This window comes from Nannocystis sp., from assembly GCF_016714285.1.
Classification (GTDB): domain Bacteria; phylum Myxococcota_A; class Polyangia; order Nannocystales; family Nannocystaceae; genus Nannocystis.
Genome location: NZ_JADJNN010000031.1, coordinates 1 through 57,671, shown reverse-complemented (window position 1 = coordinate 57,671; position 57,671 = coordinate 1). Strand labels below are relative to the sequence as shown.

The window sequence follows — 57,671 nt, the reverse complement described above, 5'->3', positions numbered from 1 at the left end:
AGAAGCGCTCCGCATGATCTTCAGTACCGAGGCAGTTTACGACACTCTCTCGCTGGTCTCCCATTTGACTGAGCCGCTCGAGGGCGTCAGGCAACCGGAGGTGCATCTGTTTGCCTACCTTGCATGCGTGTTGTCACTTTACGATGGAAAACCGGTCGCCGACTGGGGATACCTCTTCGCCGGAACAGCAAATGGATCCCCGCTTAGCCCGGCCCTTGATGCTTCAATCGAGCAGTTGGAAGCCTCGGGGATGCTCTCTGTGACGGACGACCTGCTCACGCTTAGCGAGATCGGAAAGCAGGAATACGGGATTCAGCAAGGGTTATCACAGAATGCCTGGAGAGAGGCATACCTTACTGGCGCCTGTGACAGCGTCCTCGCACTGCCCGTCGGCGTCTTACGCGACGCACTCTCGCGCGAGTCCGCACTTGATCGCGCTGCGCAATTGGCGACGACGCGTGCACTCCTTGAGGATTCAGATCTGCAAACTCTCTACGACCAGTTTGGTGCGCTGAGTGAGGCGATCGGAGTTCAGGTCAAAGAACTCATGATACCGGCGGTAACATGGCTGTCATACCTCAGCCGACTGCCGCGTCGTGAAGTCGTCCCTTCGGAGGTTGGTTGATGCACGACCGCGAAGCAATGCAAAATATCGTGGCTCAACTCTACGCCACGATGATCCTTCAACAACATGGATCTCAAGGAGTCCAGGTTTTGAAACAACTGTTGAAGAGCCTACACCGTATTTACGATCAGGTGCCACCCGAGACTCAGAGTGAGCGGTTCTTGGTCTTCAAGACGCTTGATGACACATCACGTCCACTTCCTGTTGCCGGTGCCATGCGCGTCAGACGCATGGAGAATTTGGCGCAAGATCTTGTCGGACCTGCCATTCTGCAACTTCTCGACAATGGAGAGATGTTGCTCTGGAAACAACATCTAATGACACCCATTGCCGAACTTGCTGCGACCGCAATCGTCTACGAGTACGACAACGCAATGGAGCGCTTCTACGCAAAGAACGAAGTCCGCGTCGTAGAAAAGTGGTACGAGGGGTGCCTAAGCGTCTTCGCAATTCCCACCTTTAGCAAGCTTAGGGAAGCGCTGGAACATTACCGCGCGGTTTTGGCCCGCCATTCGGTTTGTGAGATTCTCGCGCGTGCGTGGCATGATTCGAAGCGGCTTTTCTTCCGAGAGAAGCCTGAGATCTACATGCGCAAGTCCTTGACTCAGTTTCTGGTCTCCTCACTTCGAGGTACAGAGCCTCGTCCGGAACAGATCGTGGATGAAACGCACCCGGTCGACATCAAGGTCACGTTCATGCACACGAATCGGCTCGCGCTTATCGAGATCAAGTGGCTTGGAAAATCCGTTCACTCCGACGGAGCTGTTTCGACCGAGTACTCAGCGGTCCGCGCGCGCGACGGGGCGAAGCAACTGGCGGAGTACCTCGACGCCAACAAGGCTAGGGCACCCAAGCACCGCACCCGTGGCTATCTCGTCGTCTACGATGGTCGCCGCCGTGGTACAAAGCCCAACGACAAGTCGATTAAGCGCACCCAAGGTTTTCACTACCTCAACGAAGAAATCAGTTACGATCCGGCCTACCACCAGCTTCGTGACGATTTTGAAGAGCCGGTACGTCTTTTCCTAGAGCCGGTTTGCGATGTTTGAATTCATCAACGAGACGTTCGACCTTAAGATAGCGGCTGTTCTAACGGAACGCATTCCACCACTGCTGCACGCCATCGATGGTACGTCATCAAGGAGGGTTCTCGCCGAAGCTGGTCGAGCGTGCCATTAGCGAGCATCCGACCCCGAGAAAATGGTCGTCGTTGATCCGTTCTGTGGAAGCGGGACGGTACCATTGGCTGCTGCATCTCTCGGGCATCGGGGTGTTGGGCTAGAGGTCAACCCATTTCTGGCGTTTGTCTCGCGGACCAAGCTGGTGCAAACCAAGCCATATCTTTTCGCGCGTGGCACTGATCGTGTGATTCGGAAGATGTCCGCGGGCGTTCCAAGCCCATTAGAGAGCTACTCAACCTTCTCAAGCGGGGGGGGGGCAGACAAGTGGCTATTTAATCGCAGTGTGTTACGCTCGTTTGAGGCGGGATGGCATGCGAGTGAGGACGAGCCGCCAAATGTTCGTTCTCTTCTCCGTTTGAGTCTCTTGGGCGCTGCGATGGATGCATGCAATGCTGTCCGAGATGGCAAGTGCCTTCGTTATCGCAAAGATTGGGAAGGCTTGAAGTTTGGTGGCAAAGACGTGGTCGAGGCTCTCCGCAATCGCGTTGCTGTCATCGCTGAGGATCTGAAAAACACGGCGTCGGCTGACGGGAGCAGGATCGTACGCGGAGACTGTCGTCAACGACTGTCGCAGGATTTTGAGCCGTTCGACGTCTGCGTAACCTCACCTCCCTACCTCAACTCGTTTGACTACTCTGATGTCTATCGGCCTGAGCTCTTTCTAGGCAAGTTTGTGGACTCGAACGAGGCGCTACGAGTCGTTCGTCTCCGGACGCTTCGCTCACATGTTCAAGTCGAGTGGCCGAAACCCACGCTGGACGATTTCGGCACCCTGTATAGATCCCGGATCGAGAAGTTAAGATCCGTCAGCAAGGAACTCTGGTCACAGCGAATTCCGTTGATGGTCCAGGCTTATTTTGAGGACATGACCCAAGTTCTATTGTCGCTTCGGCGTCTTGCGAAGCCCGATGCAAGCCTGTGGTTGGTCGTGTCGACGTCAGCTTATGCCGGCGTTGAGATCCCGGTGGATCTCATCCTGGCTGAGATTGGAATGCGATCAGGCTGGTTTCTGCGCGAGGTGGGCGTGCTTCGCTATTTGAGAACATCCGGCCAACACTGGAACCGTTGGGAGGCGCTCGCAGGAGAGAAGCCTCAACTCCGAGAGAGTGTTGTCATCCTTGATGCGAAACCCCGAGGAAGAGGCAAGCGAGCAAGCGGGAAATGAAGAACGGGCCAGGCTTCAGGCGGGCCTGGTCTGCCGCGCTCAGCGACGCCTGACCGAGGATCTGACGCCGCTCGGGCTCGGCGGGCATGTACTATCAATCGCCGCGCAGGGCTTGCAGGCGGGCGTGGAGGCGATCGAGGCCGAGGTTGCCGGCGCCGCCGAGGCTGACGCGGGCGTGCAGGCTGTGCTCGGGGCTGCGGCCTGTGAGGCTGCTGTGCAGTTCGGCGGCGACTTGCTGGTAGGCGTCGCGGAAGGGGATGCCGGCGGTGGCGAGCTCGATGGCGCGGTCGGTGGCGTGGAGGGCGGGGTCGATGGCGGCGCGCATGCGGGCCGGGTCGAGCTCGAGGCTGGCGACGAGGGCGGGGGCGAGGGCGAGGCCGGCGAGGCCGCGCTCGAAGGCCCGCAGGGTCGGGGCCTTGCTGGCCTGGAGGTCGCGGTGGTAGCCGCTGGGGAGCGAGAGCAGGGCGGAGAGCTCGACCATGGCGCCCTCGGCGAGGGCCGGCAATGCGCGCAGCAGCTCGACGACGTCGGGGTTGCGCTTGTTGGGCATGATCGACGAGCCGGTGGTGTAGGCGTCGGGCAGGCGCACGAAGCCGAACTCGGCGGTGGCGAACAGCGAGAGGTCCCAGGCGAGGCGGCGCAGGTCGAGCAGCGCTTGATGCAGGGCCTGGACGGCGAGCAGCTCGTGCTTGCCGCGGCTGTTCTGGGCGTTGACTGGCGAGACCTGGACGCGCGAGAAGCCGAGCTCGCGGGCGACGCCGTCGCGGTCGAGCGGGAGGTTGACGCCGTGGCCGGCGGCGGTGCCGAGCGGGCAGGCGTCGAGGCTGCGGGCGGCGGCGCGGGCGACCTCGACGTCGTCGAGCTGGGCCTCGGCGTGGCCGGCGAGCAGGGCGGCGAAGGAGGTCGGGACGGCGCGCTGCAGGTGGGTGTAGCCCGGCATGGCCAGTTCGGTGGTGGCGTCGGCGCGGGCGAGGCAGGCGGCGGCGAGGTCGAGGCAGCGGTCGGCGAGGGCGGCGAGCTGATCGCGGAGGTAGAGGCGCATCGCGACCAGGACCTGGTCGTTGCGGCTGCGGCCGGTGTGGACCTTGCGGCCGATGTCGCCGAGGCGCTCGCCGAGGAAGTGCTCGATCGCGGAGTGGCCGTCCTCGAAGCGGTCGTCGAGGATGAACGCGCCGCGGGCGACGAGGTCCGCGAGCTCGTCGAGGCCGGCGATCAGCTGGGCGGACTCGTGGTCGCTGAGGACGCCGATGCGGGCGAGGCCGGCGACGTGGGCCCGCGAGGCGCGGAGGTCGTGCGGGAGCAGGGCGCGGTCGAGGAGCACGTCGTCGCCGGCGCAGAAGCGCTGGGCGGCGACGTCGAGGGCGGCCTGGCCCTTATCCCACAGCGGACGAGAGGGGCGGGTCATGCGGGACTCCGAGGCGCTCGGGCAGGCCGAGGGCGAGGTTGATGTTCTGCAGCGCCTGGCTGGCGGCGCCCTTGAGGAGGTTGTCGAGGGTGACGACGAGGACGGCGTGGCGGTCGTCGACGGCGAAGCCGCCGATCGCGAGGTCGTGGCGGCCGGCGGCGGCCTGGACCTCGGGGATGGCCGCGCCGACGTGGACCAGCGGCTCGTCGGCGTAGGCGTCGCGGTAGCGGGCGAACAGATCGGCGGCGCTGATCGGGCGGATGAGCGGGACGGTGATGGTCAGGCTGATGCCGCGAAACCACGCGGCGACGTGGGGGACAAAGTGCAGCGGGCGGCGGAGCTGATGGCTGGCCTCGCGCTCGTGGAGGTGGCCGGTGAGGGCGTAGGGGAGGAGGTTGTCGCGGAGGCGGGCGGGGTCGTTGCGCGGCGAGGGGGTGGTGCCGGCGCCGCTGTAGCCGGACACGCCGAAGACCATCGGTGGTCCGGCGAGCAGCGGGAGCGCGGGGCCGAGGCCGAGCTGGATGCCGGTGGCGTAGCAGCCAGGGTTGGCGATCCGCCGCGCGCCGGCGATGCGGGCCCGGTTGCGCTCGGGCAGGCCGTAGACCCACGCGGGGTCGAAGCGGTGGTCGGCGGAGAGGTCGATGACGATCGGGCGCGGGAGGGTCGCGGCGTAGGCGGGGGCGTGGCCGTTCGGGAGGGCGAGGATGACGACGTCGACGGGCCAGCTAGCGACTGTCTCCGGGGACATGTCCTCGAGGACAATGTCGGATCCAGGCAGCGGGCGGCCGAGATCCTGGCGCGAGGCGGCGTGGGCCAGGCGCAGCTGCGGGTGGCCGGCGAGCAGGCGGACGAGCTCGGCGCCGACGTGGCCGCGGGCGCCGACGAGGCCGACACTGGCGGTCATGGGCGCCCCGCTGGTCGCAGCTCGGTTGCTGTCGCGTGGCCGGAGGCCTGCGGTGTCGTGATCGTGATCGTTGCGACGCGCGGCAGCCCGATGCATCGCCCCGCGGGTCGCAGCGTGCTCCTTGTCGCGTGGCCGGAGACCTGCGGTGTCGTGATCGTGATCGTTGGGACGCGCGGCAGCCTGCTGCATCGCCATGAGCGGGGCGCCGACGATGTTCGTCCGGGGAGCAGGGGCCGGTGGACACGGGAAGCAGCGGGAGGACCCGGGGCTCGCGCGCAGGCGCCCCCTCGTCCGTCCGATGAGGAGTGACAGGGTCGGTGAAATGAGTCTGTCTTTCGGGACAGATGGGGCGGCGAGCACGTGCTCCGGGAGGACCCGCGTCGCAGGGACCCGCTGTCCGCTGGCCCCCGCTCCCCGGCCCGGGCAGCCTCGCCCCGCGGTCGTCGGACGAGCCCAGCAAGCGGTCGGACGAGCCCAGTGAAGTGCAAGCGCAGGGCGATCATTCAGCGCCTCCGAGCGAGTGCGCCGGCCCCAGCGTGGGCGCCTCGGCGAGGGCGCGCTCGATGCAGTCCTGGATCGCCGGGAAGTCGGTGAGGCCGCTCCAGAAGACGGTCCAGGGCCCGCGGCTGTAGCTGCCGTCGGCGCGCTGGAAGTACCAGGGGTTGATCGGGTTGTCGATGCGGGCGCGCCAGTAGAGGCGCGGGACGTCGCGGGCGAGGCGCTGCCACAGCGAGCCGCCGATGCCCTCGCCCTGGGCCTCGCTGGTGACGGCGAACTTGTCGAGGTAGGGGACCGGGCCGTCGTGGGTGAGCACCGCGCCGGCGCGGTAGGAGTCGGCGAGGTAGATCCGCCAGAACTGCTTGCGCTCGAAGTAGTCGGCGACGGGTGGGCGACCGAAGGCGGCGGTGAGCAGCTCGGCGAGGCGCGGGCGATCGACGGTGCTGAGGTCCGGGTGGAGGACGATGCGTTCGCCGCGGCGGACCAGGGTGCCGGAGCCCTTGTGGGTGAACAGCTCGCGGGCCAAGAGATCGGGCGAGGTGATCGAGACCGAGGAGCTGCGCGGGAGATCCTCGAGCAGGGCGTGGCTGAGCTCCAGCTTGTGGCGGGTGGCGGGGGCGAGGCCGGGCTCGGCGAGCATGGGCTCGTAGTCCTCGGCGAGGTTGATGGCGCTGATGAGGTCGCCGAACTCGTCGCAGAGGCCGCCCGCGGCGCGCAGGAGGACGATCTTGTAGGGCTGCAGGAGGCGGGCGAGGGCCGAGACGGCGAGGTCGGGGCCGAGGTCGACGATCTGTCCGCCGGCGGTCTCGCCGAGGCTGGCGAGCACCGGCATGTAGCCGGCGCGGATGCTCGACTCGATCGCGTCGGTGTGGACGCGCGTGAGGTGGGCGCTGCTGCCGTCGAGCTCGGCCTCGAAGACGCCGCCGACGATCGGTCGACCGCGGGCGCCCATCTCCTCGAGCGTGTCGACCAGGCGCAGGTTCTCGCGGCGAAACACGCGGCGCACGACCTCGAGCGCGCGGGGGGAGCTGCGCTGGGCCCAGTCTGCGGGGTCGAGCTCGGCCTCGGCGAGGCCGGCGGCGATCTGCGGGCCGGCGCCGTGGACGACGACCGGGGTGAGGCCGACTTGATGCAGGAAGTTGAGCGAGGTGGCGAGGGCCTCGAGCTCGTCGGCGAGGAGGCGGCCGCCGACCTTGATGACGGCGAAGCGCTTCTGCTCGACCTTCGCGAACTGCTTGAGGTACTGGTCGACCTCCTTGCGGCCGCCGAAGTTACTGAGCAGCTTGACGATGAGCTCGCGGGTCGAGAGCACGGCGGGGTCCTTCTACCTACGGCACTACTGCGCGAGGATCCGCCGGTAGTCGGCGGTGGCGTGGATGAGGTCGGCGAGGGCGACCCACTCGCCGGCGCTGTGGGCCTGGGCGATGTCGCCGGGGCCGTAGACGAGGGCGGTGGCGCCGGCGGCGGAGAACAGGGCGGCCTCGGTCCAGAAGTCGACGGCGGGGCCGATCGCGAGGCCGAGGCGATCGGCGAGGGCGCGGGACTTTGTGCGCGACTCGCTGAGCTTGGTGGGGCCGCTGGCGGGCAGGGGCGGGGCGAGGAAGCCGGGGGTGAAGCGGCTGCGGGCGGGGTCGGCGAGGGCGGCGAGCTCGGCGAGGGCGGCCTTCGGCGGGAGCTCGGGCGGCGGGCGCAGGCCGAAGCGCACGCGGGCGGTGGCGGCGATCATGTTAGCCTTCTGGCCGCCCTCGATGCTGCCGAGGTTGAGACGCAGGCCGCGGAGCGGTCCGTCGCCGCGATCGACGTGGGCGCTCGCGGATCGAGGGCGCGGCTGGACCAGCGCACCGCCTCGTGCACGGCGCTGTCGTGGAGGGCGCGCGCGGCCGAGGCGTGGCCGCCGGTGCCGGTGAAGTCGATCGTGGCCGTGCCGATGCCGCGGTGCTCGAGCACGGCGGCGCAGCGGGTGGGCTCGGCGACGACGACCTCGGCGAAGCGGTGGTGGGCGAGGAAGGTGCGGACGCAGCGGCTGCTGCCGGCCTCCTCGTCGGACGAGAACAGCAGGGCCGCGGGGCCGCGGGTGTCGGCGAGGGCGGTGAGCAGGCAGGCGGCGGCGCCCTTGATGTCGCAGGCGCCGAGGCCGACGGCGCGGTCGTCGTTGACGGCGAGGCGCAGGGGGTCGCCGGTCCACGCGGGGTCGGCGGGGACGGTGTCGACGTGGACGTTGAGCAGCAGCTGCGGCTCGCCGCGGGTGGCGAGCAGGTAGAGGCAGCCGTCGCCGAGGTCGTGCAGCTCGCAGTGCAGGCCGCAGGCCGCGAGCATGGCGCGGAGGTAGGCGAAGATGCCGGCGTCGTCGATGGCGCGCGGGGGGTTGCGGGTGTCGAAGCCGACCAGACGATCGAGGTGGGCGAGGGTGCGGGCGAGCTCGGTCATGGGGCTCGTCGTCAGCTGTCCTTCGGGACAGGTCGCACCGGGTTGACGCGGGCCGAGAGGGTGGAGCTCATGCCGTGGAGGCGGATGAAGCCCTCGGCTTCGGTGGCGCTCCAGTCGGCGGACTGGGCGTAGACGGCGTGCTTGTTGCGCAGGATGTGGGGCGAGCGGACGGCGACGGGGAGGACGGCGCCGCCGTGGGTCTCGAGGGTGACGCTGCCGTGGACGACGCGCTGGCTGGCGCGCAGGAAGGCCTCGAGGTCGCGCTTGAGCGGCTCGAAGAAGAAGCCGCGGTAGACGAGGTCGACCCACTTGCGGGCGACCTGGGGCTTGAAGCTGTTCTGGTGGCTGGTGAGGATCGCCTCCTCGAGCGCGCGGTGGGCGGTCATGAGGCCGATGATGCCGGGGGCCTCGAAGACGATGCGGCCCTTGAGGCCGATCGTGGTGTCGCCGGTGTAGATGCCGCGGCCGACGCCGTGGGCGCCGAGCATGGTGTTGAGGCGGCGGAGGATCTCTGGGCCGGGGAGGGCCTCACCGTCGAGGCGGACGGCCTCGCCGTGCTCGAAGTCGAGGGTGAGGCGCAGCGGCTCGCGCGGCCAGGTGGAGGGGTGGGCGCACAGCTGCCAGGTCTCGTCGCCGGGGGCCTCGAACTCGTCGATCTCCGAGCCGGAGGCGGTGACGCCGAGGAGGTTGACGTTGATGCTGTAGCGGGCCGTCTTGGCGCGCACCGGGAAGCCGCGGGCCTGCAGGAACGCGGCCTCGTACGCGCGCACGGGGGCGTGCTCGGCCTGGATGTCGCGGATCGGGGCGAGGATGTCGTAGTCGCCGAGCGAGCGGACGGTCTGGTCGAAGCGGACCTGGTCGTTGCCCATGCCGGTGCAGCCGTGGGCGAACAGGCGGGTGCCGCGGGCGTCGGCGAGGGCGAGCGACTGCTCGACGATGATGTAGCGATCCGAGACGAGCAGCGGGTAGACGTCCTGGTAGAGCTGGCCGCCGATCACCAGCGGGACGACGACGCTGTCCCAGATCGCCTGGGCGCCGTCGTGGGTGACGTGCTCGACGGCCCCGAGCTCGCGGGCGCGGGCCTCGATGTAGGCGCGCTCGGCCGGGTCGACGCCGCCGGTGTCGACGAAGAGCGTGATGACGTCGTGGCCGCGCTCGCGCAGGTAGGGGACGCAGAACGAGGTGTCGAGGCCGCCGGAGAAGGCGAGGACGACGGGGGGCTTGCGGGTGCTCATCGGGTGCTCCGATCTACAGGGCGCCAGTCGGGAGGCCAGTCGGGAGGCCGCTCAGGAGGGCGTGGAGGAGGGCCTTCTGGACGTGCAGGCGGTTCTCGGCCTCGTCGATGTGGATCGCCCGCGGGGAGTCGAGGACCCAGTCGCTGACCTTGACGTTGCGGCGGACCGGGAGGCAGTGGCTAAACAGGGCGTCCGGGGTGAGCTCCAGCTTCTCGCGGTCGACCATGAAGTGACGGTGCTGCTCGCGGATCGGCTGCTCCTGGTCCCAGCGGCCGAAGTAGGGCAGGGCGCCCCAGCTCTTGGCGTAGACCATGTCGGCGCCGCGGTAGGCGCTGGCGATGTCGTGGCTGACGGTGAGGGTGCGGCCCTGGTCGGCGCTGAGCTTGGCGGCGGCGTCCATGTAGCGGTCGTCGAGGCGGTACTCGGGGGTCGGGCACAGGAGCGTGACGTCCATGCCCATCTTGGCGGCGAGGATCAGGGCCGAGTTGGCGACGGCGGTGTTGAGCGGGCGCGGGTGGTAGGTCCAGGTGAGGAGGAACTTCTTGCCATCGAGGCGGCCGAGCTTCTCCTGCATGGTCAGGGCGAGCGCGAGCTCCTGACAGGGGTGGGTGATCGTCTCCATGTTGATGACGGGGACGGTGGCGTGGCGGGCGAAGGCGGTGATGACCCGATCTTCGCGGTCGATGTCCCAGCGCTGAAACTTGGGGAAGGCGCGCACGGCGATCGCGTCGACGTAGCGCGAGAGGACCCGCGCGACCTCCCGCACGTGCTCCTCGGGCTCGCCGTCCATGACGACGTTGTCGTCGAACTCGATCGGCCAGGCGCCCTTGCCGGGCTCGAGCACGATCGCCTTGCCGCCGAGCTGATGCATGCCGAGCTCGAAGCTGGTGCGGGTGCGCAGCGAGGGGTTGAAGAACAGCAGGGCGATCGACTTGCCGGCGAGGCTCTGGGCGTGCGGCCCGGCCTTGAGGGCCCTCGCGGCGGCGAGCAGGGCCTCGAGCTCGGCGCGCGAGTAGTCGAGGGTGGAGAGGAAGTGACGCACGCGTCCCCCTTACTACAGGCGGGGCGGCGGCTCGCCGCGAAAGCGCAGGCGGTGGCGCGGGCGCGGAGCGATCGAGCTCACGCGGGGCCGCGAGGCGGGGGCCGGACAGGCGACCACGTGGCGGCGACGCGGCGGGTGCCGCTATCTTTCGGCGGCGAGACGCGCTACGAGGCGGCCGCGTGCGCCACCTCCACGGCACTCCGGGTCTGCTGGCTCTGGCCGACGGGTCGATCTTTCGCGGGGTCGCGGTCGGGGCGACCGGGCGGGCCTGCGGCGAGGTCGTGTTCAACACGGCGATGACGGGCTACCAGGAGATCGTCAGCGACCCGAGCTACCACCGCCAGATCGTGACGCTGACGGCGGCCCACGTCGGGGTCGTCGGGACCAACGCGGAGGACGAGCAGGCGAGCGGGCCGCAGCTGGCCGGGCTGGTGCTGCGCGGCCTGTCGCGGGTGGCGTCGTCGTGGCGCTCGCGCGAGCCGCTCGGGGCGTACCTCGAGCGGGCCGGGGTGGTGGCGATCGCGGAGGTCGACACCCGCCGCCTGACCCACCTGCTGCGCGAGCGCGGGGCTCAGGCCGGCTGCGTGGCGGGCGGGAGCGCGGCGCTGGACGAGGCGGCGTGCGTGGCGGCGGCGCGGGCCTTCCCGGGGCTCGGCGGGGCGGACCTGGCCCGCGAGGTCAGTCGGGACAATGTGTGCACCTGGTCGCTGGGACAGGTCGATGGGTTCGCAGACGCGGCGCCGCACGCCGGGGCGCCGCACGTGGTGGCGTACGACTTCGGGGTCAAGCGCGACATCCTGCGCCTGCTGGTGGCGCACGGCTGCCGGGTGACGCTGGTGCCGGCGACGACGACGGCGGCGCAGGTGCTGGCGCTGGGTCCGGACGGGGTGTTCCTGGCCAATGGGCCAGGTGACCCGGCGCCGGTGCTGTACGCGCAGGCGGCGATCGCGGCGCTGGTGGCGGCGGGGCTGCCGGTGTTCGGGATCTGCCTCGGGCATCAACTCTTGTGCCTGGCGCTGGGGGCGCGGACGGTGAAGCTGAAATTCGGGCACCACGGGGCCAACCACCCGGTGCGCGAGCTGGCGAGCGGGCGGGTGCTGATCACGAGTCAGAACCACGGCTTCGCGGTCGACGCGGCGAGCCTGCCGGCGAGCCTGCGGGTCACCCACGTGTCGCTGTTCGACGGCACGCTGCAGGGGGTGGAGCATACGTCGCGGCCGGTGTTCTCGTTTCAGGGCCACCCGGAGGCGAGCCCGGGGCCGCGCGACGTGGTGCCGCTGTTCGCCCGCTTCGCGCGTGACGCGGCGGCTTATCAGCGCAACCGAGAGTAGGTAGATATGCCGCGGCGTGACGACCTGAAGACCATCCTGCTGCTCGGGGCCGGGCCGATCGTGATCGGGCAGGCCTGCGAGTTCGACTATTCGGGGGTGCAGGCGTGCCGGGCGCTGCGGGCCGAGGGGTACCGGGTGATCCTGGTCAACTCGAACCCTGCGACGATCATGACCGACCCGGACACGGCCGACGTGGTGTACATCGAGCCGGTCGAGTGGGAGAGCGTGAGCCGGGTGATCGCGCGCGAGCGGCCCGATGCGCTGCTGCCGACGATGGGCGGGCAGACGGCGCTCAACTGCGCGCTCGAGCTGGGGCGGCGCGGGGTGCTGGCGCAGTATGGTGTGGCGCTGATCGGGGCCAGCGTGGCGGCGATCGAGAAGGCGGAGGACCGCGGGCTGTTCGCGCAGGCGATGGCGAAGATCGGGCTGGAGATGCCGCGCGCGGTGTTTTGTACCGACGTCGCGGCGGCGCTGCGGGCGGCGGAGGTGGTGGGATTCCCGGCGATCGTGCGGCCGTCGTTCACGCTCGGGGGCACGGGTGGGGGGATCGCCCGGGACGCCGCGCAGCTGGCCGCGATCGCGGCGCGGGGCCTGGCGGCGAGCCCGATCGGGCAGATCCTGGTCGAGCAGTCGGTGCTCGGGTGGAAGGAGTTCGAGATGGAGGTGGTCCGCGACCGGGCGGACAACTGCATCATCGTGTGCGCGATCGAGAACCTCGATCCGATGGGCGTGCACACGGGGGACTCGATCACGGTGGCGCCGGCGCTGACGCTGACGGACCGCGAGTATCAGCGCATGCGCGACGCGTCGTTCGCGGTGATCCGCGAGGTCGGGGTCGACACGGGCGGGGCGAACGTGCAATTCGCGGTCGACCCGGCGAGCGGGCGGATGGTGGTGATCGAGATGAACCCGCGGGTGTCGCGGAGCTCGGCGCTGGCGTCGAAGGCGACCGGCTTCCCGATCGCCAAGGTCGCCGCGCGCCTGGCGGTGGGTTACACGCTCGACGAGCTGGACAACGAGATCACGCGGGTGACGCCGGCGTCGTTCGAGCCGGCGATCGACTATGTGGTGGTCAAGCTGCCGCGCTTCGCGTTTGAAAAATTCAAGGGGGCGGAGACGCGGCTGGGCACCCAGATGAAGTCGGTCGGCGAGGTGATGGCGATCGGGCGCAGCTTCCAGGAGGCGCTGCAGAAGGCGCTGTGCGGGCTCGAGAGCGGGATCTGCGGGCTCGAGTCGCCGCGGCCGGCGCTGGCCGAGGAGGCGCTGTGCGAGGCGCTGAGCCACGCGGGGCCGGACCGGCTGCTGTATTTGGCCGAGGCGCTTCGCCGGGGCTTCACGCCGGAGCGAGTGCAGGCGCTGACGCGGGTCGACCCGTGGTTTGTCGATCAGATCGCGGAGCTGGTGGCGACGGAGGAGGAATTGCGGGGGGCGGAGATCGGGGCGCTGGACGCTGCGACGCTGCGGGCGCTGAAGCGGATGGGCTTCGCGGATCGGCGGATCGCGCAGCTGATCGGTGCGGGCGAGGCGGAGCTGCGGGCGCGGCGGGAGGCGCTGGGGGTGACGCCGGTGTTCCTGCGGGTCGACACCTGCGCGGCCGAGTTCGCGTCGGAAACGCCGTATCTGTACTCGAGCTACGAGGAGGCCTGCGAGGCGCGGCCGACGGGGCGCGACAAGGTGATGATCTTGGGGGCCGGGCCCAATCGTATCGGTCAAGGGATCGAGTTCGACTATTGCTGCGTGCACGCGGCGCTGGCCCTGCGGGCGGCGGGCTTCGAGACGATCATGGTGAATTGTAACCCGGAGACGGTGTCGACGGATTATGACACCGCCGATCGGCTGTACTTCGAGCCGCTCACGCTCGAGGCGGTGCTGGCGATCGTGGCGGTCGAGCGGCCGCTCGGGGTGATCGTGCAGCTCGGCGGGCAGACGCCGCTGAAGCTGGCGCGCGGGCTGGCGGCGGCGGGGGTGCGGATCCTCGGGACCTCGCCGGACGCGATCGATCTGGCCGAGGACCGGGCGCGCTTCAAGGGGCTGCTGCAGCGCCTGGGGCTGCGTCAGCCGGAGAATGCGACGGCGATGACGCTGGCCGAGGCAGTGATCAAGGGCAAGGAATTGGGCTTCCCGCTGGTGGTCCGGCCGTCGTATGTGCTGGGCGGGCGGGCGATGGAGATCGCCCGCAGCGAGGCGGAGCTCGAGCGGTTCCTCGTTGAAGCGTTCGCGGTGGCCGAGGAGCAGCCGGTGCTTCTGGATCGATATCTGCGGCGGGCGATCGAGGTGGATGTCGACGCGCTGGCCGACGGCGTGGACGTGATCGTGGCCGGGGTGATGGAGCACATCGAGCACGCGGGGGTGCACTCGGGCGACTCGGCCTGCGCCCTGCCGCCGCACTCGCTGTCGGCGGCGCTGCAGGCGGAGCTGCGGCGCCAGACGGTCGCGCTGGCGCGGGCGCTCGGGGTGGTGGGATTGATGAATGTGCAGTTCGCGGTGGTCGGGGACGATATCTACGTGCTCGAGGTGAACCCGCGGGCGGCGCGGACGGTGCCCTTCGTGGCCAAGGCGACCGGGCTGCCGCTCGCGGGGCTGGCGGCGCGGGTGATCGCGGGGGCGAGCCTGCGCTCGCTGGGGCTGACCGAGGCGCCGACGCCGGGGATGACGAGCGTGAAGGAGGCGGTGCTGCCGTTTCACAAGTTCCCGGGGGCAGACTCGTTGCTGGGGCCCGAGATGAAGTCGACCGGCGAGACGATGGGCAGCGGGGTGAGCTTCGCCGAGGCGTACGCGAAGGCGCTGCTGGGCGCGGGGGTGCGGCTGCCGCTGGGTGGCGCGGTGGCGCTGGCGTGCGACGAGGAGGACGCGGGGCTGCTGGTGCCGGTGGCGGCGCGGCTGCGGGCGCTGGGCTTCGCGGTGTCGGCGGTGGCGGGGACCTGCGCTGCGCTGCGGGGGCTCGGCGCGGAGGTGGTGGCGATCGATCCGGCGGCGGGGCTGGGCGGGGTGACGCTGGCGCTGGCGGCGGGGCGGGCGGCGAGCGGGCTGCGCGGGGCGGCGCTGGCGGCGAGGATCCCGTGTTACACGACGATCGCGGGGCTGGCCGCGGGGGCGCTGGCGATCGAGCGCATGGGTGAGGGGCCGTTGATGCCGCGATCGCTGCGCGAGGTGCAGGTTCCGATCACTGCGGCGCCGGGGGCCTCGCCGACTGCTTCGGAGGCGATTGCGTGCGAGGTGGCGAAGCGGCGGGGTCGCCTGCGAGGTGGGATCACTGCGGCGCGGGGTGCTTCGCCGACTGCGTGCAATTGAGGCGGCAGGTCGCGCGGCCGTCGGCGTCGAGCTTGGTGTCGGCGTGGCAGTCGGCGACGCAGCTGTCGAGGATGTTGAGCACGTCGGCGGCTGGCGGGGTGGGGCCGCCCTCGCGCGTGCGGCAGTCGTTGCAGCACGCGGTCGCGGCGGCGGGGTCACCGGGCTGGCTGCGGCACTGGCCCATGCAGATCGCGATGGCGTGGAGGGCGGGGTCGTCGGCGGGGGTCGGGGTGACCTTGAAGCTGGTGTGACAGTTGAGGCGGCAGGTGGCGCGGTCGGTCTTGCTGTCCTTCGGGCTCTGACAGGTCTCGAGGCAGGTGGCGAGGCCGGCGTGATCGCCGGTGACGTTGGTCTTGGTCTCGTGCACCGCGGGGGCGCCGGGCTTGGCCGGGTCGCAGGCGGGGAGGAGGAGGACGGCGAGGAGGGACAGCGAGCGGAGGATCGACATGGTGCCTGGCGCGACCATAGCAAAGGGCGGTGCTCGCCGGTGATCGGGGCTGGTCGCGTGGGTTGAGCCGGCGGGGCGGACGGCGTAGCCTGGGGCGTGCTCGTCGCGGTCCTGATCTCGCTGGCGACCTGGCTGGCGCCGATGAGCGAGGATCCGGCGCTGATGCGGGCGCGGGCGCTGCTGTCGCGGGTGCCGCTGATCGACGGGCACAACGATCTGGCGTGGACGATCCGCGAGTTCAAGGCAGCGCCCGGAGACGTGGCGGCCTACGACCTGCGCGGGCGCACCGCGGGGCACACCGACCTGCCGCGGCTGCGCGCGGGGCAGGTCGGGGCCCAGTTCTGGTCGGTGTATGTGCCGGGAGATCGGGCGCCGGCCGAGGCGGTGCGGGTGCAGCTCGAGCAGATCGATCTGGCGCGGCGCATGGTGGCCCGCTATCCGGAGGCGCTCGAGCTGGTGGTCAGCGCCGACGAGCTCGAGCGGGCCTTCGCGGGCGGGAAGGTGGCGTCCTTGTTGGGGGCCGAGGGCGGGCACGTGATCGCGGACTCGCTGGCGCTGCTGCGCAGCTACCACGCGCTCGGGGTGCGCTACATGACGCTGACCCACAATGTGCACACTTCGTGGGCCGACTGCGCCGCGTCGCCGCCGCAGCACGGGGGGCTGACGGCCTTCGGGGAGGCGGTGGTGCGCGAGATGAACTGGCTGGGGATGCTGGTCGACCTGTCGCACGTGTCGCCGGAGACGATGGACGACGCGCTGCGGGTGAGCGAGGCGCCGGTGATCTTCTCGCACTCGTCGGCGCGGGCGCTGACGGACGTGCCGCGCAACGTGCCGGACGACGTGCTGCGGCGGGTGACGGGCAACGGCGGGGTGGTGATGGTGACCTTCCTGCCGGCGTACGTGTCGCGGGCGGCGGCCGAGGACCGGGCGGCGCGCAAGCTGGCGCAGGCGGAGATCGCGAGGGTCAGGATCCGGCGGAGCGGCGGCGACGGACGGCCGAGCTCGCGGCGCGTCCGCGACCGTCGGCGACCCTGGCCGAGGTGGCGGACCACATCGAGCAGGTGCGCCGGGTCGCGGGGGTCGACCACGTGGGGATCGGCGGCGACTTCGACGGAATGTCGAGCGCGCCGGTCGGGCTCGAGGACGTCTCGAAGTACCCACATTTGTTCGCCGAGCTGGTGCGCCGCGGGTGGAGCGACGCGGAGCTGGAGAAGCTGGCGGGGAAGAACCTGCTGCGGGCGCTGCGGGCGGCCGAGGCGACGGCGCGGCGGCTGCAGGCGACGCGGGGGGCCTCGCTGGCGACGATCACGGACCTTGATGGGGCGCGGCCGGGGGCGCGCTGAGCCGCCAGGCCGGGCCTGACCGCCACCGGGCTGGATCGGGCCAGGTCCCGCGCCAGGGACCCGTTGACGCGGGCGCGGGGATCGGGTGTGCTGGGTTGCGAGTGACGACAGCGCCGAGCACCGACACGGATCGCGGGACCCTTCGCTTCTTCGCGCTGGCGTTCGGCATCACGTGGTCGTTGCAGCTGCCGGCCGTGCTGGTTGTGCAAGGCGTGCTGACGGGACCGATCGATCGCTTCATGCCGCTCGTGGGGCTCGGCGCGTTCGGGCCGCTGCTCGCGGCGCTGCTGGTTTCGCGGCGCAGGGCCGGCGGGGCGGGCGTGCGGGCGCTGCTCGGACAGCCGGGGGTCTGGCGGGTGGGTCCGCTGTGGTACGTCGTGGCGCTGGCGTTGCCGGCGGTGCTCCTGGCGGCCGGGATGGCCTTGGCGTCGCTTGTGGGCGTCGTTGGTCCGTGGTTCTATCCACCGACGGACGGCGAGCGGATCGCGGCGCTGATCGTGTTCCCGATCGGGGAGGAGGTCGGGTGGCGCGGGCTGGCGCAGCCGCGCCTGCAACAGCGGCACGGGGCGCTCGCGGGCAGCCTGCTGCTCGGCGTGGCCTGGGGGCTGTGGCACATCCCGATGTTCCTGATCGCGGGCGGGACGCCCGGGGTGTTTGCGATGTCGATGGTGTACCTCCTCGCGGGCAGCGTGATGTTCGGGTGGGTCTACAACCATACGCGCGGGAGTCTGGTGATAGCGATCGTGCTGCACATGGGGGCGCACCTCAGCAACCCGAACCTGGCGATGCCCGATACCACGCCGCTGGTGGTGTACACGGCCTCGCTGTGCGTGTTCGCGGCCGTGCTGGTGCTCGCGGATCGCCGGAGCTGGCGGGCTGCGCCTGGCTAGCTCGCGGACATGAGGCCGACCATCACGATCGCCTGCAGGTTGCCGAGCGCGTGGACGAGGATGCCGGCGGTGATCGAGCCGCTGCGGTGGCGGATGATGCCGAGGAGGATCGCCGCGGCGAGCGGGTCGAGCGCGTCGAGCAGGTCCTCGGGGCCGTGGGCCAGGGTGAAGAGCAGCGAGGTGACGGCGATCGTCCCCGCGGGTCCGAGGCGCGAGGCGGCGAGGCCACGGAACAGGAAGCCGCGAAACAGGGTCTCCTCGAAGATCGGGGCGACGACGACGAGGGCCAGCAGCAGCAGCGGCAGCGACCCGGCGCTGGCGTAGGTCTGGGCCCAGACGGCCGGCATGAGCGCGCCGGTGGTGAACCAGCGCGCCGCGTCGAACAGGGCCACGAGGGCGAGGCTGGTGAGCACGGCGAGGGCGAGGCCGCGGGGTCGCGCGAGGGCCAGGTAGCGCGAGGGTTCGTGGCGGCGAAGGATCGCCCACATCGTCGCGCCCCCGGTCGCGGCGGCGCCGAGGATCCCGACGCTGAAGAGCAGGCCGTCGGCGCGTCCGGTCGTCTCGTCGAGCGCGCCGAGATCGATGCGTCCGAGGGCGAGGCCGACGGCGAGCATCGCCGCGAGCCGGCCGAGCACGGTGGCGAGGACGATGAGGAGCATCGCGCCGATGGTGCGGCCAGGCGAGAGCGGGGTGACCTCTCCGGGCGGGACCATCTTGCGAGGATATCAGCGTGGGACCCGTACCGATAATGTGCATACCCGGGTCAGGGGCGGGTCCGGGATCCAGGCCGGGTCCGGGTCACGTCCGGGTCGGGTCCTGGCCGGGTCCTGGGCCGCGTCCTGGCCAGTTCAGGGGTTCTGGGCGGCGATCGTGCGGTGGATCTGGGTCACCTGCATGAGGGCCGCGGAGCCGTACCAGGGGTGCAGCTCCATCACGAGGGTGCCGGCCTTGATCGCGGGGTCGCTGTCGGTGAGGGCGCGCGCCTCGTCGAGGGTGGCGACGGCGAAGACGTAGATACCGCGCAGCTCGCCGTCGTCGAGGAAGGGGCCGGCGAGCACCAGCTTGCCGGCGTCGGCCATGCGGCGAATGTTGGCCATGTGCGCCCGCTGGAGCTCGGCGGCCTGCTCGGGGGAGGCGGGCCTGGTCGGGCCGGACTTGAGGAAGGCGAGCACGTAGGGGCGCATGCCGTATGGATCGGCGCCGAGCTGGCCGGCGAGCGCGGCGTCGAGGCCCGTCGGTGCGGGCGGCTGGCTCGCGGCGGCGGGGCCGGCTGGGTTGGTGGTGGAGCGGCAGGCGGCGAGGGTGACGCAGAGCGCGAGGATCGTCGTGATCGGCTGCATGATGCGGCGCAGTACAACACGACCGCGGGTGGGCGTCACGCGGGCCGTTGTGGCTTGGTTTTGGTGGCCCGATCGCAGTATCGTCGGCCGCGTGTCGCATTCGATCGCAACGATCCCCCTCGCCTTTGAACGCATCGACGAGTCGACCATGCGGGCCCGCGCGGCCGCCTTTCTTGCGACGATGGATCGGCGTCGCAGTGTCCGTAACTTCGCCGCCGACGCGGTGCCTCTCGACGTGGTTCGCGCGGCGATCCAGGCAGCCGGCACCGCGCCGAGCGGCGCCCACATGCAGCCGTGGACCTTCGTGCTGGTCACGGACCCGGAGCTCAAGCGGCAGATCCGGGCGGCCGCCGAGGCCGAGGAGCGCGAGACCTACGAGCATCGCATGAGCGACGAGTGGCGCGCCGCCCTGGCCCCCCTCGGTACGGACTGGCACAAACCCTTCCTCGAGACCGCGCCGGCGCTCATCGTCGTCTTCCGCCAAGACTACGGCGTCGGCCCGGACGGCGCCCGGCGCAAGCACTACTACGTGCAGGAGAGCTGCGGCATCGCCCTCGGGCTCCTGATCGCCGCGCTGCACCACGCGGGTCTCGCCACGCTCACGCACACGCCGAGCCCGATGGGCTTCCTGGCCGAGCTCCTCGGTAGGCCCGCCAACGAGCGGGCGTTCGTGTTGCTGCCGGTGGGCTATCCTGCCGCGGACTGCGAGGTCCCGGAGCTCGCCCGCAAGCCGCTCGCCGAGATCCTGGTCGAGGAGCCCGGCGATCCGCGAAGCGGGCGCTGATCGGTGCTCGCCTCAGGTGCTCGCCGCGAGGCTGTCCTCGCGGCCGTGGATCGACCACCAGATCGCGGTGCTGAGGATATAGCTGACCAGGAAGGTCGCGTAGAAGGTCAGCTCGGGGACGATGTCGTAGAGGGCGTTCGGGGTGTGGCGGTGCTGCAGGAACAGCAGCGAGGCGTACAGCAGCCGCGCCGTCAGCATGAACAGGACGATCAGCGTGACCCGCTCCTGGCCCACGCGGGTCAGCCGGCGGAAGGCCAGGCTGATCACCAGCAGGAAGGGCAGCATGAACTTGAGGAAGATGACGACCGCCGAATAGACGAGGGTGGCGGAGCGGTTGCCGAGGAAGCCGGTGGTGACCTCGATGCTGGCGAAGCTCAGCCACTGCTCGTAGACCGAGAGGTTGACCAGGCGGAACGCGAAGATCGCCACCGCGAGCGCCAGGCAGGTCGCCCATGACTCGCCGCGCCAGCGATGGCTGTCGAACACGAAGGCCATCGTGGCGATCACGCCGAGGATCAGGGTGACCTGCAGCTCGCGGTCGCTGCACATCAGGAGGGTGAGTGAGACGGCCGCCAGCTGCGCGAGCGCGAGGCGTCGCGCGGGCGGCAGGCGGATCAGGGCGAGCCCGGTCAGCAACGCGACGTGGGCGAAGAACAGCGCCTGGAACAGCGCGTCGCTGTCGACCACGCGCAGGAGGAAGGGGGCGCCGAGGAACAGCGCGCCGAGGCCGAGGGAGCTCCAGTCCTTCAGCTCGCGCCAGACCCGGTGGCGCCACAGCAGCGTGGCGGCGAGGCCCAGGTTTAGCAGGGTCAGCGCCGGGACGTTGAAGTTGCGGACATCGGCGCCGAAGAATCGGTGGTCACCGGTGACGACCCACGCGAACAGGACGCCGAGCACGACGAGCGCGAGGGTGAGGGTCCCGGCGCCGCCCGGGCCCTCGCCGGGCTGACGTCGGCGATCGAGGTAGGCAAACACGACGAAGGCGATGGCGATGAGCTGGTAGCGCATCACCTGGGACTTGCCGTCGAGCGAGGCAAACACCGCGAGGAAGGCCGCGCCGAGCAGGACGGGGTGGCGCTCGGCGGCGGTCAGCCAGCGCTCTCGCGTCCGCCAGGCGTAGACCAGCAGGGTCGCCTGCAGGGTCCAGAAGGCGCCCATGAGCAGCACGGTGCCTGGCGTGGCGCCGACCACATCGCGCAGCGCGAACAGCATGGGGCGGTCGTAGAGGGTCAGGGTCACCGCGCCGGCGAGCTGCAGCGCGAGCGCGGTGAGGATGATCGCGTGGATGCGTCGGATGCGGGCCCGCGGGGTCATCGCGGTCAGGCCGACGAGGGCGAGGCCCAGGCCGACCATCGCCAGGGCGCGGCTGTACTCCGCGACGACGGCCCCACCGATGCCGCACACGACCAGGCCGGCGCACACGATCGCGGCGAGCGGCGGGAGGCCGCGTTCGGCCCGGGCCACCGCGATCACCAGCAAGAGCGCGGCGAGGCCGAGGGCGATCCACCAGTGCACCAGCCCGGTGCCGTCCTCGGCGGCGTCCTGGGCGACCGCGTTGACGGCGGTGATGCTGGCCCAGGCGCGGGCTGTGATCTCGGCGGGCGGGACGGAGCCGGCGCGCAGGTCGGCCCGCAGCGCGCGGGCCTCGGCGACTGGCAGGTCGAGCGAGCGTGCGAAGCGCTCGCGCCACAGCTCGAGGTAGCGGATGCGGTTCTCGAGCGCCGACACGGCGATGTCGGCCCGGGCTCTGTCGTCGACGGCGAGGGCCTCGGTGATCACGCGGCCCTCGAAGGCTGGTGAGGGCGGGAGGCCGAGCGGGGCGGCGATCGTCGGGGCGTAGTCGTAGAGGCTGACCTCGAGCTGGACGCCGGGGCGGACGCCCGGGCCGAGCATGACGATCGGCGTCGCGCGGGCGATGTCGTCGCCCGAGCCGTGGCGGCCGTTCTCGGTGCAGCCGTGGTCGGCCATGAACAGCACGGTGGTGTCCGGGGTCAGCCGCGCGAGCAGCCCCGCGAAGGCGGCGTCGACCCGCTGCGCCTTGGCGCGGAAGGCCGGGTGGTTCACGCCGTGGCGGTGCGCCGCGATGTCGAGGCCGACCAGGTGGACGACGAGCAGGTCCCACTCGTCGTTGGGCAGCAGCGGCCGCTCGCGGCCCCCCGGGTACTCCTCGGCGAGGTCGCTGCGGGCCATCGGGTCGCTGCCCGCCGCCGCGGCGAGCTGGCGCTTGCGGGTGTGAAACGCCTCGGCCAGCTCCGGCGCGACCAGCGAGGGGTCGAGGCGGACGAGGAAGCGGTCGTCGCTGACGTCGAGGTTATCGAGGCCGGGCAGGCGCGGGTCGGTGGTCGACAGGCTGTACGCGTAGTCGAGGCGGTCGGCGAACTGCTGCGACCAGGCGACATCGCCGACCAGCGCGATGCGACCGCCGCGGCGCTTGACGTTGTCGAAGACGGTGTTGAACTCCACCGCGGGCATGTTGAAGTTGCGCACCATGTCGGCGATGCCGGGGCTCACGCTGGTGCCGATGATGTGCGTCGAGATGCCGGTCATCGTCATGACGCCGGAGCGGCCGAGGCCCCACGCGCCGCCCTGCTTCACCGCGTTGAGGCGCGGGAACAGGGCCGGGTCGAAGGCGACGTCGTGGCGGAGGGAGTCGACGAGGAAGATGACGAGGCGCCCGGTCAGGGGCGCCCGCCCGGCCGCCGTGTCGGGCGCCGCGTCGTTGACCACGCTGGGGGTCAGATACTCGCGCATCAGCGCGGTCAGGAGGCCCGCACAGACCCCGACGAGCGTCAGGCCGAGGAGCAGTGCGTACCAATCTCGACGCATAAAACGCAGCCATACCACGCTGTGCGCGCGCGGCGCAAGGTTGCCGCGTACGGATGGCGTCGGGGGAACGCGGCGAACGGGCGCTGCTCCGGCGTGCGACGAGGCCGTGGCCGGGTCGCACGCGCGGGTGGGCGAGGGATCGCTCTCAGATGCAGCTGGCGGTGAAGTTGGAGAAGCAGGCGCTGATCTGCGACTTGGTGTACATGCCGAATTTGCCGCTCGGGTAGGTGGTGTCCATGAAGGTCTTCTCGGCGACGAGGGCCATGTTGGCCTTCTCCTTGACGACGATCGTCATCTCGCCGCCGGCCTTGTGGGTCAGCTCGAACAGGTACTCGGTGTTGTCCTTCCAGCCGGCGGTGGTGAAGTCGTCGACGCTGACGAGCAGCTTGGAGTTGGCGGTGTCGGCGGGGACGTGGAGGTCGGCGCAGGCGAGCGGGTCCTTCTTGTCGTCGGCGACGTCGACGACCTTGACCTGCATGCCGCCCGGGAGCGCGCCGCCGCAGGCGTTGAAGTTCTGGCCGAGCTGCTTCCAGGTGAAGATGTAGAAGTGCGAGGTGTCCTGGAGGCCCCACATGAAGCCGGTGAAGTCGTCGTCGTCGGTGGTCTTGACCGCGAAGGTGCCGGAGATGGTGGCGTTGTCGAGGTCCCAGCCGCAGAACAGCGCCGAGCCCTTGCCGTTGACGGTCTGGCACAGCTCCTTGCTGTTGTCATTCCACACCCACTTGGTCGCGAGGTCGGCCTCGTAGGGGAAGTCGTAGGTGGTGCAGATGTTGGGGTCGAGGTTCAGGGCCTGGCCCTTGAGGTAGACCGAGACCTTGTCGGAGGCCATGTTGCCGCTGCCGTCGCTGACGTCGATGGTGTAGGTGGTGGGGCCGAGCGGCATCGCCAGCGGGTCGGGCTTGGCGGCGTCGTCGAGGGTCTCGATCGGGGTCCAGCTGTAGTTGTACATGCCGTCGCCGCCCATGGCGACGGCGTTCAGCTGGGCGGGCATGCCGATGTCGACGCAGATGCTGTCGCCGGCCTCGACCTCGAGGGGGTCCCAGCACTTGCCGTCGACGTCGTCGCAGCCGAACTCGCAGTCGGTGACCTCCTCGGAGTTGCCGTCGTCGTTGCAGATGTGGAGCTCGTCGCCCATGCAGGTCGCCGCGCCGGGCGTGCACATGACGCAGTTGATGTGGATGCCGGCGTTGGTGTCGTCGCAGTCGGTGCCGGGCACGACGTTCGGCTCGGGGTTGGCGTCGCCCCAGTCGTCGTCGTCCTCGTCGGCCATGCAGGCCTCGGGGCTGTCGTTGGGGGATGAGCCGGGGAAGGTGAAGGGGCTGTCGTCGTTGCAGTCGGTGCCGGGGACGGCGTCGGGGTCGGAGGGGGTGTCGTCGCCGTAGCCGTCCATGTCGACGTCGCTGCGGCACAGGGTCGGGTCGACCTCGTTCTCGGCGAAGCCAGGGCCGGTGTTGATGTCGAGGTCGTCGCAGTCCCCGCCGGGGACGACGCCGGGGGGCGGCATGTCGTCGCCGTAGCCGTCCATGTCCTCGTCCTCCTTGCACTGCATGTCCTCCTTCTCGGCGGCGCCGGGGAAGGCGTTGGCGTTGTCGTCGGCGCAGTCCGTGCCGGGCATGACGCCGGGGGCGGGGCTCTCGTCGCCCCAGTCGTCGTCGTCGACGTCGGTCATGCAGGCGTCGGGGCTGTCGTTGGGTGCGGCGCCGGGGAAGGTGTTGGGGTCCTCGTCGGCGCAGTCGTCACCGGGCGGGACGTCGGGGTCGGTGGGGCTGCCGTCGCCGTGGCCGTCGCCGTCGGAGTCCTGGGCGCAGACGCCGGGCAGGTCGATGGCGGCGTCGGGGAAGATCGAGCTCTCGTCGTCGTTGCAGTCGGTGCCGGGCTCGACGCCGGGGGGCGGCATGTCGTCGCCGTAGCCGTCCTCGTCGGCGTCCTCCATGCAGGCGGTGTCGGACTCCTTCTCGGCGGCGCCGGGGTAGGCGTTGGGGTTGTCGTCGGCGCAGTCGTCGTCGTTGGCGACCGAGCCGGGGGTCATCTCGTCGGAGCACATCGTGGGGTCGCCGAAGCCGTCGCCGTCGGCGTCCTTGCAATACTTGCCGCCCGGTGTGTCGGTGGTCGGCGTGTCGGTGGTCGGCTGGCCGGTGCTGTCGTCCGCGGTGGTGGCGGTCTCCGTCTCGGTGCTCTGCAGGCACGCGGGTTGATCCGCCTGCTGCCAGACCAGGCCGTCGTCACCGCAATGACTTGTGCAACCTGGCAGCGCGAGGAGGCCGATACCGGCGACCATTCCCATACCCACGTAGTGTCGAATCATCGTGGGAGTGTCTCGCCGGGGGGCCGCGGCGGTCAAGAGCAATTATCGGTTTTTGCGGGCCTGGCAGGCTCGTAGCACGCGAATAGGCCCGCGCCGTCGCCGGGCGGAACCCGGCGACGGGCGGGCCCGTCTACTGACATATGTGGCACGGCGACGATCGCCGCCGCGGGCGGAGGTCGCCCTGGATAGCGACTAGTCGCCTTCCTTCACGACGCACACGTCGCTCAGCACCGGCGACTCCTCGAGGTCGTCCTGCAGGATGAGCAGGCGGGCGCGGATCTCGACGAAGCGGCCGGTCTGGAACTTCTCGGGCACGCCGTCGGTCACGTCGGTCCACGGGGTCGCGGCCAGATCGGCCTTGAGCACCGCGGCGCGCATCTGGAAGCTGATGGTCGTGCCGACCGGGATCTTGGCCTCCTTCTCGGTGTTGTAGACGATCTCGACCCACTGGGCGTTGTCATCCTTGCTGTCGTGGATGACGGTCCACTCGCCCTTCTTGATCGTGACATTGAGGGCGCCGAAGCCGGTGAAGTCGGTGTAGGTGTAATTGTAGATGTTGGGGTTGCCGATGATGCCGGTGTTGTAGGTCTTGTAGCCGACCGGCGCCCCGCCGACCGGGCCCGGATCGATCTCGTGGGCGGCGTAGGCCGAGAGCACGCGGGGCTTGCCGTCGTGGCCGATGGCGACGCCATAGGTGTTGGGGATGTTGAGGGTGCCGAGCTGCGTGCCGGCGTTGCTGAACTTGTAGAGGGTGCCGCCGCTGGCGCCCCAGAGCTGGCCGTCGGCGTCGACGGAGACGCCGTTCATGCCGCCGCCGCCCTTGTTCTCGCAGTTGCCGCCGATCTCGAAGTCGCAGCGCTGCAGGCCCGAGCCGCCGAACCAGGCGATGCCGTTCTGGTCGACGGCGATGCCGTAGTTGCCGGGGGCGTTCATCGTCTTGACCGTGTCGGTGAGCAGGTCGACGCGCATGACCGGCTGGCCGAGGGCCGAGGCGTAGAGGTAGTCGCCGCGGACGTTGAAGCCGTAGGGCGTGCTCGGGAGGCTGATGGTCTTGGTGACCTTCGGCGGGGTCTGGGTCACGTCGAGCTTGTAGGCCTTCATGTCCTGGTAGGTGCCGACGTAGGCGTTGCCCTTGCCGTCGATGGTGAGGGCGCGCGGGTAGGTGTCGCTGACGCCGACGGGGATCGTGTAGAGCACGCACTCGTCGTTCTGGCCGAAGAACTCGGCGGGGCTGTTGACGTCGATGATGCCGTCGTTGTTGGCGTCGTTCGAGGTCTCGATGCTGCCGTTCTTGTTGCGGTCGTTACAGCCGCTGTCACCGCCGGCGATCTTGGTGACCGAGCCCTGGTAGCCGAAGGCGCGGTTGGCCACGTACACGTCGCCCTCGAGGTCGACGACGACGCGCGACGGGTACCAGGTGTTGCGGTTGGCGTCACAGCTGGGGCAGTCGACCTTGCGCACGGTCTCGTAGCGGGCGAGCTGCTTGCCGGTGACGGTGTCGAGCTTGAGCAGCCAGCCGTCGCTGGTCTGGGCGGCGAACATGTAGGGCTTGGGGGCCGAGAAGCCGTCGATCGTGATCTGCAGCTGATCGTTGTTGGGGGCGTCGTGGTTGATGTTGTTGAAGATGCCCTGGTCGAACTCGGCGTCGACGGTCCACTTGTTGCCCTTGTCGCAGGGCCCGAGCGGGACGCCGGTGTCGTTGGTGGTGCTGCCGCTGGTGGTGTCGCCGGTGGTGGTGTCCGAGGCGGAGACGGGGCCGGTGCTGTCGCCGCTGGTGCTGGTGGTGTTGCCAGTCGGGTCGCCAGTGGTGTTGCCAGTCGGGTCGCCGGTCGGGTCGCTGGTCGGGCTGCTGGTCGGGCTCCCGCTGGTCGGGCTCGTGGTCGCCGAGTCGGTCGCTGAATTGGAGCCGCCGGTCTCGGTGGCCGAGTTGCTGCCCGATGTTGTATCGGCGCCGCTGCCCGTCGGTGTGTTGGTGTCGCCGCCGGTGCTCGACCCGGTCTGGGATTCACCGACTGTTGTGTTCGTGGAATCTCCGCAGGCGCCCGACAGCGATACGGCGCCCACGACCAACCAACCACCCAAATTCATGCTGCGCATTGCCACTCCTCCATACCCAAGAGATTCGGCCGCCCCATCGCGGGCCGGCGCCTGTCATGTTGGGCAATGTACCTGCCCCTGCAGGCGCGGAGCAAGGGGAAACTCCTGCATTTCTCGGGCGATGGCGCGCGGTGGCGGCACCTGTGGCCCGCTATCGCCCGGCGCTCACGGCGATGCGAGTGTCCCATTGTGACAGTCCGGGCGACTGGCGCCCGCGTTGTCCGGAATACCAGCGTGGTGGTGCTTGTGTTTTTGCGACCTGGAGCCTATCACCGCGGCATGAGCGAGGCCCCAGGTCAGGCAGCAGCGTCCCCATCGACACCAGCTTCGGCGCCCCAGCGGCCCGCCCCGCCGCAGGTGATCCGGCGCGAGGACTACTGTCCGCCGGCCTTCGGGATCGATCGGGTGGAGCTGCGCTTCGAGCTCGACGAGGACGTGAGCACGGTGCACGCGACGCTGGCGCTGCGACGGGCGCCGGGGGCGGCCGCCGATGCGGCGCTGGTGCTCGACGGCGAGGGGCTGGTGCTGCGATCGGTGGCGATCGACGGGCGCACGCTGGGGCCGGAGGCCTACGCGCAGGACGCGGCGACGCTGACGATCGCGGCGGTGCCGGACGTGTTCGAGCTGCGCACGGTGGTGGAGATCCGGCCGCAGGACAACACCGAGCTGACGGGGCTCTATCGCTCGAGCGGCAACTACTGCACGCAGTGCGAGGCCGAGGGCTTCCGCCGGATCACCTTCTTCCTCGACCGCCCGGACGTGATGGCCCGCTACCGCGTGACCCTCGCGGCGGACCGGACGCGCTACCCGGTGCTGCTGGCCAACGGCAATCGCGTCGCGGCGGGCGAGTTGCCCGGCGGGCGCCACTTCGCGACCTGGGACGATCCCTTCCCCAAGCCGAGCTACCTGTTCGCGCTGGTGGCCGGGGACCTGCGCTGCCACGCCGGTGAGTTCACGACGGCCTCGGGTCGCAGGGTGCGGCTGGAGATCTGGGTCGAGCCGGAGAACATCGACCGCTGCGAGCACGCGCTGCGATCGCTGCAGCGGGCGATGCTGTGGGACGAGCAGCGCTTCGGTCGCGAGTACGACCTCGATATCTACATGATCGTCGCGGTCAGCGACTTCAACATGGGGGCGATGGAGAACAAGGGGCTCAACATCTTCAACGCGAAGTATGTGCTGGCCCGCCCGGACACCGCGACCGACGACGACTACGAGGCGATCGAGAAGGTCATCGCCCACGAGTACTTTCACAACTGGACCGGCAACCGGGTGACCTGCCGCGACTGGTTCCAGCTGACGCTCAAGGAGGGGCTGACGGTGTTTCGCGACCACTGGTTCTCGGCCGACATGGGCTCGCCGGCGGTGACGCGCATCGCCGAGGTGCTGGCGCTGCGGACAGCGCAGTTCGCCGAGGACAGCGGACCGATGGCGCACCCGATCCGGCCCGAGTCGTACGTCGAGATGAACAATTTTTATACGGCGACGGTGTACGAGAAGGGCTCGGAGGTCATCGGCATGCTGCGCACGCTGCTCGGCGACGCGGGCTTCCGCCGCGGGATGGACCTGTACTTCGAGCGCCACGACGGGCAGGCGGTGACCTGCGACGACTTTCGGGCGGCGCTGGCCGACGCCAACGGCCGCGACCTCGAGCAGTTCGGCCGCTGGTACAGCCAGGTCGGCACGCCGGTGCTGCGCGCCCGCACGACGCACGACCCGGCGACGGGGCGCTTCACGCTGCGCCTCGAGCAGGCGCCGCCGCTCGCGGCCGGAGCAGGGCGCGAGGCGGCGCCGCTGCTGCACATCCCGGTGGCGATGGGGCTGCTGGCGCCGGACGGGTCGTCGCTGCCGCTGCAGCTGGTCGGCGAGGCGGCGGCGAGCCCGGGCGAGACGCGGGTGCTGGAGCTGCGCGAGCAGGCCCAGAGCTTCGAGTTCGTCGGGGTCCAGGAGGCGCCAGCGGTGTCGCTGCTGCGCGGCTTCTCGGCGCCAGTGGAGCTCGACTACCCGCGCAGCGACGACGAGCTGGCGCGCCTGATGGGCGCCGACCCGGACGCGTTCGCCCGCTGGGACGCGGGCCAGGAGCTGGCGCGGCGGGTGCTGCTGCGGCTGTGCGACGACGCGGTCGCGGGCCGCGAGCTGGTGATCGACGAGCGCCTGGTGACGGCTTGCGGGCGCGTGCTGGCCGACCCGCGCCTGGACGGGTCGCTCAAGGCGCTGGCGCTGACGCTGCCGAACGAGCGCATCCTCGGGCAGCACCAGACGATCGTGGCGGTCGAGGGGCTGCACCGGGCCCGGCAGTTCGTCGTGCGCGCGCTGGCCGAGGCGCTGCAGGGGCCGCTGCGGGCGATCTACAGCGAGACCGCGCCGCGCGGGCCATACGCGATCACGCAGGCGGAGATCGACCGCAGGCGCCTGCACAACCTGGCGCTCGGCTACCTCGCGGCGCTCGGTGACGATGCGTCGGTGGCGCTGGCGGTCGCGCAATTCAAGGACGCGGACAACATGAGCGACAGCCAGGAGGCGCTGGCCTGCCTCATCGAGGTCGGCGGCCCGGTCCGCGAGGCGGGGCTGGCGGAGTTCCACGCGCGCTGGCGCGGCGACGCGCTGGTGCTCGACAAGTGGTTCACGCTCCAGGCCGTGTCAGGCCACCCCGACACGCTCGAGCGAGTGCTGGCGCTGGCCCACCACCCGGACTTCACCCTGGCCAACCCCAATCGAACGCGAGCGCTGCTGGCGAGCTTCGGCCTGCGCAACCAGTTCCACTTCCACGACGCGAGCGGGCGCGGCTACCAATTGCTGGCCGACAAGGTCTGCGAGCTCGACCCGCACAACCCACACGTGGCGGCGCGCCTGGTCAGCGCATTTAATAATTGGCGGCGCTTCGATTCAGGGCGGCAAGCGGCCATGCATGCGCAGCTGCAGCGCATCGCGGGGCTGCCCGGGCTGTCGCGCTCGACCCAGGAGATCGTGGCGCGGGCGCTGGTCTAGACGGCGCGCGGCATTCCCGGATACGTATCACCTGCGGGCCTGTTACCATCCCCGGCGGTGGGCGAGGCGGGGATCGACGCGAGCGGGCCGACGCGGCTCGATGTGGGGGCGGAGGCCCGGACCATGGCGGGTCCGATCGGCGGGCCGCAGGTGGGCGCGCCGGAGCTCGAGCGCGGGGCGACGCTCGGGCGTTATCTCGTGATCGAGCGGCTCGGTGCGGGCGGGATGGGGGTCGTGTATGCGGCGTACGACCCGGAGCTCGATCGCAAGGTGGCGATCAAGCTGCTGCGATCGGAGGTCGCGGGGGACCCGGAGCTGGCGCGGGCGCGGCTGGTCCGCGAGGCGCAGGCGATGGCCAAGCTGTCGCACCCCAACGTGGTCGCGGTGCACGAGGTCCGCACCTTCGGCGAGCAGGTGTTCGTGGCGATGGCGTTCGTCGCGGGGGGCACGCTCGCGGGCTGGCTCGAGGGGACGAAGCGCGGCTGGCGTGAGGTCCTGGGCATGTTCCTCGAGACAGGTCGCGGGCTGGCGGCCGCGCACGCGGCCGGTGTGGTGCACCGCGACTTCAAGCCCGACAATGTGCTGATCGGCGACGGACGGCCGCAGGTCACGGACTTCGGGCTCGCGCGCGTGGTGGCGGCGCCCGAGCTGGCGCAGCCCGGGCCCTTCGACCCGCTCAGCAGCGCGGCGATCGGGCTGACGCAGGCCGGGGCGGTGATGGGCACGCCGGCCTACATGGCGCCGGAGCAGCACCTGGGGCTCGTGGCCGACGCGCGCTCGGACCAGTTCGCGTTCTGCGTCGCGCTGTGGCAGGGGCTCTATGGGCAGCTGCCATTCGCGGGCGAGACGCTGCACGAGCTGGCGCTGGCGGTCACGAGCGGGCAGCTCGCGACGGCGCCGCGCGGCGAGGTGCCGACGTGGCTGCAGCGGGTGCTGGTCCGCGGGTTATCGGTCGACCCGGCGACGCGCTGGCCGACGATCGAGGCGCTGCTGGCCGCGCTGGCCGACGACCCGTCGCGGGCGCGGCGGCGGCGGCTCGGGTGGCTCGCGGGGGCCGGACTGGCGCTCGGGCTCGGGCTCGCGGCGTGGCGGGTGCAGGCCCGGCAGGCGGCGGTCTGCGTCGAGAGCGGGGCGGCGGTGGCGACGGTGTGGAACCCGGCGGCTCGCGAGGCCGTGCGCGCGGCGCTGCTGGCCACGGGCGAGCCGTATGCGGCCGACGCGTGGGCCCGTGTGGAGGGGCGCGTCGACGCGTGGAGCGAGGCGTGGCGGCGGGCCCAGCTGCGGGCCTGCGAGGTCCGCGACGAGCTGTCCGGGCCGCGTCTGGTGTGCCTCGGCGATCGCCTCCGCGAGCTTCGCAGCCTGGTCGGGCTGCTCTCGGCGGCGGACAGCGAGGTCGCGGCGCGGGCGGTGCAGGCGGCGGCGAGCCTGCCGTCGATCGCGGTGTGCGACGACCCGATCTGGCTGGCCGCGACGATCAAGCCGCCCGAGGACGCGGCGGTGCGGGCCCGCGTCGAAGCGGAGCGCGAGCACCTGTCACAGGCGGCGGCGCAGCTGCGGGGCGGTCACTACGACGCCGGACAGGCGCTGGCGAGCGCGGCGCTGGCGGTCGCCGAGGACTTGGACTACGCGCCGCTGCGGGCCGAGGCGCTGGTCCAGGTCGGCGTCGCGCAGGAGCTGCAGGGCGAGTACGCGGCGGCGGCGGCCAGCCTCGAGGCGGCTTACAACCTGGCTGCAAGGACAGGTCACGACGAGGTCGCTGCGCTTGCCACGATCGCCCTGACGCGGGTCGCGGGCAAGCGCCTGGCCCAGCACGCGGCGGGGCTGGTGTGGAGCCGGGTCGCGGCGGTGATCGTCGCGCGCTTGGGGGAGGAGGAGGGGCTTCTGGGGGCCGACCTGCGCAGCGAGGTCGGGCAGGTGCTGGACGCCCGCGGCGACTCGGCGGAGGCGATCGTGCGGGCCCGCGAGGCGCTGGCGATCCGCGAGGCCAGGCTCGGGTCGGAGCACCCGGACGTGGCGACCTCGCTGCACAACCTCGGGGTCGCGTCGCTGCACCGCGGGGCGCGCGACGAGGCCGCGGACTACCTCGAGCGCGCCCTGACGATCCGCCGGGCGGTGCTCGGCGCGGAGCACCCGGAGGTGGCCGCGTCCTACAACTGGCTCGGCAACACGAGCACGGCGCGCGGCCAGAACGACCAGGCGATCGCCCTGCACCGCGCGGCGCTGGCGATCCGCGAGAAGACGCTGCCGCCCGACCACCCGGACATCGCCAGCTCGCTGAACAACCTCGGCGGTTGCCTCAGCAACGAGGGCGATCATGAGGCAGCGCTCGCGCTGCAGCGCCGGGCCCTGGCGATCTGCGAGCGCACCCTGGCGCCGGAGCACCCGGACATCGCGGCGTCGTGGAGCAACCTCGGCAGTATCTACGCCGGCCTGGGGCGCCACGCGGAGGCGCGTACGCACTATCAACAGGCGCTGCGCCGGTGGGAGCGCTCGCTCGGACCGAACCACCCGGCGCTGGCCTTCGCGCTGCTGGGGATCGGCAAGAGCTACCTCGAGGAGGGGGACGCGGCGGCGGCGCTCGAGCCGCTCGAGCGGGCGCTCGCGCTGCGCAGCGCCGCGGAGGTCGACTCGTCGTACCGGGTCGAGGCGCTGCACACCCTCGCTCGCGCGCTGTGGGCGGTCCGCCCGGAGCAGCGCCCGCGGGCCCGGGCGCTGGTGGAGCAGGCTCGCGGCCTCGTCGCTGACGATCCCAAGGCCCGCGCGGAGCTCGATCGCTGGCTCGCCGAGCACCCGCTCGCGGGGCCCTGAAGTGTGGTCATTCGCCTGGGCAGCGGGTTGTCGCGGCGCGGTGGAGCTGGCATGGTGATCGCCATGAATCTCCCAGGGTCATTCGCCGGGGCAGCGATCGCGATAGTCGCGGACCAGCGGGGCGAGCTCGTCGCCGGGGTCGGCGGCGTGCAGGCGGGTGAGGACGAGGTCGCGGCGGGTCGCGGGGGCGGCGTCGAGGATATCGCGTGTGAAGGGATAGGGTGGATCGTCGGCGTCCGCGAGCGCGTGCCAGACCTCGATCTCGGCGACGATCGCCCGCGCTTCGGCGGCGAGCGCCGACGCGATCTGCGGGGCGCAGGGGGCACCCGCGATCGGGAAGTGGTGGAGATCGTCGGCGAGGTGCAGGAGCATGTGCGCGAGGCGGGCCGCGGCGGGGCCGGGGGCCAGCGAGTCGGCGAGCACGATGACGCCTTCGGGGCGGAGGCTGCCCCGGCTGGCGCCGCCGAAGCAGATCGGCGGATCGTCGGCGACGGCGACGAGGGCCTCGCCCGCGGCGGTGCGCCGCAGGGCGGTTCGCAGGGCGTGGCTGCGGTCGGGGTCGGGGTGGCTGCCCGGCGGGCACGCGGGCGCGGGCGGCTCGGGTGCGGTGCAGGCGAGGACGGCCGCGAGTCCGAGCGCGGCGAATGGAGGGTTGTCGCGGGCGATCGGCGGATGATACCGTGAAGGTGAGGATCTCATGCGCACTGGCGGGCACTCGAGGATGGGGTGGGCCTTCGCGGCCCTGCTGACGATCGGCCCGGCGACGGGCGCACGTGCGGACGCGGTCGGGGGGCCACCGCGCAGCTGCCCGCCCGGCAGCCTCGGCGACGCCTGCCACGGGGGGCCGTACTGCTACCCGGTGCCGTGCCTCAACGACGAGGAGTGTGGCGACGGCGGGACCTGCCAGGCGGTGATGGTGTGCATCGGCTCGATCGAGTGCGGCGGCGGCCCGAGCGGCGGCAGCGACCCGGTGGCGACCCACGAGGGGCCGTGCAAGGAGGGCGGGGTCTGCGACAACGGGGCGACCTGTCAGGCCAACATGCAGTGCGTGGGGGTCGATCCGACCTCGGGCGGCTCGGGCGGCGGCTCGGGCGGCGGGAGCGGCGGGGTCACGGGCGGGAGCGGCGGTCCGACCTCGGGGACCGCGAGTGGCGGCGGGGGCTCGGCGAGCGGGGGTGACGAGGGCGGCGACGGCGGGGTCAAGCGCGGCTGCACCGGCTGTGCGAGCGACGGCGGCGGGGCCGGGGGGGCCGCGCTCGCGCTGCTGGCGATGGCGATGATCTCGCGGCGGCGGCGGCGAGCTGTGCGGGGCTGAGGCCGTCGAGGTCGAGATATTCCGGCGGCCGCGAATCGTGGCAGTTCGCGGCCCGGGCTTTCGCCGCGTCGGCGGCCGCGAATCGTGGCAGTTCGCGGCCCGGGCTTTCGCCGTGTCGGCGGCCGCGAATCGTGGTAGTTCGCGGCCCGGGCTTTCGCCGCGTCGGCGGCCGCGAATCGTGGCAGTTCGCGGTCCGCGCTTCTGTGGCTCGCGGGATCAGGGCGTGAAGCAGACGCCGATGTCCTCGAAGCACTTGGGGGCCTCGCCGGGGGCGTAGTAGGGCGTGCACTCCGTACCGCCGGGGCACACCGGCGCGTCGAGGTCGCAGTAGGGGGTGCAGCAGCCGGAGCCGCCGCAGTCGACGCCGCTGTTGCTGCACAGGAAGCCGGGGTCGCAGGCGTTGACGTATTCGCAGGGGTCGTTGACGCCGCCGACGTCGCCGGAGGCGTCGAGGACGCAGATAAACAGGTTGTCGGAGGCGACGCACACGTCGCCGTCCGCGCAGGCGCCCTGGTCGAGGGGGTCGCAGACGGGCAGGCAGAGCACGAGCACGCCGTTGTTGCTGATCGTGCAGATGGTGTTCGGGGTGGTGCAGACCGGGTTGTCGAGCGAGCAGGTGCACTGCTCGACGCACACGCCCATGCCGGTGTCGGTGTCGATATCCCAGCACATGGCACCCTTGACGCAGGAGTCGATGCCGCTGACGCCGCTGCCCTCGACCGTGCAGGGGGCGCCGATCGGGTCGGTGCCCGCGGGGAAGCACTTGGTCGCGTTCCAGCTGCCGCCGCCGTCGTTCGCCCAGGCGTTGCACTTCTCGCCGGGGCCGCAGTCGTCGCCGAAGATGTCGCACTCGAAGCCGTCGCCGACGTCGGTCGGCATGATGAAGCCGCCGCTGGTGCTGGCGAACACCTCCTCGGGGGGGTCGAGGAGCGGCCCGGGGCCGGGGTGCTGACCGCCGGTGGCGCGCGGGCCGGTGAAGCGCGGGGCGGCGGCGCTGGCCGGCTTGCCGCCGTTGCACTGACCCGGGTCCGGCGGCTCGATCTGACAGTCGACGGCGCCGGTGCTGCCGCTCGCGCTGGTGGCGTCGGTGGTGGCGACGCCGGTGGTCGCGGTGCTGGTGGCGCTGTCGCTGGCCTGGGTGGTGGCCTGGGTCGGGGTGGTGGTCGGCTCGCTCGCCGAGGTGTCGGCGTTGCTGCCCGTGCTGGTGCTCGCGGCCGTGTCGGTGGCGCCGGTGGTCGAGCCGGCGCTGGCGCTGTTGTTCTCCTTGTCGCCGCAGGCGGCCAGGACGAGCATCACGGGGAGCAAGGATCGGAGGCGAAGAATAAGCATCGTGGCACCGTATCAGCGGCGCGACGCGGCGTCCACGGGCGCGGACGTGCCGGCGAGCTGGCCTTCAGCGCGGGCGAGCTCGGCTTGCAGCGTCGGGCTGGCGGTGGTGGCGAGGAGGGCCCGGGCGTGCCGGATCCAGCGCTCGGCGGTGAGGTGGTCGGTGAGGCCCTCGCTGCTCAGCTCGACCAGGTCGATCGCGGCGGCGGCGGCGAGGCGGTCGTCGCCGGCCGCGAGGCTGGTGAAGTAGGCGGTCTGCAGCGACGCGAGGGCGTCCTTGTCGCGGCCGAGCGCGGCGAGCAGGCGACCGCGGCTGCGCTGCTCCGCGGCGCGCAGCGGGCCGGCGTCGGGGCCGAGGCGGGCGGCGAGGGCGTCGAGGTTGGCCAGGGCCTCGGCGTGGAGGCCGGCGTTGCGGAGGGCGTCGGCGCGGGCCAGCTCGGCGCGGAGCTCAGCGAGCTCGGCGGCGCGGGCTGGATCTTCGGGGCCGCGGCGCTGGAGCTCGCGGGTGTCGCCGCACTCGCCCGGGTCGGCGAGGCCGGCGGCGATGTCGGCGGCGCGGGCGGCGAGGCTGGCCCCGGGGCGCTCGAGCAGGGCGAGGGCGGTGTCGAGGGCCCGGAGCTGGTCGGCGAGGCAGGCGCGGCGGAGCCCGGCGAGGGCGCTCGACTGCTCGTGGCGCTGCTCGGCGGTGCAGGTGGCGACCTGCTCGCGCTGCCAGGCGTCGGCGTGGGCGGCGAAGCGGGCGCGGGCGCGGGACCAGGCGTCGTCGGCGTTCGGATCGACGGCCCGCAGGGCGGCCGCGATGGCGTCGGCGCGGGCGGGGCTCCACACGGCGGCGAGCAGGGCGGCGCTGCTGTCCTCACAGACATGTCCCGAAGCACCTGCGCCAAGGGCCAGGCCGCCGAGGCCGCCGCCGATCCCGAGGGTGAGGGCGATGCCGGCGAGCCAGGGGCGGCGGCGCGGCAGGGTGGCGCGGTCGATCGCGGCGAGCAGGGCGTCCATCGTCGGGTGGCGATCTTCGGGGCGGCGGGCGAGGCCGCGGAGGAGCGCCAGGCGCAGGCCGCGGGGCAGCTTGACGGCGCCGGTCGTGGCGAGGTTGCCGGGCTCGCGGACGGCGCCGGCGAGGACGTTGGCCATGAGATCGGCGATGGTGTCGCCGGCGAAGGGGCGGGCGCCGAACAGGGCCTCGTAGAGGGCGACGCACAGGGCGAACTGGTCGGAGCGGGCGTCGGCCCGCTCGCCGCGGAACTGCTCCGGGGCCATGAAGGCGGGGGTGCCGACGAGCGAGCCGGTGATGGTGAGCGAGGCGTCGAGGGGGCGTGCCGGGTCGGTGGGGTCGTGGGTCGGCGGGGCGGGGTCGGCGTCGGTGAGCGAGCTGTTGAGGGGGCGCGCCCGGTCGGTGGGGTCGGGGTCGGCGTCGGCGCGGGCGAGGCCGAAGTCGAGGACGCGGACGCGGCCGTCGTCGCCGACCATGACGTTGGCGGGCTTGAAGTCGCGGTGGACCAGGCCGGCCGCGTGGGCGGCGGCGAGGCCGGAGCCGGCCTGGCGGAACACCTCGACCACCTCGCGCCAGCTTCGCGGCTGCTTCTTGAGCCATGTCCCGAGGGTCAGGCCGTGGACGAACTCCATGGCGATGTAGATCTGGCCGTGGTGGGTGCCGACCTCGTGGACGCTGACGATGTGCGGGTGCGACAGGCGGGCCATGGCCTGGGCCTCGCGCAGGAGGCGGGCGCGGGCGCCGGGGTCCTGGCCGTCGGCGTGCAGCAGCTTGACGGCGACCTTGCGCTCGAGCTGCTCGTCGTAGGCGGCGTGGACGACCCCGGTGCCGCCGCGGCCGAGCTCGCGGACGACGGTGAAGCGGCCGATGCGGGCGGTCGGGCTCGGGTCGCCGAACAGGCGGGCCATGATGTCGTGCTTGACGCGGTCGTTGGCGAAGTCGCCCTCGACGCGGGGACGCAGGGCCTCGGGGTCGATGCTGGTGATCATCGGCCACCTCGCGCGGACAGGTGCTTGATCCGGAAGGCGTCGATCTCGGCGATCCAGGCGGCGTCGGACTTCGTGTGGCGGGCGACGGCGAAGTCGCGGACCGCGACGGCGAGGGCCAGCGCCTCGGGGACCTGGCCGAGCTCGGCGAGCGCGAGGGCGACGTTCCAGCGGGCGAGGTGCTGGTAGTCGCGGTGGCTCGGGCTGCGGGCGTGGAGGCAGAGATCGAGGGCCCGCTCGGCGAGGCCGAGGGCCTCCTTGGGATCGCCGGCGAGGCGGCGCAGCTCGCTGAGCGGGAGGAGTGCGTCCATCAGCAGGCTGTCCTGCGCGCCCCACCGCTGCTCGCCGCGGGCCAGGATGCCGCGCAGGGTCAGCTCGGCGTCGGGCTTGCGGCCGAGCTTGGTGAGCAGGTCGGCGAGGCTGACGTTCAGGTAGAAGGTCTCGACGAGCAGGCGCTCGCTCGATCGCTCGAGCACGGCGATCGCCTCGCGCAGCGGGAGCTCGGCCTCGGCCTCGCGCCCGAGCTCGCGCAGGGCGGCGGCCTTGTTGAACCACAGGGTCATGTAGATGTGATTGCGCTGCTGCGGGAGGTCGATGCCCGCGGCGAGGCCGGCCGCGAAGGTGGCGAGCGCCTCATCCAGCTGCTTGCCCTTGATGAGCGCGAGGCCGAGGCTGTTGTGGACCATGGCGACGTCGGGGTGCTGGGCGCCGAGCAGGCGCTGCATGAGCGCGAGGGCCTGGCGCTCGAGGCGGATCGCGGCGGTCGGGTCGTCGGCGGCGGCGAGCTGATCGCCCTGGAAGCGGAGCATGCGGGCGAAGTCGACGCTGTCCTCGGCGCGGGCCTCGGCGAACAGGCGGCGGGCGTCGGCGAAGGCCTGGCGGGCCTCGGCGCGCCGCTTGGGGTCGGCGCCCATGACCTGGGCGTTGTTGGCGAGGGCGCCGCGGATCGTGCTGGCGCGGGCGTGGCGGAGGGGGTCGGCGTGGCGGGTCGCGTAGATCTCGGCGTGGCGCAGCCAGTCCTCGGCGGCGACCGGGTCGCCAAGGCGGCGGCCGACGATGTAGGCGAGGCGGGTGGCGGCGTCGATCGCGACCTCGGGGTGGGCGCCCTCGACGGCGAGGAAGAAGGCCCGCTCGAGCGCGTCGCGGGCGTCGTCGTAGCGGCCCTCGTTCTCGCGGATCGATCCCTCGCGCAGGGCCAGCTCGGCGCGCAGCGGCGGGTAGTTGGTCGGGGCGGCGGCCTGGGCCGGGGCGAGCGCGGCGAGGGCGTCGGCGAACTTGCCGCCGCGCTCGAGGGTCTCGGCGCTGGCGAGCTCGCTGCGCAGGGCGGCGACGCGGGCGGCGACCTCGGGGTCGTCGGGCGGGCGGACCTTGGCCCGCAGGTAGCTGTCGTCGGCGCAGGCGTCGATGCGCGGGAGGTCGGCGACCAGCTGCTCGCTGTGGGCGAGGACCTCGGCGTCGAGGCGGGCGAACATGTCGATCGCGGTGGCGAAGGCGCCGCGGCGCTCGTCGAGGCAGGCCATGCGCAGGTCGAGCTGCGGGCCCGAGTCCTCGCAGGCGTCGGCGTGGCCGAGGATCCAGGCCTCGGCGTAGGCGTCGAAGCCGGCGCGGGCGCGGAGGAAGGCGGCCTCGGCCCCGGGGAGGCCGGAGTCGCGGGCGACGGTTGCGAGGCGCTCCTGCAGCGCCGGGTGCCATACGGCCTCGATGCGGTCGGCGCCGCCGCTGCAGGCCGCGTCGACGAGGCCGGCCTGGGCGGCCAGGCCGAGGCCGCCGCCGAGGAAGAGGGTGCCCGCGGCGGCGGTGGCGAGCCAGCTGCGGCGCGCGGGGGTGCGGGCCAGCGGGGCGAGGGCGTCGAGCAGCGGGCGCATCGCGGGCCAGCGCTTGTCGGGGTCGCGTTGGAGGCCGCGCAGGAGCAGGGCGTGGAGGCTGCGCGGGACGTTGTTGGCTGTGGCGGGCTCCTGGACGACGCCGGCGAGGACGCGGGACATGAGCTCGGCGAGGGTGTCGCCGGGGAAGGGGCGGCTCAGGTGGGTGGCCTCGAAGAGGGCGACGCAGAAGGCGAACTGGTCGGAGCGGGCGTCGACGTGGGCGCCGAGGAACTGCTCCGGGGCCATGTAGGCCGGGGTCCCGAGCATCACGCCGGTGACGGTGATCGAGGCGTCGAGCGAGCGGAGGTTGGCGACCGCGGAGCTGTGCTCGGGGGCGGGCTCGAGGTCGCCGAGGCCGGGGGCGCTGCCGGGGCTGGCCTCGGCGCGGGCGAGGCCGAAGTCGAGGACGCGGACGCGGCCGTCGTCGCCGACCATGACGTTGGCGGGCTTGAAGTCGCGGTGGACCAGGCCGGCCGCGTGGGCGGCGGCGAGGCCCTCGCCGGCCTGCAGGAACATGGCGACGCGCTCGCCGAGGGGTCGACGGGTGCGCTTGAGCCAGGCGTGCAGGGTCATGCCGTGGACGAACTCCATGGCGACATAGACCTGGCGGCCGAAGGTGCCGACCTCGTGGACGCCGACGATGTTGGGGTGGGCGAGGCGAGCCATGGCCTGGGCCTCGCGCAGGAGGCGGGCGCGGGCGAGGTCCTCGCGGGTCTCGGAGTGGAGCAGCTTGACGGCGACCTTGCGGTCGAGCTGCTCGTCGTAGGCGGCATAGACGACGCCGGTGCCGCCGCGGCCGAGCTCGCGGAGGACGGTGAAGCGGCCGATCGCGGCGGGGGCGGGCGGGTCCTCGTGGCGCGGCGGGCGGGCGAGGCCGGGGCCGAGGCCGGGGCGCGTCGCGTCGGCGGCGGGCGTCACGGTCGGCGCGTTGGGATCGACCAGGCGCGCGTCCGGGGTCACCCCGGCGGGGGTGTGGACGAGGGTCGGGTCGGCCGAGGCCGAGGCGTGGATCGCTTCGCGGGGGGCTGCCATCGTGTCGGATCGTGCTGTCCCCGCCGGGGGTCGTTTGGATCTCGGGGCCGTGAAGAAAGTTGGACCGGGCCCCGCGGCGGGCGTCGGCGCGCCCGCGTGGCCGGGCAACTTTGTTAGCATGGCGGGGCCGTGGCGGACGACAGCGACGCGGGGCTGGTGGAGGCCTGGCGCGCGGGTGACCGGGCGGCGGGCAAGCGCCTGTTCGAGCGGCACTACGCGGCGGTGGCCCGCTTCTTTCGCAACAAGGTGGGCGAGGCGGGGCCCGATCTGATCCAGCGGACCTTCCTGGCCTGCGTCGAGGGCCGCGAGCGCTTCCGCCACGACGCGAGCTTTCGCAGCTACCTGTTCTCGATCGCCTACAAGGTGCTGTGCAAGCACTACCGCGAGCAGCGGCGGGCCGCGGACCGCGACGGCGGGGTCGACTTCGCCGAGGCGTCGGCGCACGAGCTGTCGTCGATGCTGTCGGCCGTGGCGGCGCGGCAGGAGCAGCGGCTGCTGCTCGAGGGGCTGCGCCGGCTGGCGGTCGATTACCAGGTCGTGCTCGAGCTGCACTACTGGGAGGGGATGTCGGCGGCCGAGCTCGCGGAGGTGCTGGCGCTGCCGCTGGGGACGGCGAAGACGCGGCTGCGTCGCGGCCGGGAGCTGCTCGAGGCGCGGCTCGCCGAGCTCGCGGCCTCGCCGAGCCTGCTGCAGAGCACGCTGGCGAACCTCGACGCCTGGGCGGCGCAGCTGCGGCTGCAGGCGTTCGGGGAGGGGTGAGGGGCGGGTGGGGCCGCGCGGGCGCGCGAAAAGGGGCGGGCGCCGGACCCGTCCGCGCGCGGCGCCGCGGTGATATACAGGCCGCCACGGCCTGCTGCGGGCCGATTCGGCGATGACCCGCGACCCCAAGCCTGGCTCCTCCGTCCGCGCCCCGACCGTCGTTCGCATCGGGGTGTTCTCCACCGACCCGTCGGCCTGCGACGCGTTTCATGCCTTCGATCCGGAGTCGGGGATTATCTATCCCGCGATCAATGACTCGCTGGTGTACCTCGATTGTGAGGGGTCGATCCGGCCGGCGCTGGCGGTGGCGTGGCGGCGCCTCGATCCGCTGACGATGGAGTTCGACCTGCGCGAGGGGGTGCGCTTCCACAACGGCGATCCCTTCACGGCCGACGACGTGGTGGCGACGATGCGAGCGCAGCGCGACCCGGCCAACCGCTCGGCGAACGGGCAGGGGATCCTGTCGGTGATCGCCGAATGCACCAAGGTGAATGACTTCTGCGTGCAGATCCGGACCAGCTTCCCGGACGGCATGCTGCTCAATCGTCTGCACATCGCCAGCGCGATCTATCCGCGGTCGATCCTCGAGACGAAGGGGCCCTCGGCGTTCCTCGACCACCCGATCGGGACCGGCGCCTACGTGTTCGAGCGCTGGGATCGCGGCCGCGAGATCGTGCTGCGACGAAACCCCGAGCACTGGTCGCAGGCGGTCACGGTCGACGAGCTGCGCTTCCCGATCATGGACCAGAAGGACTGGGTCGACGCGCTCGAGCGGCGCCAGCTGGACATCGCCCTGAACCTCGACCCGCACGACGCGCTGCGCGTGCACGCGACGCCGGGCCTCGAGATGCGGCGGCGCGAGGCGGCGTTCTCGCAGTGGTTCCTGCTGCGCAACCACGGGCCGCTCGCGGACCGGCGCGTGCGCCTGGCGCTCAACTACGCGGTCCACCGCCACCTGCTGTGCAACATCGCCAGCCACGGCTGGGCGGCGCCGCAGACCTCGCTGCTGACGCCGGGCCAGGTCGGCTACGACCCGGCGATCGTGCCGTACCCCTACGACCCGGACTACGCGCGGATCTTGCTGCGCGAGGCCGGCTACGCCGACGGCTTCACGCTGCGCGGGCTGGTCAGCGAGTCGAGCAGCTCGGTGTACCAGCTGCTGCGCGGCTTCCTGGCCAAGATCGGGGTGAGGCTCGAGGCCAACATCGTGCCGCGCTCGGAGTGGCTCAATCAGGTGGTCAACGCGAGGATCCGCGGCGACGCGTCCTTCGACGGGGACTTCGCCCTGGTCAACATCGACAACTTCACGCTCCACGGGCTGTTCCACCACTTCATCTTCCTGTTCAGCCAGGGGCCCTTCTCGCTGACGCAGAGCCCGGAGTACGACCGTCGCTTCCTCGAGACGGCGACCAAGATCGACCCGGCGGAGATGCACGCGTCGCTGCAGCAGCTCGACCGCTACGCGCGCGAGGAGGCGCTGCTGCTGTTCACGATCCGGCAGCAGGTGTACTGCGGGCTGCGTCGCGGCTTCGACATCCCGATCGGGATCAGCGGGCACTTCAACTTCGACAACCTGTGGCACATCCGCGTCGACCACGACATGGTCGAGGGCGAGGCGGTGCCGTACCAGGCCAAGGCGCGCTCGGACGACCCGGCGATGCAGAGCCTGCTGGCGGCGACGACCTACCCGGGGATCATCTACAGCCCGAGCGCGCCGCAGATCGACGATCCGGCGCTGGCGGCCCTGTGGAGCAACATTCAGCTGCACGAGCGGCGGGCCCAGATCGAGAGCGAGGAGATGATCCGCGGGCTGGTCGAGCAGGTGACGGCGTCGACCAACCTCGAGAACGTGCTGCGCTCGACGCACGAGGTCGGCATCCTCGGGGTGTCGCGCACCGGCCGGGTGCTGTTCGTCAACAGCGGCTACGCGCGGGTCACCGGCCGCGGCGCCGAGGTGCCGCTGGCGAAGGTGCTGCTCGACGACCGCGGCGAGCCGGCGTGGACGCAGGTGGTCGAGACGGTCGAGCGCGAGGGCATGAGCAGCGCGGTGTGGAACGTGTACCCGGCGCCCGACGACCGGCGCCGGATCTTGCTGACGGCGACGCCGGCGACCAACGAGTTCGGCGCGGCGATCGGCTACGTGTGCGTGCTGACCGACCACAGCCGCGAGGAGGAGCGGCTGCGCATGAGCCAGGAGATGGAGGTCGCGCGGCGGATCCAGACGGCGCTGTTGCCGGCGGTCGAGGACGGGCGCACGGCCAGCCTGGCGGCGGCGATGATCCCGGCCGAGGAGGTCGGCGGCGACTACTACGATATCATCGTCGACGCCAATGGGGTGCGCTGGTACGGCATCGGCGACGTCTCGGGCCACGGGGTGACCTCGGGGCTCATCATGTTGATGACGCACTGCGTGGTGCGCACGATCATCGAGACGGCGCCGAACCTGTCGATGGACGAGATCCTGACCAAGCTCAACAAGATCCTCTACGACGATATCCTGCTGCTCGGCGAGAGCCACCATTTGACCTTTGGGCTGATCAAGAGCCTCGGCGACGGCGACTACCTGGCGGCGGGCGCCCACGAGGACGTGATCATCCACCGGGCGGCGACCGGGCAGTGCGAGACCCTCGCGCTCGAGGGCTGCTGGTTCGGGCTGGTCAAGGACATCGCCGGGCAGTCGGTGGATTGCAGCTTCCACCTCGACCCGGGCGACACGGTGATCCTCTACACGGACGGCGTGGTCGAGGCCGAGGACGCCAACGGGGCGCTGTGGGAGGTCGAGCGCTTCATCGAGAGCATCCAGCGCCACGCCCACCTGACGCCGGAGGACATGAAGACGGCGATCCTGGCGGACGTGACCGGCTTCATGGGCACGCAGCTCGATGACATCACGATGATGATCTTGCGGCGGACCGAGGATAATTGAGCGGGCGCCCCGAGAGCTGATCTGGGGCCCAGGCGGGCCCGGCCCAGGCGGGCCCCAGGCGGGCCCCAGGCGGGCTCACCCGGCGCGGCCGGGGACGAAGCCGGCGAACATGCCGGTGAAGGCGTCGAAGATGCGGTCGACCAGGGCGAGGGCCTCGACGCGCAGCTCGGGGCTGCTGGCGAACGAGCGCTCGACCTGGTTGTCCATCTCGGCCTCGACGATGCCGTGCTCGAGCTCGGCGTCGAGGTGGCGGCGGCCGAAGTATTGCAGCTCGTGCGGGTAGCCGGTGTGCTCGAGGTACTCGGCCATCTTGGTGAAGAACACGTAGCTGGCGGCCTCGAGGGCGAGCAGGAGGACGATGAGGAGGCGGTCGTCGGTGACGCGGAAGGTCTCGGCGACCAGCGCGTAGGAGGCGATGCGGGTGCTGCGGTGGGCCGGGCCGAAGACCTCCTGGAAGCTGGGGATCGGGTTGCCGACCAGGGCCATGTCCTGGACAAACCAGTTGTCGTGGCCGTTGTCGCCCTGGCGGATGTGGACGGCGATGGCCCGCATCTCGGGGTCCTTCACGCGGTCCTCGATGATGCCGAGGAGGTCCTGAAACGCCTTCACCCAGAAGGCGATGAAGGGCAGGAATCCCGAGACCCAATCTGCCGGCGGGTGCTCGCGCAGGTGGACGAAGAAGGGGTGGTCCTCGAAGCTGGTCTGGCGCATGGCCAGGTGGCCGAAGATGGAGTCGGGGCGATACTCCTCGGGCGCCTTGGGGCCGCGCGGGACGGCCTCGCTCTTGCGCGGAGGGGCCTCGGGCTTCGCGGGCCGGGCGTCGTCGATCTTGAGCTCCACGTCGCCCCAGATGCGGTGCAGGGTGCCGAGCGAGCGGGCCTGCCACGAGTGGGCGTGCGAGCCGCGGAGGAGGATCCGGCTGGTGCCGGCGCGGCGGGCGTCGACGATGAACTGGCCGATCGTGCCGAGGCCGGAGCTGTTGAGGAACTTGAGGCCCGAGAAGTCGAGCTCCAGCTGGGGGAAGTTGAAGGACAGCGCGTGGCGCAGCAGGCCCTTCATGTCGTCGTACTCGCGCGGGCCACGGAGGCGCATCGCGCCGTGGAAGCTGACCTTGGCGGCGCTCTGGTCGAATCGGATCGAATACTCTTCGGCTTCAACCTTCACGCATGCACCGATCTGCAGTGGTTTCGGCCCGCGAGTGTAACGCAGGCGGCGGCGGCCCGGCGATCGCCGGAGGCGGGACGGCTCACGCCGGGCCGGGCGCGTTTGTGCGCCAAGCTCACGCGGGGCCCGGGTGAACGACGATGTTGCCGGGGTAGCGGCTGTCCCACTTGGCGCGCAGCGCCTCGGGGAGGGCCGCGAAGGGGAACACCTGCGAGACGACGGGGCGCAGGCGACCGTCGCTGGCCCACTCGAGGATCTGCGCGAGGCGCCGCTCGCGGAGCCGCGGCTCGCGGTGCACGGCGATCGCGGCGGGCGAGCCGAGCACGTCGACGCCCTTCATCAGGATCAGGTTGGTCGGCAGCACGTTCGCCTCGCGGCCGCCGCGGGCGGCGAGCGGGGTCGAGGTCCAGCCGACGATGACGAAGCGGGCGCCGAAGGCGACGCCGCGCAGGGCCTCGAGCGAGGTGGGGCCGCCGACGGCGTCGTACACGACGTCGACGCCACGGCCGTCGCCGAGAGCCTTGAGCTCGTCGCGGAAGCGGCGCGGGCCGGCGTCGTCTTCGGTGCGCAGGAGGACGCTCGCGCCGTGCTCGCGCAGGGCCTCGAGCTTGGCGGCGTTGCGGCCCGCGGCGATCACGGTGGCGCCGAGCAGGTGGGCGAGCTGGACCGCGGCGAGGCCGGTGCTGCCCGTGGCGCCGAGCACGAGCACGCGCTCGCCGGGCTGGACGCGGGCGCGGTGGACCAGCGCGTGATAGGCGGTCTCGTAGCCGCCGAGCAGGCAGGCGCCTTCGTCGAGCGAGAGCGCGGCGGGCAGCGGATCACGGCGGCCGCGGGGGCGATCGCGTAGGACGCGAAGCCGCCGAAGCGGCGGTGGGCGCCGAGCGATCGCGGGCCGGTGAGGAGGCCGTCGGCGATCACGCGGGCGCCGATCGCCAGGTCGTGGACGTCGCGGCCGCGGGCCACGACCTCGCCGGCGAACTCGAGGCCGGGCGTGTAGGGCGGCTCGGGGACGTGCTGATACTGGCCGCTGCTCATCAGCAGATCGACCCAGCCGACGGCGGCGCTGCGGACCGCGATCAGGACCTCGTCGGGCGCGAGGGTGGCGGGGTCGGGCGCCGGCTGGTCCTCGATCACGAGGCCGTGCTCGAGCGCGGCGAGCGGGCTGTCGGCGAGGGCGTGGAGGACGGCGCGGCGGCCCGCAGGGAGTGGGGGGGATGGGGCAGGCGAGGACATGGGCGACGATCCGCTCATACCTGAAAACCCTGGCGACCGCGTCCGGGTGAGGCTGTGATAGCGTGCGATCGATGGTGGGGAGCAAGCGCGCGGGGGAGGAGGCGCCGGGGTTGCTCCTGGTCGACGCCGATCGGCGTGAGCCGACCCTGACGGCGGCGGTGGGGGTGGCGACGACGCGGGGTCAGGCGGCGCCGCCGGGGCCGGAGCACGGGCACCTGTGGGACGAGCAAGATCGTCCGAACGACCTGGTGGCGCAGCGCTGGGGGGTGATCGCGCCGGAGGGGCCGGACGGCGACGCGCTGCTGGCGGCGATCGCCCCGCTGATCGCGGCGCGGACGGAGCAGCAGGGGGCGCCGGTGAAGCTGTACCGGGTGCCGGCGCAGATGAGCCCGGCCAGCGCGGCGAGCTGGAAGCGCGAGGTGTTCAACCGCAGCGAGCGGCTGCGCCAGCACCTGCCGCGCTATCAGCTGGTGCTCGGCGATCTGCATCAGGTGGCCGAGACCCTGCAGATATCGCAGGCTACCGATGGATTCGTCGGACGCCTGGCATTCGATACACTCGATGACTACGCACATTACTGCGCCAAGCTGCTGGCGGCCGAGGCCGCGGCGCCGCCGACGTCGCGGCGGGCGCTGTTCCACGGGGTCCAGGACGGGACGGCGGCGACCGAGGCGGGGCTGCGCGGGCTGGTGCGGCCCTGCGTGGAGCTGGCGCGGGAGATGGCGGCGCTGTTCCCCGCGGCGATCGAGGCGAGCGGGGACGAGGAGCCCGATCCAGGGGCGCTGTGCAGCCGGGCCGCCGCGACCGACGTACTGTTGACATTGAGCCACGGCGCGGGGGCGCCGCGCGGCGGCTGGCGATCGGCGGGGGAGCAGCGGGCGCGCCAGGGGGCGATGAGCTTCGGGCGCGACGCGGATGACCTGCGCGGCGAGCAGCTGGCGAGCGGGAAATTCGTGTCACAGGGGCTGTGGCTGATGTTCGCGTGCTTCAGCGCGGGCACGCCGACGACCAGCAAGTACGCGCGCTGGCTCGACGCGTTGATCGCCAGCGGGCAGCTGGCGGGGCGGCCGGAGCAGGTGCTGCAGAGCCTGCCGCGCCCGGGCGAGCCGGCGTTCGTGGCGGCGATCCCGAAGGCGGCGCTGCGCAATCCCCAGGGGCCGCTGGCGTTCATCGGCCACGTCGATCTGGCGTGGAGCTACAGCTTCCGCGAGGTCGACAGCGGACGGCCGCGCTTCCAGCCGGGGCGCGCTTCGTCGACACGCTGGCGGCGGCGCTGAAGGGCGATCGCGTGGGCGTGGCGTTTCGTCACCTGTTTCGCTACTTCGAGCAGGTCAACACGGAGCTGACGACGCTGGACGAGGACAGCGAGGACCGGGCGCTGAAGCGGGCCCAGCTGTGGATGCTGCGCCAGGACCTGGCGGGCTTCATGCTGCTCGGCGACCCGGCGGCGCGGCTGCGGCCGCCCGCGCCGGTGAAGGCGGCGACGCGGCCGGCGGCGTCGTTGCAGGCGCAGGTGGCGGACTTCTTCGGCGGGACGGCGGTGATGCCGGCGGCGCCGGCGGTGACGGCTGCGCCGAGTATCGACAGGCTCGAGCAGGCGATCGGGCTGGTGCTCGCCGGCTCGCACTCGCCGGCCCGCGCGGCCCAGGGGCTCGGGATCTCGGCGGACGATCTGGCGGCGCTGGTGAGCACATATCGCCGCGGCGGGCGGGCGGCGATCGGGCGCGATTGAGGCGGACCCGCATGCGAGGATGATGGTCACGCCACGACCCGGACCCGTTGAGAAAATCCTACCGAGCAGGTTTCAGCGCCGCATCACTGCGATACCGTCGCACCATGCACCTCGCCGTCGCCGCGATTCTCGCCGCCCTGCTCCGTCGTTGCAGGCGCCCACGGGCGCTCCCATGGCTGGTCGCGCTGGGTCTCGTGGCTTGCCGCGCGTCGGCCGTGGTGGAGGCTCCCGTGGAGGCGCCCGTGACGGTCGCGCCGACGCCCGTGGCGATAGCACCCGCGCCGCTAGCGAGGCCTGCGACGACCGCGGAGCTCGTGCCGCTGAGCTTCCCGGCGTTTGTGATCGCGGTCGACGACGAGGCGTTGTACGCGGTGCGTGGACCGGAGATTGTGCGGATGCCGCTGGCCGGGGGCGAGCTGGCGATCGTCGCCCAGACCAGGGACCCGGAGGGCGCGCAGCAGGTCGAGCTGCACGGAGGGCACCTCTACTTCGTCGACCAGGCGGAGGTCTGGCGCGTGCCGACGGCGGGCGGGCCCCAGCAGCGGGTGGTGCCGAGGCAGCCCTATTTTGCCGGGTATGCGGTCGCCAGGGACACGGTCTATTGGCTCAACGGGCGCGAGCCGATCCAGGACACGCCGCCGTTTCGCCGGGTCGAACGGGCCCAACCGGGGGTCTTTGTGATGTCCGGCGGCGGCAAGCCGCGCCGCGTCGCGCGGCTGCCGGAGCTACGCGCTGGCAGCGAGGCGTTTTCGCCGCTCGGGCCGATCGTGTGTCGCGAGGACGGGAGCCTGTGCGCATTCGTGGCCCGGGAGGGCGTGTACACGGTCGACACGCGGGGGACATCGACGCTGCTGGCAAAGACCTTGCCCTACGTGCTCGCGGTCGACGGGGCGGACTTCGTGGCCGCGGATCAAAGCGGGGACAGCCTGTGGCTGCTATCCACGAGCGGGGCGCCGCAGCGCAAGCTGGCGGCGATCCCGGGGGTCTGGGGCGTGGTCGTGGATCGAGCGAACTTCTATGTCATCGACCGCGTGGGCAGCGTGCTGCGTGTGCCGCGGTCCGGGGGGGCACCGCAGCTGCTCCTGGCGGGGCAAAATACGAGCATCGTACGCAACAGCACGCACCTCTACGCGCTCAATCCCGCGAATGAGCGGCTCGTACGTATCGGGCTGTGAGCGCAATACGAAGCACCCTATCGCAAGCCGAAACGACGCGCCGCGCTGGCGGCGCTGCGGCCGATCACGTCGTCGAAGGCAAGACCGAGGCCGCGTCGTCAGGGGAGTTTACATACGCCGATATCCTCGTCGCCGGGCGGGGGCGGATCGGGGGCGAAGAACGAGACGCACTGTTGGTCCGGGTTCGGGCAGGCGCCGCCCGGGAAGCTGCAGAAGGGCGTGCAGCAGCCGTTGCTGTCGATGGGGCAGGCGCTCGAGGTGGTCGTGGGCCCGCCGCAGAGGAGGCCCGGGTCGCAGCCGTTGGCGAAGTCGCAGGCGTCGTTGGTCTGGCCCTCGCGGCCGCTGGCGTCCGGCGCACAGATGAAGCCTGGCTGCATGAAGTTCGGGAGGCACAGTTCGCTGGCCATGCAGTCCTGCTTCAGTGGGTCGCAATCCTGCAGGCACACGGCCAGCGCGTTCCCGTTGGTGATCACGCAGGTGCTGCCCGCCGGGCACTGCGGATCGGCCTGGGTCCCGGTGCACTGGGCGATACAGGTCCCGTGCAGGTCGTCGTCGACCTTCCAGCAGATGTGGCCGAAGGCGCAATCGTCGACGCCGCTGAGCTTGTTGCCCTGGACGGTGCACGGCTCGCCGACGACGCCGTCGCCGGTGACCTCGACGCAGCGGTCCGCGTCGTAGGCCCCGCTGCCGCTCGACGACCATGGGACGCACTTCTCGCCGGGGCCGCAGTTCTGCTCGATCGGGTCGCAATCTTCGGGGCTACAGCGCAGCTTCTGGCCGTCCGGGAGGACGCCGCCGCAGCCGCCGTCCGTGGGGACGATGAAGGACTGCCCGGCCGTGCTCCCACCGCTCGTGCTCGCGAACTCGGTGGTCGACACCGCGGTGGTCGAGTTGTCAGCGCCGCTGGTCGTCGGCGCCGCGGTGGACCCGCTGGTGCTGCTCGTGCTGGCGGCGGCCGTGCTGCTGCCGCTGCTGTCGTCGGCGGGTGTGGGGCCGCAGGCTGCGAGCGCGAGGGTCCAGGTGAGCGCGGTGACGGGGAGGATATGTGGTGTGATATGCATGTCGGGCCATGGTCTCGATGATAGGACAGGGTGATTGTTTATCGTGTGGTCAGGCGCGGGCTGCGTTGTTCGTGGTGACGCGCACGGCCGGGTCGCCGAGGACGAGGTAAGTGCGGGCGTGGCTGCTGGTTGTCCACAGGTCGGCGAGCTCGCGGTCGTGGGCGAGGCCGGGCTCGCTGTCCTCGTCCAGGGCGAGGGCCAGGTCGGCGCTGAGCTCGGCGTGGCGCGAGCCGAAGTACTCCATCGCATAGCCGACCGGGTGGCCGTCGATCATCCGCTTGATCGCGCTGGTGAAGACCTCGACCTCGGGGCCGCTGCGACCGCCGTGGAAGGCAGAGGCCCAGCTGCGATCGACGTGGGCGATGACCGCGAGGGCGCCGCCCCGCGGGTGGGCGAGCAGCTGACTAGCGAGGCGGGCGACGAAGGGCTGGGCGGCGAGCAGGGGCGGCGGGCCCTGGCCGCGCGGGTGGAAGGCGTCCTGCTGCGGGGTGCCGCCGCCGAAGCAGGCGAAGAAGAAGGCGACCAGGCCGCGCAGGTCGGCGTCGTGGGCGAGGTCGTCGCCGGCGAAGTAGAAGTCCTGGGGGATCGGCCGCGACCACGTGGGGCCGGGCCAGTCCTGGCAGAGGAGGGCGCCCTGGTGGTCGCGCTGGCGCGGGTCGTCGGCGGGGAAGCCGACGCCGTGGCCGGCGGTGAACAGCAGCGCGGGGGTGTCGGGGCCGCCGAGCAGGCGGGCGAGCCGGGCCTTGCTGGCGTCGGCGGCGGGCACCAGCGCGAGCGGGCAGCGGCTGCGCGTGCGGGCGAGCGCCGCGTGCAGGCCGCCGATCAAGTGATCCGAGGAGAGCTCGCTGGCGCGGTCGCCGGGGTGACGGGTGCCGAACAGGGTGAGGCCGGCGCGTGATATGTGGGTAGTTTCGGCGAGGACGACGCTGCGGGCGTAATGCGCGTAGTCCTCGACGCGGTCGAAGTGCAGGCGACCGACGGCGTATTGCACGTCGAGCTGGGCCTGGAATTCGAAGGGGATGCGCGCGGGGTCGCCGACGATCAGGAGATAGTAGGGCAGGCGGTCGGGGTCGACCGGGCCGGAGCGGGGGACGCCGTGGCGGGCCAGGAAGGCCTGCTTGCGCTCGCCGGGGCGATGGGCGTCGGGGCCGAGGAATTCGCGGTAGCGGCGATCGTCGATGGCGCTGGCCTGGGCCCGGCGGTGGGCCAGCAGCGGGGCGAGGGCCTCGCGGATCGCGGGGTCTGCGTCGTGGGCGAAGACGACGGCCCAGCCGGCCTCTTCGAGGCGCCGCGGATCGACGTCCTCGGCGGTGACGAAGGGCTGGCTGGCGCGGAGCTCGTGGAGTTCGATCGCGTCGGTGTCGACGGGCAGGCCGCGGGCGAGCCGGGCGAGCGCGGCGGCGGGGAGGTCCGGCACGAGCGGGCGGCCGCTGCTGGCGTCGATGCCGTTGAAGCTGAAGCGATCGTCGTCGGCCGACTCCACGCGATCAGGGTATCAGCTCGATCGGAGGCTGCGGGGTTAGAGCTCCCAGTCGGCGGTCGGACACGCGCGCGCATCGTAGGAGCGCCCGGGGCGGAAGCCGCGGGCGAGCTCGGGATCTTTGAGCTCGATCGCAAGGGTGGCGCGGTACAGCCAGCACGCATTGCTGGCCTTGCCCAGCGGCTTCAGCTCGCGCACGACCACCCTCCTGATGAAGCGGGCCGGGTCGGGATCGCGGTCGTTGTCCTCGGCGTCGCGTTCGGCGGCGCGGCGAAACGGGCTCTCGCCGTGGTCGGCGAGCAGCTGCGCAGCGAAGTTGCGGGCCAGGCCGGACTTGCTCCGCGGGATCGTGAGCTTCGTGAGCGGAGCGGCCAGGCTCGCGGGAGTGTACTCCGCGTTCGCCTTTGCCAGCAGTCGATGGATCGCGTCCATGTCTGGGTGGCGCTCGGTGATCTGGACAATGACCGCGGCGTCCTCGACCGCCGTCACCTTGACTCGCTGGAAATCGCTGCCCATGGCGCTGATCGTGGATCCCCGTATACCCGGTTCGTCGTCGGCGAGCGAGGAGGCGCGGGCGCCCGGGCCGCGCTTGCGTGGGTGCCGGTGAGGTGCGACGATTTCGTGGTGGCGGGCGATCTTGTCAGTACCCGGGGCTGCCGCGCTTGCGGTCTTGGAGCCTTCCTGTGGGCGCTGCTCCTGACCGCCTGCCCCGGCGACGCGCCTGTCCAGGCTGACACGTCGACCTCGACATCGGGCGCCACCACGGGTTCGCCATCCGCGTCGACCTCGACCTCGACCTCGACGCCGACCTCGACCGCGACCGACGGCGACTCGAGCACGACCACGACCACGGACACGCTGCCGCCGGCGCCGACGCTGCAGAGCCCCGCGGACGGGGCGACGGACCTGCCGCCGGTGATCGATCTGTGCTGGAATTTGGTCGACGATCCCGACGGCGAGGCGCTGCGCTACCGCGTGTTCGTCGACGACACCGAGCTCACCGAGGGGATCCTGGGCGACGAGCCCGGCTACCCGGGGCCGTGCGTCGGGCCGCTGAACCTCGTGTTCGAGCGCAGCTACACCTGGCATGTGCAGGCCTTCGAGGTCGACGACCCGACCCGCACGTCGCCGCAGAGCGCGACGTGGAGCTTCACGACCATGCGCGATGGTGTGTCGCAGACGGTGTTCGCGGACAATTTTAACGACGACCTCGGCTGGCAGGTCAGCGGCGACGCGGCGAGGCGCGTGGATCCGCGGCAAGCCGATCCGCACGAAGGACGGCGAGCTGCTGGCCCAGCCCGGCGCGTGCCTGGGCGGCGCGCAGTGCTACTTCACCGGGCAGAACGAGGGCGCCGTGCCCGACCAGGCGGACGTCGCCGGCGGCACCACGATCCTGACCTCACCCTCCTTCGACCTCGGCGGCGCCGCGGCGGCCACGGTCCAGCTCGGGCGCTTCTTCTACAAGTCCGACGCCGGGCCGGGGCCGCGGCTCGCGGTCGACCTGCTGGTCCCGCAGCTGAACAAGCCCGGCGAGTACGACGCGTATCCCCTCGAGCTGCTGGCGACCGCGACCGCGGGCGCGCCGGAGAACCTGTGGTGGCCGCGTGAGTACCCGGTGTGCGGGCCGCCGCTGCGCGACGGCTCGCGTCTGCGGATCTCCGCGACCGACGCCGGCGTCGGCCTGCTCGAGGCGGCGATCGATTCGGTGGTGGTCCGCAGCCACGACGACGCGGTCGTGTGCGGCGCGGGCGAGGGCAGCGCCTGCGATCCCGAAGCCGGACCGAGCTGCCCGGGCGAGCTGCTGTGCTGCTCGCAGGGCGTGACCAACGACGGGATCTACCGCTGCTCGGCGCCGGTGCCGGGCCTCGACTTCGCCGATCCACCGCCGACCGCGGACGCGCCGGGCAACGGGCCGGCGGGGTGTGACGCCCCCGACCTCATCGTCGACGCCAAGTGGATCGATCCGATCTTCACCGTGATCGAGGTGAAGAACGACACCTGTGAGCTGTGGGAGGGCTGCGTCGGCGGGCTCGGCGGGCGCAGGCTGATGTTGTTCACGGCCGCGACGCCCAACATCGGGTCCACCGACCTCGTGATGGGCATCCCCGCCAACCATCCAGAGCTGTTCCACTACAGCGCGTGCCACGACCACTACCACTTCGATGAATTCGCCCGCTACGAGCTGTTCGCCGGCGACATGCTGGCGGCCACGGGTCACAAGCAGGCGTTCTGCATGCTCGACACGGTCAGCTGGGCCTGGGGGAACGACCTGCCGAAGTTCGACTGCGTGAACCAGGGGATCAGCCGCGGGTTCTCCGACTTCTACGACGCCGGCCTGCCGTGCCAGTGGATCGACATCACGGGGATCCCCGCGGGGGACTACACCCTGCGCATCACGCTTAACCGGCCGCGGCCCGACACCGCCCTGCCGGTCCTCAACGAGCGGGACTACGGCAACAACACGGTCGACACCGTGGTCAGCATCCCGGCGCCCTGAAACCGCCGGCTCGGTCGTGGTAGAGTGCCGCCGGAAACTTCGGAGGTATTGCGAATGGCTTCTCTCGTAAAGAACACCTGTCCTGTCAGCAGCGCGTTGGCCCTGGCGATCGGCCTGTTGGGCGCCTGTGGCGACGACACCGGCGGCACCGGTCCCGCGTCCACCACATCGGCGACCAACCCCTCGAGCCCGACGACCCCGGCGACCGACACTGCGACCCCGACGACCGGCGGGACCGACAGCGGCGTGCCGACCTCGGGCAACAGCGACAGCAACCGCCAGGGTGACAGCACGAGCGTCGGCACCAGCCAGGGCGAGAGCACCAGCGGGCCGGCCACGAGCGGGCCGGACAGCACCAGCACGACCGCGGACGGGACCACCGGCGGCATCAAGTTCGACCTCCAGCCGGACACCACCACCGACGGGACCACCGGCGGCGTCATCCTCCAGGGCTCGTGCCGCCCGTCGGAGATCCATGGCGCGTCCGGCGGCTTCCCGAAGTACACCGACCCGAATTACAAGCCCTTCCTCGACCGCAAGATCGCGGTCGTCACGACCAACGCGCAGGAGCTGCCCAACAACCACGTGCTGCACATCGTCGACATCGACGGCCCGGTGCCGCCGCCGAACATGAACTACGCGGCGCCGAAGTACCGCCACCCGACCTGGTTGCAGCAGAACATCGGCCGGGTGTTCGGCCTGACCCTCGACTCGGACGGCAACATCTACGTCGCCGCGACGACGGTCTACGGCGCCAACCCGAGCCCCTCGAAGATCAAGCGCATCGACAGCGTGACGGGGGCGATCACCGACTTCGCGACCCTGCCGAACAACGGCCCGGCGTTCGGCAATCTCAACTACGACTGTGTCAGCGAGACCATCTACGTCAGCAGCCACGAGGACGGCCGCATCTACCAGCTCGACATGAGCGGCAAGGTCGTCAGCACCTACCGTCACTCCACCAAGAACGTGACCATGGGGCCGGCCAACGACCCGGGCGAGCCGAACGGTCAGTTTACGCCGCTCGGCGACCGCGTGTGGGCCGTGCAGTCGCACGCTGGCCGCCTCTACTACAGCGTCTGGAAGGAGGACACCGGGCGTCAGAACGCGGACAGCAACGAGGTGTGGTCGGTCGCCTACGTCGACGAGGGCGGCGTCCCCCGATCCGGCCACCGCCAAGCTCGAGTTCCTCGCCCCGCCGTACCTCGGCCAGCCCCTACTCGAACCCGATCACGGACCTCAGCTTCGCGGCGACCGGCTGGATGCTCATCTCGCAGCGGACGATGATCAACGACAACCAGACCAGCGCCCACCAGTCGACCACCTACGAGTACCAGTACAATATGGGCACCTGGGAGCTGAAGGGCACCACGTTTATCGTCGGCGAGCTGCCCGGCAGCGCCGCTGGCGGGGTCGACCACGACTTCGAGGAGGGCGGCTACGTGTGGATGACGGGCGACGCCCTCGACTTCTACACGCCCGCCGTCGTGTACGGCCTGCAGGGTACGCCGCACAAGGGCGGCGACATCACCGTCAGCACGCTCATCGACATGGACGACGAGCTGCAGGACCAGGACAAGACGGAGCAAGGCGACGTCGAGCTGCCGATCCCCGGCGACGCCATGCCGGTGCCGCCGCCGCAGTGACGCGGGCTGCGCCTGGGGTGGGAGGGAGGTGCGCCGGTCGCGCCTCTCTTGTCTAGGATAATTTCGGTTGATTTTAGGCTAGCGAGTGTGCGAGTTAGCCTCCGTGTCCAAGCCCGAAACCTCCGCTGACCGTCCCCTGCTCCGCGACTTCCTCGAGATCCCGTACGAGAAGCTCGAGGAGATGAACCTCGAGGTCAAGGCCGCGCGCCTGGCCCGGACTGACCTCGGCAAGGTCCGCGAGCAGCGGATCAAGTACCTCAATGACGAGCGCCGCATCAAGGCGGTGACCGTGTGCTTCACCGACCTCGAGGGTCGGCTGCACATGCTGGACTACGACAAGAAGTTTCTGCTGAAGTCGGCCGACAACCTGACCTTCGACGGGTCCTCGGTGCGCGGCTTCTCGCAGCAGCACGAGTCGGACCTGCGCCTGGTGATCGACTGGCCGGCGTTCTACTGGCTGCCCTCGGACGTGTTCGGGCCGGGCAAGGTGCTGGTGTTCGCCGAGGTCCGCGGTCAGGACGGCACGCCGTACCACGCCGACATGCGGGCCCGGCTGAAGGCGCTGGGCGACGCGCTGCACGCCAAGGACGGGACCGTCGCCCAGTTCGCGCACGAGGTCGAGGGCTTCCTGTTCAAGGGCCGCGACGCCGAGCGCCGCTACCACGAGACCGGGCACTTCGAGTTCATCTCGACCGGCGGCTACTATCATTCGCTGCCGGGCGACCCGCTGCGCCGCTTCATCGACTCGGCGGCGGAGGTGCAGCGGGCGATGGGCTTCGGCAACGAGAAGGACCACCCCGAGGTGGCGCCGTCGCAGTTCGAGATGAATTTCTCGTACACCGAGGCCTGCGTGGCCGCCGACCAGGTCCAGCTGTACAAGCTGCTGTGCCGGCAGGTCGCGCAGAACATGGACATGACCGCGAGCTTCTTGCCGAAGCCGGTGACGGGGATCAACGGCAACGGGATGCACACCAACATCTCGCTGCTGAAGGGCAAGACCAACCTGTTTTATGACAAGGCCGGCGAGGCCGGGCTGTCGGCGGCGGGCTGGGCGTTCATCGAGCGCATCTTGAACAGCGCGCCCGACATCTGCCTGGTGCTCAACGCCAGCGTGAACGCGTACCGCCGGCTCGACCCGCACTTCGAGGCGCCCAACCAGATCAAGGCCAGCGCGACCGACCGCGGCTCGATGATCCGGATCCCGATCGGCAACGAACGTTCGGCCCGCATCGAGGTCCGCAGCGTCGCCCCGGACGCCAACCCGTACATGACGGTGTACACGCTGCTGCGCACCGGCCTCGAGGGCCCGCAGCCGGACGCGGCCGAGGTCGCCAGCAAGCGGGCGCGCACCCGCTTCCTGCCCGACAACGTCAACGACGCGATCCGCCTGTTCAAGCAGAGCAAGGTGATCACCGATATGCTCGGTGAGACGATCCAGACCCGCTTCGCCGAGGTCAAGCAGGCCTCCGCCGAACGCTGCCCGCGCGCGCTCGGCTCGCTGATCAAGGCGGCCGAGGTGCAGTTTCACCACGAGGTGACGAATCAGT

Annotated in this window: 40 protein-coding genes and 3 pseudogenes (1 of these 43 running past the window's edge); 21 read left to right on the top strand and 22 right to left on the bottom strand. The window is 71.4% G+C overall.

The window, feature by feature from the left end; all coding sequences use genetic code 11:
• The 4 genes and pseudogenes from IPJ59_RS31840 to IPJ59_RS31825 form a co-directional block, all read left to right on the top strand.
• Nucleotides 1–17, top strand: a pseudogene (locus IPJ59_RS31840) (hypothetical protein) (its annotated part extends 673 nt beyond the left edge of the window); the annotation flags it as partial.
• Complete coding sequence (locus tag IPJ59_RS31835; RefSeq protein WP_293274916.1) at nt 14–625, top strand: hypothetical protein; 612 nt, start codon at nt 14–16, stop codon at nt 623–625. The pseudogene IPJ59_RS31840 and the gene IPJ59_RS31835, both read left to right, overlap by 4 nt.
• The gene (locus IPJ59_RS31830) at nt 625–1,674 is read left to right on the top strand and encodes a hypothetical protein (protein WP_293274915.1); all 1,050 of its coding nucleotides are present in this window, start codon (nt 625–627) and stop codon (nt 1,672–1,674) included. Before IPJ59_RS31835 ends, IPJ59_RS31830 begins: the two co-directional genes overlap by 1 nt.
• A gap of 415 nt (nt 1,675–2,089) precedes the next feature.
• Nucleotides 2,090–2,971 carry a hypothetical protein gene (locus IPJ59_RS31825; RefSeq protein WP_293274914.1) on the top strand — a complete coding sequence of 294 codons (882 nt, stop codon included), beginning with the start codon at nt 2,090–2,092 and terminating at the stop codon, nt 2,969–2,971.
• 94 nt (nt 2,972–3,065) lie between these two features.
• Here IPJ59_RS31825 and argH read toward each other — a convergent pair whose 3' ends face one another.
• From argH to IPJ59_RS31790, 6 genes and pseudogenes are all read right to left on the bottom strand, one after another.
• Entirely contained in the window at nt 3,066–4,376 is a 1,311-nt protein-coding gene (argH, locus tag IPJ59_RS31820; protein ID WP_293274912.1) for an argininosuccinate lyase, read from the bottom strand.
• On the bottom strand, nt 4,345–5,280 hold the full coding sequence (argC, locus tag IPJ59_RS31815) for an N-acetyl-gamma-glutamyl-phosphate reductase (protein WP_293274910.1): 936 nt from the start codon (nt 5,278–5,280) through the stop codon (nt 4,345–4,347). The genes argH and argC overlap by 32 nt, the downstream gene beginning before the upstream one ends.
• 499 nt (nt 5,281–5,779) lie before the next feature.
• Complete coding sequence (locus tag IPJ59_RS31810; protein ID WP_293274908.1) at nt 5,780–7,090, bottom strand: acetylglutamate kinase; 1,311 nt, start codon at nt 7,088–7,090, stop codon at nt 5,780–5,782.
• Nucleotides 7,091–7,114: 24 nt separating this feature from the next.
• Nucleotides 7,115–8,205 (bottom strand): annotated as a pseudogene (locus tag IPJ59_RS38355) (acetylornithine deacetylase).
• Nucleotides 8,206–8,216: 11 nt separating this feature from the next.
• Complete coding sequence (locus tag IPJ59_RS31795) at nt 8,217–9,440, bottom strand: argininosuccinate synthase (protein ID WP_293274904.1); 1,224 nt, start codon at nt 9,438–9,440, stop codon at nt 8,217–8,219.
• 13 nt (nt 9,441–9,453) lie between these two features.
• Nucleotides 9,454–10,482: an N-acetylornithine carbamoyltransferase gene (locus IPJ59_RS31790; RefSeq protein WP_293274902.1), complete on the bottom strand. Its 1,029-nt coding sequence runs from the start codon at nt 10,480–10,482 to the stop codon at nt 9,454–9,456.
• A 179-nt stretch (nt 10,483–10,661) separates the two neighbouring features.
• Between IPJ59_RS31790 and carA the strand changes: the two genes are divergently transcribed.
• Together carA and carB are read left to right on the top strand one after the other, a co-directional pair.
• Nucleotides 10,662–11,813: a glutamine-hydrolyzing carbamoyl-phosphate synthase small subunit gene (gene carA / locus IPJ59_RS31785; protein WP_293251758.1), complete on the top strand. Its 1,152-nt coding sequence runs from the start codon at nt 10,662–10,664 to the stop codon at nt 11,811–11,813.
• Nucleotides 11,814–11,819: 6 nt separating this feature from the next.
• Nucleotides 11,820–15,104 (top strand): carbamoyl-phosphate synthase large subunit, encoded by a 3,285-nt coding sequence (gene carB, locus IPJ59_RS31780; RefSeq protein ID WP_293274901.1) that lies wholly within the window; start codon nt 11,820–11,822, stop codon nt 15,102–15,104.
• On the opposite strand, the gene IPJ59_RS31775 is transcribed toward carB, so the two are convergent.
• Complete coding sequence (locus IPJ59_RS31775; protein ID WP_293274899.1) at nt 15,064–15,552, bottom strand: hypothetical protein; 489 nt, start codon at nt 15,550–15,552, stop codon at nt 15,064–15,066. The genes carB and IPJ59_RS31775 overlap by 41 nt on opposite strands.
• Nucleotides 15,553–15,693: 141 nt before the next feature.
• Here IPJ59_RS31775 and IPJ59_RS31770 point away from each other — a divergent pair.
• Together IPJ59_RS31770 and IPJ59_RS31765 are read left to right on the top strand one after the other, a co-directional pair.
• A pseudogene (locus IPJ59_RS31770) lies at nt 15,694–16,895 on the top strand (dipeptidase).
• A 101-nt stretch (nt 16,896–16,996) separates the two neighbouring features.
• Nucleotides 16,997–17,785, top strand: coding sequence for a CPBP family intramembrane glutamic endopeptidase (locus IPJ59_RS31765; RefSeq protein ID WP_293274897.1), 789 nt, complete (start codon nt 16,997–16,999; stop codon nt 17,783–17,785).
• Here IPJ59_RS31765 and IPJ59_RS31760 read toward each other — a convergent pair.
• Both IPJ59_RS31760 and IPJ59_RS31755 read right to left on the bottom strand, forming a co-directional pair.
• Nucleotides 17,782–18,498, bottom strand: coding sequence for a CPBP family intramembrane glutamic endopeptidase (locus tag IPJ59_RS31760; RefSeq protein WP_293274895.1), 717 nt, complete (start codon nt 18,496–18,498; stop codon nt 17,782–17,784). The two genes, IPJ59_RS31765 and IPJ59_RS31760, sit on opposite strands and share 4 nt — an antisense overlap.
• A 135-nt stretch (nt 18,499–18,633) precedes the next feature.
• A complete protein-coding gene (locus tag IPJ59_RS31755; protein ID WP_293251771.1) occupies nt 18,634–19,125 on the bottom strand; it encodes a YciI family protein in 492 nt (163 codons plus the stop codon).
• A gap of 148 nt (nt 19,126–19,273) precedes the next feature.
• Here IPJ59_RS31755 and IPJ59_RS31750 point away from each other — a divergent pair, with 148 nt between their 5' ends.
• On the top strand, nt 19,274–19,909 hold the full coding sequence (locus IPJ59_RS31750) for a nitroreductase family protein (RefSeq protein ID WP_366524737.1): 636 nt from the start codon (nt 19,274–19,276) through the stop codon (nt 19,907–19,909).
• Nucleotides 19,910–19,921: 12 nt separating this feature from the next.
• Here IPJ59_RS31750 and IPJ59_RS31745 read toward each other — a convergent pair whose 3' ends face one another.
• The 3 genes from IPJ59_RS31745 to IPJ59_RS31735 form a co-directional block, all read right to left on the bottom strand.
• The gene (locus IPJ59_RS31745) at nt 19,922–22,735 is read right to left on the bottom strand and encodes an alkaline phosphatase family protein (protein WP_293274893.1); all 2,814 of its coding nucleotides are present in this window, start codon (nt 22,733–22,735) and stop codon (nt 19,922–19,924) included.
• A 145-nt stretch (nt 22,736–22,880) separates the two neighbouring features.
• On the bottom strand, nt 22,881–25,019 hold the full coding sequence (locus tag IPJ59_RS31740; protein ID WP_293274919.1) for a hypothetical protein: 2,139 nt from the start codon (nt 25,017–25,019) through the stop codon (nt 22,881–22,883).
• Nucleotides 25,020–25,232: 213 nt separating this feature from the next.
• The gene (locus tag IPJ59_RS31735) at nt 25,233–27,137 is read right to left on the bottom strand and encodes a hypothetical protein (RefSeq protein ID WP_293274892.1); all 1,905 of its coding nucleotides are present in this window, start codon (nt 27,135–27,137) and stop codon (nt 25,233–25,235) included.
• 279 nt (nt 27,138–27,416) lie between these two features.
• On the opposite strand from IPJ59_RS31735, the gene pepN reads away from it, so the two are divergent.
• Together pepN and IPJ59_RS31725 are read left to right on the top strand one after the other, a co-directional pair.
• Entirely contained in the window at nt 27,417–30,125 is a 2,709-nt protein-coding gene (gene pepN / locus IPJ59_RS31730) for an aminopeptidase N (protein WP_293274891.1), read from the top strand.
• Between the two features lie 57 nt (nt 30,126–30,182).
• Nucleotides 30,183–32,933, top strand: a complete 2,751-nt coding sequence (locus IPJ59_RS31725; protein WP_293274889.1) for a serine/threonine-protein kinase — start codon at nt 30,183–30,185, stop codon at nt 32,931–32,933.
• Nucleotides 32,934–33,011: 78 nt separating this feature from the next.
• Here IPJ59_RS31725 and IPJ59_RS31720 read toward each other — a convergent pair whose 3' ends face one another.
• Nucleotides 33,012–33,638 (bottom strand): hypothetical protein, encoded by a 627-nt coding sequence (locus IPJ59_RS31720; RefSeq protein WP_293274887.1) that lies wholly within the window; start codon nt 33,636–33,638, stop codon nt 33,012–33,014.
• Between IPJ59_RS31720 and IPJ59_RS31715 the strand changes: the two genes are divergently transcribed.
• Nucleotides 33,631–34,248 (top strand): MYXO-CTERM sorting domain-containing protein, encoded by a 618-nt coding sequence (locus IPJ59_RS31715; RefSeq protein ID WP_293251782.1) that lies wholly within the window; start codon nt 33,631–33,633, stop codon nt 34,246–34,248. The genes IPJ59_RS31720 and IPJ59_RS31715 overlap by 8 nt on opposite strands.
• Before the next feature lie 216 nt (nt 34,249–34,464).
• On the opposite strand, the gene IPJ59_RS31710 is transcribed toward IPJ59_RS31715, so the two are convergent.
• Genes IPJ59_RS31710 through IPJ59_RS31700 form a run of 3 tightly spaced genes read right to left on the bottom strand, consistent with a single transcriptional unit; the run spans nt 34,465 to nt 40,451 of the window.
• Nucleotides 34,465–35,544 (bottom strand): hypothetical protein, encoded by a 1,080-nt coding sequence (locus tag IPJ59_RS31710; RefSeq protein WP_293274885.1) that lies wholly within the window; start codon nt 35,542–35,544, stop codon nt 34,465–34,467.
• 45 nt (nt 35,545–35,589) lie between these two features.
• The gene (locus tag IPJ59_RS31705; protein WP_293274883.1) at nt 35,590–37,557 is read right to left on the bottom strand and encodes a serine/threonine-protein kinase; all 1,968 of its coding nucleotides are present in this window, start codon (nt 37,555–37,557) and stop codon (nt 35,590–35,592) included.
• Nucleotides 37,554–40,451: a serine/threonine-protein kinase gene (locus IPJ59_RS31700; protein WP_293274882.1), complete on the bottom strand. Its 2,898-nt coding sequence runs from the start codon at nt 40,449–40,451 to the stop codon at nt 37,554–37,556. Before IPJ59_RS31700 ends, IPJ59_RS31705 begins: the two co-directional genes overlap by 4 nt.
• Before the next feature lie 129 nt (nt 40,452–40,580).
• Here IPJ59_RS31700 and IPJ59_RS31695 point away from each other — a divergent pair, with 129 nt between their 5' ends.
• Both IPJ59_RS31695 and IPJ59_RS31690 read left to right on the top strand, forming a co-directional pair.
• On the top strand, nt 40,581–41,210 hold the full coding sequence (locus IPJ59_RS31695; RefSeq protein WP_293274880.1) for an RNA polymerase sigma factor: 630 nt from the start codon (nt 40,581–40,583) through the stop codon (nt 41,208–41,210).
• Nucleotides 41,211–41,322: 112 nt separating this feature from the next.
• A complete protein-coding gene (locus tag IPJ59_RS31690; RefSeq protein WP_293274879.1) occupies nt 41,323–44,136 on the top strand; it encodes an ABC transporter substrate-binding protein in 2,814 nt (937 codons plus the stop codon).
• A 75-nt stretch (nt 44,137–44,211) separates the two neighbouring features.
• On the opposite strand, the gene IPJ59_RS31685 is transcribed toward IPJ59_RS31690, so the two are convergent.
• The 3 genes from IPJ59_RS31685 to IPJ59_RS31675 all read right to left on the bottom strand — a co-directional run bounded on the left by IPJ59_RS31685 (nt 44,212) and on the right by IPJ59_RS31675 (nt 46,533).
• Entirely contained in the window at nt 44,212–45,300 is a 1,089-nt protein-coding gene (locus IPJ59_RS31685; protein WP_293251792.1) for a hypothetical protein, read from the bottom strand.
• A gap of 115 nt (nt 45,301–45,415) precedes the next feature.
• The gene (locus IPJ59_RS31680; RefSeq protein WP_293274877.1) at nt 45,416–46,003 is read right to left on the bottom strand and encodes a zinc-binding dehydrogenase; all 588 of its coding nucleotides are present in this window, start codon (nt 46,001–46,003) and stop codon (nt 45,416–45,418) included.
• The gene (locus IPJ59_RS31675) at nt 45,934–46,533 is read right to left on the bottom strand and encodes an alcohol dehydrogenase catalytic domain-containing protein (RefSeq protein ID WP_293274875.1); all 600 of its coding nucleotides are present in this window, start codon (nt 46,531–46,533) and stop codon (nt 45,934–45,936) included. The genes IPJ59_RS31680 and IPJ59_RS31675 overlap by 70 nt, the downstream gene beginning before the upstream one ends.
• Nucleotides 46,534–46,604: 71 nt before the next feature.
• On the opposite strand from IPJ59_RS31675, the gene IPJ59_RS31670 reads away from it, so the two are divergent.
• The 3 genes from IPJ59_RS31670 to IPJ59_RS31660 all read left to right on the top strand — a co-directional run bounded on the left by IPJ59_RS31670 (nt 46,605) and on the right by IPJ59_RS31660 (nt 49,440).
• Nucleotides 46,605–47,810 (top strand): hypothetical protein, encoded by a 1,206-nt coding sequence (locus tag IPJ59_RS31670; protein ID WP_293274874.1) that lies wholly within the window; start codon nt 46,605–46,607, stop codon nt 47,808–47,810.
• Nucleotides 47,811–47,827: 17 nt separating this feature from the next.
• Nucleotides 47,828–48,265 (top strand): hypothetical protein, encoded by a 438-nt coding sequence (locus IPJ59_RS31665; protein ID WP_293274872.1) that lies wholly within the window; start codon nt 47,828–47,830, stop codon nt 48,263–48,265.
• 242 nt (nt 48,266–48,507) lie between these two features.
• A complete protein-coding gene (locus IPJ59_RS31660) occupies nt 48,508–49,440 on the top strand; it encodes a TolB-like translocation protein (RefSeq protein ID WP_293251796.1) in 933 nt (310 codons plus the stop codon).
• 98 nt (nt 49,441–49,538) lie between these two features.
• Here the strand turns inward: IPJ59_RS31660 and IPJ59_RS31655 are convergent, their stop codons facing one another.
• The 3 genes from IPJ59_RS31655 to IPJ59_RS31645 are packed head-to-tail and all read right to left on the bottom strand — an operon-like array spanning nt 49,539 to nt 52,497.
• Nucleotides 49,539–50,501, bottom strand: coding sequence for a hypothetical protein (locus IPJ59_RS31655; protein ID WP_293274871.1), 963 nt, complete (start codon nt 50,499–50,501; stop codon nt 49,539–49,541).
• A gap of 49 nt (nt 50,502–50,550) precedes the next feature.
• On the bottom strand, nt 50,551–51,984 hold the full coding sequence (locus IPJ59_RS31650) for a C25 family cysteine peptidase (protein WP_293274870.1): 1,434 nt from the start codon (nt 51,982–51,984) through the stop codon (nt 50,551–50,553).
• Nucleotides 51,985–52,020: 36 nt separating this feature from the next.
• Nucleotides 52,021–52,497 carry a hypothetical protein gene (locus tag IPJ59_RS31645; protein WP_293274868.1) on the bottom strand — a complete coding sequence of 159 codons (477 nt, stop codon included), beginning with the start codon at nt 52,495–52,497 and terminating at the stop codon, nt 52,021–52,023.
• 649 nt (nt 52,498–53,146) lie between these two features.
• Between IPJ59_RS31645 and IPJ59_RS31640 the strand changes: the two genes are divergently transcribed.
• The 4 genes from IPJ59_RS31640 to IPJ59_RS31625 form a co-directional block, all read left to right on the top strand.
• The gene (locus IPJ59_RS31640; protein ID WP_293274866.1) at nt 53,147–54,478 is read left to right on the top strand and encodes a lysyl oxidase family protein; all 1,332 of its coding nucleotides are present in this window, start codon (nt 53,147–53,149) and stop codon (nt 54,476–54,478) included.
• A 54-nt stretch (nt 54,479–54,532) separates the two neighbouring features.
• A complete protein-coding gene (locus IPJ59_RS31635; RefSeq protein ID WP_293274865.1) occupies nt 54,533–55,765 on the top strand; it encodes an NHL repeat-containing protein in 1,233 nt (410 codons plus the stop codon).
• Nucleotides 55,741–56,124 carry a hypothetical protein gene (locus IPJ59_RS31630; RefSeq protein WP_293274863.1) on the top strand — a complete coding sequence of 128 codons (384 nt, stop codon included), beginning with the start codon at nt 55,741–55,743 and terminating at the stop codon, nt 56,122–56,124. Before IPJ59_RS31635 ends, IPJ59_RS31630 begins: the two co-directional genes overlap by 25 nt.
• A gap of 181 nt (nt 56,125–56,305) precedes the next feature.
• The coding region (locus IPJ59_RS31625) for a glutamine synthetase family protein (RefSeq protein WP_366524735.1) at nt 56,306–57,671 on the top strand (1,366 nt) is incomplete at its 3' end.

What these genes read in the sequence shown, in the direction of transcription:
- IPJ59_RS31655 (WP_293274871.1), bottom strand. Translation starts at nt 50,501, where the DNA reads ATGCATATCACACCACATATCCTCCCCGTCACCGCGCTCACCTGGACC.
- IPJ59_RS31640 (WP_293274866.1), top strand. Translation starts at nt 53,147, where the DNA reads ATGGTGTGTCGCAGACGGTGTTCGCGGACAATTTTAACGACGACCTCG.
- IPJ59_RS31670 (WP_293274874.1), top strand. Translation starts at nt 46,605, where the DNA reads ATGGTGGGGAGCAAGCGCGCGGGGGAGGAGGCGCCGGGGTTGCTCCTG.
- IPJ59_RS31795 (WP_293274904.1), bottom strand. Translation starts at nt 9,440, where the DNA reads ATGAGCACCCGCAAGCCCCCCGTCGTCCTCGCCTTCTCCGGCGGCCTC.
- IPJ59_RS31675 (WP_293274875.1), bottom strand. Translation starts at nt 46,533, where the DNA reads ATGTCCTCGCCTGCCCCATCCCCCCCACTCCCTGCGGGCCGCCGCGCC.
- pepN (WP_293274891.1), top strand. Translation starts at nt 27,417, where the DNA reads ATGAGCGAGGCCCCAGGTCAGGCAGCAGCGTCCCCATCGACACCAGCT.
- argH (WP_293274912.1), bottom strand. Translation starts at nt 4,376, where the DNA reads ATGACCCGCCCCTCTCGTCCGCTGTGGGATAAGGGCCAGGCCGCCCTC.
- IPJ59_RS31740 (WP_293274919.1), bottom strand. Translation starts at nt 25,019, where the DNA reads ATGGGAATGGTCGCCGGTATCGGCCTCCTCGCGCTGCCAGGTTGCACA.
- IPJ59_RS31750 (WP_366524737.1), top strand. Translation starts at nt 19,274, where the DNA reads ATGCGGGCCCGCGCGGCCGCCTTTCTTGCGACGATGGATCGGCGTCGC.
- IPJ59_RS31715 (WP_293251782.1), top strand. Translation starts at nt 33,631, where the DNA reads ATGCGCACTGGCGGGCACTCGAGGATGGGGTGGGCCTTCGCGGCCCTG.
- IPJ59_RS31835 (WP_293274916.1), top strand. Translation starts at nt 14, where the DNA reads ATGATCTTCAGTACCGAGGCAGTTTACGACACTCTCTCGCTGGTCTCC.
- IPJ59_RS31705 (WP_293274883.1), bottom strand. Translation starts at nt 37,557, where the DNA reads ATGATCACCAGCATCGACCCCGAGGCCCTGCGTCCCCGCGTCGAGGGC.
- IPJ59_RS31645 (WP_293274868.1), bottom strand. Translation starts at nt 52,497, where the DNA reads ATGGGCAGCGATTTCCAGCGAGTCAAGGTGACGGCGGTCGAGGACGCC.
- IPJ59_RS31755 (WP_293251771.1), bottom strand. Translation starts at nt 19,125, where the DNA reads ATGCAGCCGATCACGACGATCCTCGCGCTCTGCGTCACCCTCGCCGCC.
- IPJ59_RS31690 (WP_293274879.1), top strand. Translation starts at nt 41,323, where the DNA reads ATGACCCGCGACCCCAAGCCTGGCTCCTCCGTCCGCGCCCCGACCGTC.
- IPJ59_RS31635 (WP_293274865.1), top strand. Translation starts at nt 54,533, where the DNA reads ATGGCTTCTCTCGTAAAGAACACCTGTCCTGTCAGCAGCGCGTTGGCC.
- IPJ59_RS31735 (WP_293274892.1), bottom strand. Translation starts at nt 27,137, where the DNA reads ATGCGCAGCATGAATTTGGGTGGTTGGTTGGTCGTGGGCGCCGTATCG.
- IPJ59_RS31775 (WP_293274899.1), bottom strand. Translation starts at nt 15,552, where the DNA reads ATGTCGATCCTCCGCTCGCTGTCCCTCCTCGCCGTCCTCCTCCTCCCC.
- IPJ59_RS31630 (WP_293274863.1), top strand. Translation starts at nt 55,741, where the DNA reads ATGCTCATCTCGCAGCGGACGATGATCAACGACAACCAGACCAGCGCC.
- carB (WP_293274901.1), top strand. Translation starts at nt 11,820, where the DNA reads ATGCCGCGGCGTGACGACCTGAAGACCATCCTGCTGCTCGGGGCCGGG.
- argC (WP_293274910.1), bottom strand. Translation starts at nt 5,280, where the DNA reads ATGACCGCCAGTGTCGGCCTCGTCGGCGCCCGCGGCCACGTCGGCGCC.
- IPJ59_RS31700 (WP_293274882.1), bottom strand. Translation starts at nt 40,451, where the DNA reads ATGGCAGCCCCCCGCGAAGCGATCCACGCCTCGGCCTCGGCCGACCCG.
- IPJ59_RS31745 (WP_293274893.1), bottom strand. Translation starts at nt 22,735, where the DNA reads ATGCGTCGAGATTGGTACGCACTGCTCCTCGGCCTGACGCTCGTCGGG.
- IPJ59_RS31760 (WP_293274895.1), bottom strand. Translation starts at nt 18,498, where the DNA reads ATGGTCCCGCCCGGAGAGGTCACCCCGCTCTCGCCTGGCCGCACCATC.
- IPJ59_RS31830 (WP_293274915.1), top strand. Translation starts at nt 625, where the DNA reads ATGCACGACCGCGAAGCAATGCAAAATATCGTGGCTCAACTCTACGCC.